Consider the following 57,671-nt stretch of genomic DNA (forward strand, 5'->3'; position numbering starts at 1 on the left):
CCTCCGCACCCCCGGAGGCCCGACCGCCCGCCACCCCAGCCGCAGCCGCCGCCGTACTGTGTTCGTAGCCGTCACCGGCCTGGTCGCCGCCGGTGCCCTGGTCGCCGTAGCCCTACTGATGAACTCCGGGTCGCCCGGAGCGAACCGCACGGCATCCTCGACGTCACCCACGACATCCGCCACCACACCGGCAGGCAGCCCATCGTCCACAGTGGAAGGCACGTCCAGGCCGCAGACCCTGCCGCCGGGCACGCACCGGGAGGCCGGCGGTTTCGCGTGGGCGCCTCCGCAGGGCTGGCGGCGGGATCTGAAGACGGGGGCGGAGGTGCACTACACGTCCCCCGACGGCGCACAGGAGCTCGTGGGCAAGTCGTCCCTCGCCCGCGGCGACCTGATGCAGACCTGGCAGCAGTCGGAGCAGAACGCCCACCGGGGCCAGGACTACCGGAAGATCCGCCTGGAGAAGACGACGTTCCGCGGCAACCCGGCGGTGGTCTGGGAGTACACCTTCACCATGAAGGGCATCCCCTGGCACGCCCGGCTGCTGGGCTTCGACAAGGACGGAAAGTCGTACCAGATCAACACCTGGTACCAGCCGCAGATCGAAACCCAGGCCCTCAAGACCTACGACAAGATCAAGAACAGCTTCGTGGTGCTCTGAGGTGTGTGGCGAGCGGCGCTGTGAGCACGCAAAAGGGGCCCGCGGCGCTCACCACGGGCCCCTTCGGCAGAACGGTCAGCCGGTCTTGACCTTCTCCTGAACGTCCGCCGAGGGTGCGCCCCCAACGACCGCCCGGCCGCCCCCGCGCACCTTCTCCTTCACGAAGGCGACGACGAGCACGACCGCCGCGACGAGTAGCGACAGCAGTACGGTCTCGCGCCCGTCGTGCTCCGTGTCCGTGAGCATGTAGCCCAGCACGAACACGATCAGCGCGGCCGTCGCCCAGGTCAGATACGGGTACAGCCACATCTTCACGACCAGCTTCTCCGGCGCCTCCGCCTGGATGATCTTCCGCATGCGCAGCTGCGAGAAGCAGATGACCAGCCATACGAACAGGGCGACCGCACCACTGGAGTTGATCAGGAAGAGGAAGACCGAGTCCGGGAACTTGTAGTTGAAGAACACGGCGACGAACCCGAAGACGACGGACACGAGGATCGCGGCCATCGGGACGCCCCGAGAGGTCGTCCTCGCGAACGCCCTCGGCGCGTCTCCCCGCTCGCCGAGCGAGAAGGCCATCCGGGAGGCCGTGTACAGACCCGAGTTGAGACAGGACAGCACCGACGTCAGCACGATGAAGTTCATGATCTGACCGGCGTGCGCGATACCGAGGGAGTCGAGGGCCGCGACGTAGGAGCCCTGCTTCTTGATCGACGGGTCGTTCCACGGCAGCAGGGTCACGACGACGAAGATCGAGCCCAGGTAGAAGACCCCGATGCGCCAGATGATGCTGTTCGTCGACTTGGTGACCGCCCGCTGCGGGTCCTCGGACTCACCGGCGGCCAGGGTGGCGATCTCGCTGCCCATGAAGGAGAAGACGACGAGCAGGACACCGGTGAGGATGGCGCCGGGCCCGTTGGGCAGGAAGCCGCCGTGGCCGGTGAGGTTGCTCAGGCCGGCCTTGTGGCTGTCGACGCCCGGCAGCACACCGAAGACGGCGAGCCCGCCGACCACGATGAACGCACCGATCGCGACGACCTTGATCCCGGCGAACCAGAACTCGAACTCGCCGTAGGAACCGACCGAGACGAGGTTGGTGGCGGTCAGCACCGCCATCACGATCAGGGCCCAGCCCCACTGGGGAACGGCCGGCATCCACGCCGCCAGGATCTTGGCACCGGCGGTGGCCTCCACCGCGAGCACCACGACCCAGAAGAACCAGTAGAGCCAGCCGATGGAGAACCCGGCCCAGCGGCCGAGCGCCCGGTCGGCGTGCGCGGAGAACGACCCGGAGGTCGGGTTGGCCGCGGACATCTCCCCGAGCATCCGCATCACCAGCACCACGAGCGTGCCGACGAGGGCGTACGAGAGAAGGATGCCGGGCCCGGCGGTGGCGATACCGGAGCTGGACCCGACAAACAGTCCGGCTCCGATGACACCGCCGATGGCGATCATGGACAGATGTCGGTTTTTCAGTCCGGCCTGGAGACCAGTCATAGGGGGAATTCCTTTGCGCCGGGTGAGCGGTCCCGTACGGATCGCGTACGAGTCGGTCCAGTGAAACGGAGGCAGATGGATTCGTGAACCTTTGAATCCGGATCGTTACTTGAGGTTTCCTTGAGGTTCGTTGGCTGCAGTGGCGATTTCCCTGCCCGGCACCCGAAGCTGCCGCCCGGAAACAGCCATGTCACACTCGGAGCCATGCGCGTGTATCTCGGCTCCGACCATGCGGGCTTCGAACTCAAGAACCACCTCGTCGAGTGGCTCAAGGCAGCAGGCCATGACCCCGTCGACTGCGGCCCCCACATCTACGACGCCCAGGACGACTACCCGCCCTTCTGCCTCCGCGCCGCGGAGCGGACGGCAGCGGACCCCGACTCCCTCGGCATCGTGATCGGCGGCTCCGGAAACGGCGAGCAGATCGCGGCGAACAAGGTCAAGGGCGTACGGGCCGCTCTCGCCTGGAGCGAGGAGACGGCGTCGCTGGGCCGCCAGCACAACAACGCCAACGTCGTGGCGGTGGGCGCACGCATGCACACCCAGGAGGAGGCGACAAAGTTCGTCGAATCCTTCCTGGGCACCCCGTTCTCAGGCGACCCCCGCCACATCCGCCGCATCGACATGCTCACGGACTACGAGACAACGGGCGATTTGCCCGCGATCCCGCCCCACCACCCGCAGCAGTAGTCGTTTCAGCCGGTCGGGGGCTTGGGCTTTCAGCCCGTCCGGCGTTTGAGGACGAGGCCGTTCAGGCCGATCGGGGGTCCAGGGGGCAGAGCCCCCTGGGGATGGGAACGGGTAAGGGCGGCGGGGGCGAGCTGCATCCATCAGCGGCTCCGCCGCGGGCCCCACGCCCGCCCCCACCCACAGACGAACAGGAGCAGCCACCGTGCCTGAGGGGCACACGATTCACCGTCTGGCCAAGGACTACGCCGCCCGCTTCCTCGGCACGACCCCCCACGTCACCAGCCCCCAGGGCAAATTCTCCGACGCGGCAGAACTCCTCACCACCGCCGAACTCACCCACACCGAGGCCCACGGCAAACACCTCTTCCTGGGCTTCCGGGACACCGACTGGGTCCACATCCACCTGGGCCTCTTCGGCAAGGTCACCTTCGGCGACACCCCCGCACCCCCACCCACGGACACCGTCCGCCTCCGCCTCGCCGACACCACGTCGTATGTCGACCTCCGCGGCCCCACGACCTGCGCCCTCATCACGGACGCCGAGAAGCAGGCGATACACGACCGCCTGGGCCCCGACCCCCTCCGCGAGGACGCCACCCCACAGACGGCGTACCGCCGAATCTCCCGCAGCCGTACGACGATCGCCGCACTCCTCATGGACCAGAAGGTGATCGCCGGCGTGGGCAACGTCTACCGCGCCGAGGTCCTCTTCCGCCACGGCATCGACCCGTACCGCGCAGGCAAGGACATCACCCCCGCCGAGTGGGACGTGATCTGGACGGACCTCGTCGAGCTCATGCACGAGGGCGTCCGCAACAACCGCATCGACACCGTCCGCCCGGAGCACACCCCGGAGGCGATGGGCCGCCCGCCGCGCGTCGACGACCACGGCGGCGAGGTGTACGTCTACCGACGGGCCACGCTGCCCTGCCACATCTGCGGCGCCGAGATCCGCACCGCCGACCTCGCCGCCCGCAACCTGTTCTGGTGCCCCACCTGCCAGCCCCGCTGACCGGCTGCCAAGCGCTCCGCGGGTTGTGCCGCGACGGGCCGTCTGTCATCTGCGGGCCCGTCGTGGCTGGTCGCGCAGTTCCCCGCGCCCCTTCAGGGCGCTGTCGTACCGCAGCGGACTTCGCCGGAACCGCTCAGAACCCGTGCGCCAGCCAAGGCGCCACCGTCGAAGCAAACGCCAGCGACGCCTCCGCGAGCGCGCCCTGCCGCAGCTCCCGCACCCGCCCGGCCGCGGCGAGCGCGTCGAGGGTCACGCCACCCAGGTAGGCCGACCCCAACTCCCGTACGGACAGGGCGAGATCGGCGGCCTCCTCCGTACGCGTGCAGGACGCGCCCTTGTGGTCGCCGGCCAGCCGCCAACGCCCGCTGTTCCAGGGGCAGAAGGCGTCCTCGACCTCCAACACCACGTCCACCGGTGCCTGATACGTCCGGGCCTCCAGGGCGGCCCCGACATCCACCAGCCGTACATGCAGCGAGTCCCGGACCAGCAGCGTGCAGCGCCGGATGTCGGACGCCAGGTACTGCCACGGCTCGTCCAGCGGTCGCCGCCGCGCGTCGATCTTCGACGTCAGGTCGATCTCGAACAGAAACCGCCACAACGCCGCATGCGCCGCCGGGTCCAACGCGTCCACGTCCTGCGCGACCACCGTGCCCTTGGGTCCCGAGGCCTCCCAGTCACCCTTGATCCGGAAGCGCGCGTACCCGACGACCTCGCCGCCCCGCTCGGCGAGCACGCACTGCAGCGGCGACGCACCGTCCCGCTCGCTCTCCGGGTCGAGCAGCCACAGCCGCTCCCAGCCCGGAATCCGCGCCACCATCCCCGGCCGCCGCGCGACCAGTTGCGCGTACACCGCCTCGCAGGCGTCGAGTGCGTCGGCCGGTTCGGCGTATCGCAGCCGTACGTCATCGGTGCCGGGCGGCACGGACAGCCGTACGCGTGTCGTGTCGATCTCGGCGTTGACGTGGTACGTCCCGACGCCGTACCCGAACCGCCCGTAGATCACGGGTTCGGACGCCGTCAGGACGGCCAGCGGCTCGCCCCAGGACCGTACGTCGTCCAACTGGCGCCGCATCATGGACGTCAGCAGCCCGCGCCGCCGGTGCGTGGCGGCCACGCTCACCATGGTGACGCCCGCGGCGGGCACCGCGGCGCCGCCGGGCACGGTCAGCCGGAAGGAGAACGCCCCCGCCGTCCCCACGCACACATCACCGTCCCAGGCGCCGATGGAACGGTCCGTCTCGGTGAGCTCGCGCCACAGCGCCCGCTCCTCGGCCGACTCCGGAACCCCGCCGAAGGCGCGGATCAGGTTGTCGTACCACTCGTCCCAGTCGTCCTGGCGCAGCACGCGCAAGTCAGTCACGTCAGTCCCCATGAACCATGCCTACCAGGGCATTGCGGGACGAGCGAGGGAATTTCGTCTTGGCGGACCCGCAACGGCTTTCTGTGAAGTTCACTGTGAAGTTGAACCTCGGACGGGGGACAAGTGGGACCTCCCGTGCCAAGCAGCTGGTCCGATGGATAGGGTCCCGAACTAATGGCAGCAGGACGAGAGCGGCGCGCAGCAGCCGAGACGTTCACGGCCCGGTTGAAGATGCAGTGGCACCGGGCCCGCGTCGGCCTGCGCAGAAGCGCTGTGGACTACTTCCGTGGGGACGGTTCGGACTGGGTCGCGCTGGCCGGTCTGCTGCTCACCGTCCCGCTGATCGCGGCCGTCACGCTCGCCAACTCGGTGTGGTGCTCCCCGGCCGTGCTGGTCCTGCCGATCGTCGCGGGCGGCCTGCTGCTGCGCCCGGCGAGCCTGCTCGGTCTGTATGCGGCCGCGGCCACGGCACTGATCGTGGAGTCGGTGAAACTGGGGCCCTATACGGAGGGCCCTTCCCGTGTCACCCCGGGCGTGGTGCTGGTGGTGGCCGCCTGCGGCTTCTTCGGTCTGCTCATCGCCCAGTTCCGCAGCCGGGTCGGCGTGCCCTGGCGGCGCGGCGGCACGATGCTCTTCGACCTGCGCGAACGCATCCGGGTGCAGAGCAAGCTCCCGCAGCTGCCGGTGGGCTGGCACCGCGAGATGGCGCTGCGCCCGGCGGGCGGCCAGTCCTTCTCGGGCGACTTCGTGGTCGCGGCGCGCACGAACGGCGGCCGCACGATGGAGGTCGTCCTGACGGACGTGTCCGGCAAGGGCATGGACGCGGGTTCGCGTGCGCTGCTGCTGTCGGGGGCATTCGGCGGCCTGCTGGGCTCACTGCCCCCGCATGCATTCCTCCCGGCGGCCAACGGCTACCTCCTCCGCCAGGACTGGGACGAGGGCTTCGCCACCTCCATCCACCTGGTCCTGGACCTCGACTCGGGCGACTACGAGCTCTACTCCGCGGGCCATCCGCCGGGTCTCCAGCTCAGCGCGGGCAGCGGCCGCTGGGAGGAGAAGGCGGCCGAGGGCCCGCTCCTGGGTGTGTACGACGGCGCGCAGTTCGACCCCGTGAAGGGCTCGCTCCGCCCCGGTGACGTGTTGATGCTGTTCACAGACGGCCTTGTGGAGACCTCCGACCGGGACATCGTCGAGGGCATCGACCGCCTCACGGGCGAGGCCGACCGCTATGTCGCCGGCGGCTTCCACGGCGCCGCCTGGCACCTCATCGAGGCGGTGGCCAGGGACGTGAACGACGACCGCGCGCTGCTGCTGATCTGCCGGGAGGGCCCGACGGCAACGGCTCAGACGGCCCAACAGCCGCCGCTGCGAAAGGCGGCACTGGACGAGTGACCGGAACCCCTGGGGAGCCGATGCCCCTGACCGAGGTCGAGGCCACCGCCCGTGCCGCCCACGAAGGGCAGACGGACAAGGCGGGACGGCCGTACGCCGAGCACCTCCGGGCCGTCGCCGAGGGCGTACGCGCGCGTGGCGGCGACGAGGAGCAGATCGCGGCAGCCTGGCTGCACGACGCCATCGAGGACGACGCACTCTCCGCACAGTGGCTGGAGCAGGCCGCGCTGACCCACCGCACGAAGAACATCGTGCTCGCGCTCACCAAGCGCCCAGGGGAGAGCCCGGAGAAGTACGCCCAACGGATCCTCGCCACACCGGGCGCCCTCCTGGTGAAGGAGGCAGACCTGGCCCACAACGCAAACCCGTCCCGCCTGTCCCGCCTCGATGACGAGGCCACCCGGAAACGACTGACCGAGAAGTACACGAGGATGCGCGCACTTCTCGGTCTTGAACTGCCGCCGGTCTAGGAGCGCCCCGTAAGGGGCGCGGGGAACTGCGCGATCAACCACGACGCACCCGCAGACGCCAGACGACAAAGCGTGGCAAATGCTCAGGTGCGGGCCATCTCGCGCTCCCGCGCCAGTTCACCCGCATCCCGCCGGAAAGCCCACTTCATCTCAGGCTCCATGGCGAACTTGAAGACCCACCGCACCGGCCGGGTGCACAGGAACGTCACGGCCCCGGCAAAGACCACAGTCACAAAGATCTCACCGAGCGGCCGGTGCAACCACTTCGGCTCGAACCAGCCGTAGAAGTCCCCGGCCTTCACCAGGAACCCATGCAGCAGATAGCCGTAGAGCGTGCCCGCGCCGAGCGCCGTGAACCACATCCTCCGGCGCGGCACCCACGCGAAGAAGCAGGCGGTCAGCAGCAGCGAGCAGCCGAACAGGGCGAGCACCATGACCGGCCCGGTCCACCACGGCGCGGCCAACTCCTGGGCGGCGTCCCGGTGGTAGAACCACGCGGTGTTCATCCGCGGCACCGCCCACCAGCCGACGGCCAGCGCGGTCGCGAAGACCGGCACCGCCAGTATCCGCATCTTCCGGGTGCGCACCATCCGGAAGTGCTCGGGCTTCATGCACAGGCCAAGCACGAAGTACGGCAGGAACTGCAGGACACGCTGGAGGTCGAGGTCGTTGCCGATCTCCGGCGAGACCGACCCGAACATCGCGATGCCGAGCGCCACGGGCAGCGGCCATCGCAGGGACTTCCACAGCGGGGTCGTCAGGCGCCAGATGAACAGCGCGACCAGGAACCAGGTCAGGTACCAGGGGTCGAGCAGACTGACCGTCATGCCCGGGTCGTGGTCGCCGTAGCGCTTGAAGAGCGAGTACGCCGTCTCGAAGACGACATACGGCACGAGGACACCGGTGACGAGGCGTCTGAGGCGGTCGGGGCGCATGTCGAAACTGCGCGAGAAGTAGCCGGAGATGATGATGAACGCCGGCATGTGGAAGCAGTACACGACCGTGTACACGCCCTCCAAGATGCGGCTGTCACCCTTCAGGGGCTCCCAGGAGTGGCCCATCGCCACCAGCACGATGGCGAGGTACTTCGCGTTGTCGAAGAACGAGTCGCGCTCTTTGCCGGGTTTGGTGGACTTAGTGGATTTGGTGGGCTTGTTCTGCTGTTCCTGCGGTGAGCGCGGACTCGGCACTCCCGACGCCGGCGGCTGTGCCGGAGGGAGCGGCGCTCTGTTCTGGCCGTGCGGTTGCAACGAGTTCGTCACAGACCCTCCCCCCAGAAACTGGGGGAGACGATCCCGGACCTCGCTGCGCGTGCGGGGGACGAGGCAGCGTGAAACATCTGAGGCACCCTAGCGTCGCCTGTGGGTTTTCGTAAAACGCCCCGCGTCGTTCCTGCCTATTGGCTTCGAGTGCCCGTGATTAAAGGAAGTTGACGCCCTCGTGGAGGTGACGGTCAACACACCATTACATGTCCTGGTTGTCACGACTCGTCCCGACTAAACGGGGCATATCACCAGGGGGCGACTCTGGTGGAATGTCCGCTTCATCGGCCTTTTGTGGGGCTGTTGTTGGCAACTTTGCGGTGTCCGTGGCAACAATTCGAAATACCTGCGAACGCGTTGTGTGGACATGGAAACGATCTCGCCGAATTTCCTGTGCGGGTGCACCGTCGAATTGCTGTGCGGGAGGCGGGTGTTGGGGCTCTCGCACGGGCCGTGCCCGCATGGCGGGGGCAAAGGTCCGGCACAGGTGTGACCGACGATGCCTCACCTGCCGCATACAGCGGCCCCGTTGGTGGCACGATGGTTCTGGCGGGGGTGCGCGGGGCTGGCACCCCCGGGCCGGGAGAGCGGACCGACCTAGGGTGTGATCAGTTGTGGCCATTTCACTGTCAGTGGTGCTGCTGTTGGCGATCATCCTGGTGGTGTTGATCAGGGGAGGCTCGATCAAGGCCGGCCCGGCGATCGTCGCGGTGCTCTTCGGCTTCTTCCTCGCGTCGACCGGCATGGCCCCGTCGATCAACCGCTTCCTCAACTCGATAGCGGAGACGATCAACCAGATCAACTTCTGATCCGGTTCTGATCCGGGGAGACGTCCCGCACCAGGTTCAGCCGCAAGGGGTCCGCCGTCCGTCAGGCCGGCGGACCCTTCGCGGCCCCCGCAGTGGACGCGGACGCCCACGCGCAGCGCCGCAGGACGGCTACGCTCCGTGCCCGCTGCCTCGCCCGAAACGACCAGGGCCGGGTCGGAGGAAGATCCTCCGACCCGGCCCTGATGCATATGGAGCGGGCGACGGGAATCGAACCCGCGTAGCTAGTTTGGAAGACTAGGGCTCTACCATTGAGCTACGCCCGCACAGCACGCGCCGCAGGTCAGGTGACCGCGGCACGGAAAGCATCGTAGCGGGTCGGGCCGCCTCGGCGCACACCCCGTAAATGCGGCAGCCGCGCTGCCTGCGGGCATGTACCCTACGTGTCGCACCAGACGGGGTGTGGCGCAGCTTGGTAGCGCGTCCGCTTTGGGAGCGGAAGGCCGTGGGTTCAAATCCCGCCACCCCGACCACGACCGGTCAACACCGGCCACAGGCGCGATCACCTCGCTTGATCGCCTTTGGGGCGTGTCGTCGCTGCCGTTACTATGCAAGCTGCATGCCCGAGTGTCTCTCAGCCGGGCACGATCCCTAAAGTCAGCCCCAAGGAGACCGAACCGTGAAGAGCGCCGTCGAGACCCTGAACCCGACTCGGGTTCGGCTCAGCATTGAGGTGCCCTTCGAGGAGCTCAAGGACAGCCTCGACGCGGCGTACAAGAAGATCAACCAGCAGGTCACGGTGAAGGGCTTCCGGAAGGGCAAGATCCCGGCGCGCGTCATCGATCAGCGGTTCGGCCGCGGTGCGGTCCTGGAGGAGGCGGTCAACGACGCGCTTCCGAAGTTCTACACCGAGGCGGTCAACGAGGCCGACCTGAACGTCCTCGGCCAGCCCGAGGTCGACATCACGGAGCTGAAGGACGGCGAGACGCTGAACTTCACCGCCGAGGTCGACATCCGCCCGGCCCTCGAGATCCCGGACTACTCCGGCATCGAGGTCGAGGTCGACGCCGTCGAGGTGACGGACGAGGACATCGAGAAGTCGGTCGAGCAGCTCCGCGAGCGCTTCGCCTCGACCTCCCCGGTCGAGCGTGCCGCCGAGGACGGCGACGTCGTCACGATCGACCTGGAGGCCAAGGTCGAGGGCGAGGTGCTCGAGGACGGCGTCGCCAGCGGCGTCTCCTACACCATCGGCTCCGGCGAGCTCCTCGACGGCATCGACGACGCCGTGAAGGGCCTGGAGGCCGGTGGCGAGGCCACCTTCACCTCCGAGCTCAAGGGCGGCTCCGCGGCCGGCAAGGAGGCCGAGGTCACCGTCAAGGTCACCCAGGTCGCCGCCCGCGAACTGCCCGAGCTGGACGACGAGTTCGCGCAGCTCGCCTCCGAGTTCGACACCCTCGAGGAGCTCAAGGCGGACAGCCGCAAGCGCCTCGAGAACATGAAGCAGTACGACCAGGCCACGCAGGCCCAGGAGCGAGTCCTGGAGAAGCTGCTCGAGCTGGTCGAGGTCCCGGTCCCCGAGAAGCTGCTCGAGGACGAGATCAACACCCGTAAGCACAACCTCGAGCACCACCAGCTCGGCCAGATGGGCCTCGACCTCGAGAAGTACCTCGAGATCCAGGGCAAGACGGTCGAGGAGTTCGACGCCGAGACCAAGGAAGCCGCGGTCAAGGGCATCAAGACCCAGTTCGTGCTCGACGAGCTCGTCAAGGTCGAGAAGCTCAACGTCAACCAGGAGGAGCTCACCGAGCACCTCATGCGGCGTGCGGCCTCCTCCGGCATGTCCCCCGACCAGTTCGCCCAGGCCGTCGTCGAGGGCGGCCAGGTTCCGCTCCTGGTCGGCGAGGTCGCCCGCGGCAAGGCCCTCGCGGTCGTGGTCGAGGCCGCCACGGTCAAGGACACCAACGGCGAGGTCGTCGACCTGGACGACGAGGACGAGGTCGAGACGGCCGCCGAGGTCGCCGCGGAGGCCACCGAGGCCGACGCCACGGACGCGGACCCGGAGAACACCGAGGGCTGACGCCCACGGCGCTGTGAACGTCGCAGGAAGGGCTCCGGGGGCACACCCCGGGGCCCTTTCTTGGCCTACGGCTCGGGGAGCGCCCTGAAGGGGCGCGGGGAACTGCGCGAGCAACCACACACAGCCCGCAGCCGCCCACGTACGGGCACAGTCACGGCGAGTAGACAGCGGCCCACCCGCCGGAGGCGCTACGCCCCCGGCGAACACCCCCCTCTGCGGGATTCCCCGACGGGACCAGCGCGTTAGGGTCCATGAATACGGGGGGAGTGGAGTCCCCGACGGCTCCAGCCCCGCAGGGATACGTGAGACGGCCCGGCGCCGTCGTAAGACGAGCAGGTGGATACGTGACGAATCTGATGCCCTCCGCCGCCGGCGAGCCTTCCATCGGTGGTGGCCTCGGCGACCAGGTCTACAACCGGCTGCTCAACGAGCGGATCATCTTCCTCGGCCAGCCGGTCGACGACGACATCGCAAACAAGATCACCGCGCAGCTGCTGCTCCTTGCCGCCGCGGACCCCGACAAGGACATCAACCTCTACATCAACAGCCCCGGCGGCTCGATCACGGCCGGCATGGCGATCTACGACACCATGCAGTTCATCAAGAACGACGTGGTGACCATCGCCATGGGCCTCGCCGCCTCGATGGGCCAGTTCCTGCTCAGCGCCGGCACCCCGGGCAAGCGCTTCGCGCTCCCGAATGCCGAGATCCTCATCCACCAGCCGTCCGCCGGCCTGGCCGGCTCGGCCTCGGACATCAAGATCCACGCCGAGCGGCTGCTGCACACGAAGAAGCGCATGGCTGAGCTCACCGCCCAGCACACCGGACAGTCGTTCGAGCAGATCACCCGCGACTCCGACCGCGACCGCTGGTTCGACCCCGAGGAGGCCAAGGAGTACGGCCTCATCGACGACGTCATCACCGCGGCCGCCAACATGCCGGGCGGCGGCGGCACCGGGGCCTGAGGCCCCAGCGCAGCCCCCAGCCGACCGCCTCAGCCTCTAGGAGACAGACAGTGAACGACTTCCCCGGCAGCGGCCTGTACGACCGCTCACGCGCCGAGTACACGGGCCCCACGGCGGAGTCCCGTTACGTCATCCCGCGCTTCGTCGAGCGCACCTCGCAGGGCATCCGCGAGTACGACCCGTACGCGAAGCTCTTCGAGGAGCGCGTGATCTTCCTGGGCGTCCAGATCGACGACGCCTCCGCCAACGACGTCATGGCGCAGCTGCTGTGCCTGGAGTCGATGGACCCCGACCGGGACATCTCGGTCTACATCAACAGCCCCGGCGGCTCCTTCACGGCGCTGACCGCGATCTACGACACGATGCAGTTCGTGAAGCCCGACATCCAGACGGTCTGCATGGGCCAGGCGGCCTCCGCCGCCGCGATCCTGCTGGCCGCCGGTACGCCGGGCAAGCGCATGGCGCTGCCGAACGCCCGCGTGCTGATCCACCAGCCCTACAGCGAGACGGGCCGCGGTCAGGTCTCCGACCTGGAGATCGCCGCGAACGAGATCCTGCGGATGCGCGCGCAGCTGGAGGAGATGCTGGCCAAGCACTCCACCACGCCGATCGAGAAGATCCGCGAGGACATCGAGCGCGACAAGATCCTCACGGCCGAGGAGGCACTCTCGTACGGCCTGATCGACCAGATCATCTCCACCCGGAAGATGAACAACGCCGCCGTCCGCTAGGCGGAGGCTGTATCGTCTGCCGCCCCTTGGCACGGTAAGTGTGCTTTGACACGCTGCACGTCAAAGTGAACCGCGCCAAGGGGGGCCCGAACGGGGGGCCCGGCAAGGTACCGTCGGATTAAGGCAGCACCAGGAGCCGCTGGACGTAGGCGTCTCCCAGGCGAAGGGGAAGCACACCGTGGCACGCATCGGTGACGGCGGCGATCTGCTCAAGTGCTCGTTCTGCGGCAAGAGCCAGAAGCAGGTCAAGAAGCTCATCGCAGGGCCTGGTGTGTACATCTGCGACGAGTGCATCGACCTCTGCAACGAGATCATCGAGGAAGAACTCGCGGAGACGAGCGAGGTGCGCTGGGAGGAACTCCCCAAGCCCCGCGAGATCTACGAGTTCCTCGAGGGCTACGTCGTCGGCCAGGAGCCGGCGAAGAAGGCCCTCTCGGTGGCGGTCTACAACCACTACAAGCGCGTCCAGGCCGGCGAGAACGGCGGGGCCAACGGCCGTGACGACGCGATCGAGTTGGCGAAGTCCAACATTCTTCTCCTGGGACCGACCGGCTCGGGCAAGACCCTGCTGGCCCAGACCCTGGCCCGCATGCTGAACGTCCCCTTCGCCATCGCCGACGCGACGGCGCTCACGGAGGCGGGCTATGTCGGCGAGGACGTCGAGAACATCCTGCTCAAGCTGATCCAGGCGGCCGACTACGACGTCAAGAAGGCCGAGACCGGGATCATCTACATCGACGAGATCGACAAGGTCGCGAGGAAGAGTGAAAACCCTTCCATCACCCGCGATGTGTCGGGCGAGGGCGTCCAGCAGGCCCTGCTGAAGATCCTCGAAGGCACCACGGCCTCGGTCCCCCCGCAGGGCGGCCGCAAGCACCCCCACCAGGAGTTCATCCAGATCGACACGACGAACGTCCTGTTCATCGTGGGCGGCGCGTTCTCGGGCCTGGAGAAGATCATCGAGTCGCGCGCAGGGGCCAAGGGCATCGGCTTCGGCGCGACGATCCGCTCCAAGCGCGAGCTGGAGGCCAAGGACCAGTTCGAGGACGTCATGCCGGAGGACCTGGTCAAGTTCGGCATGATCCCCGAGTTCATCGGCCGCCTCCCCGTCATCACCTCGGTCCACAACCTGGACCGCGAGGCCCTGCTCCAGATCCTGGTCGAGCCGCGCAACGCGTTGGTGAAGCAGTACCAACGTCTCTTCGAACTCGACGGTGTGGAACTGGACTTCGAGCGCGAGGCCCTGGAGGCCATCGCCGACCAGGCCATCCTCCGCCAGACCGGCGCCCGCGGCCTGCGCGCCATCATGGAGGAAGTCCTCATGTCCGTGATGTACGAGGTCCCGTCCCGCAAGGACGTGGCCCGCGTGGTCGTCACGGCGGACGTCGTCCACTCGAACGTGAACCCGACCCTGATCCCGCGCGATGCGCGCAACGGGCGGGGGCCGGGGGAGCAGAAGACGGCGTAACCGCTGTACCGCACACGGCGAAGGGGCCCCGGTCGACCGACCGGGGCCCCTTCGTGTGGTCGAGGCGTACGGCGTCAGGCCTTGACGCGCACGTCGTTGCGGAGCTTGGCGGTGAGTGCCGCCGCGTCGTCCAGCGAGGTGGTCTTGCCCGAGGCCATGGAAGCCAAGTCGTACGAGATCACGTAGGCGAGGGTGCTGTGGTCACCCCAGATGCAGAACGGCATCTTCACGGTCTGGCCGGAGGTCGTGGTCTCGACCGCCTGGCACTTCATGATGCCGTTGTCGAAGCCGGCCGGCTTGAACTCCTGGGGGCTGCCCACGAATTTGCCGCCGGACGAGCTCTTCTCGGCCTCCGTCTTGTTCTGGGCGAACATGGCGTCGACGGTCTTCTCCGGGTCGTCGATGGTGCCGTACACGCCCATGAACATCAGGTTCTTCGCGGTGAGACCCGATCCCGCGGTGTAGGCCGCGCTGACGTCCTTGGCGTTCTGGACGCCCCACGCCTCGGCGTCCTTGATGTCCTTGTCGGTCATCTGGCCGGCCGCGGAGTCGCTGCCCTTCTTGTACTGCCCGGAGATGACCGTCGCCGGCGCCGTCAGCTTGTGCGCCCCGTCGTCCGCGATGCTGCTTGCGCTGCTGCCCCCGTTGGTCACGAAGTACACCCCGACACCGATGGCCGCCACGACCGCCACCGCGGCGATGATCAGGGCTGCCTTCTTGCCGCCGCCACCGCCGGGCACCGGCGGCTGCGGGACGGTGTAGGGCTGCTGGCCGTACGGAGCCTGGCCGTAGGGCGGCTGCTGCTGGCCGTACGGCGGGGTCTGCGGGGGCACGCCCTGCGGCGGCTGCTGCGGGTAGCCGTACCCGGGCTGCGGCTGGGTCGGCGGCTGCTGGGGGTACCCATAGCCGGGCTGGGGCGCCTGCGGCGGCTGCTGGCCGTATGGCCCCGGCTGACCGTACGGACCGGGCTGCTGGGGCTGCCCGCCGTACGGGCCCGGCTGGTTGTAGCTCATTACTGGGTTCCCCTCCAGAATGTTTATGTGGTGCCGACATCCTGGCGCAGGCATGGACAGCGCACCGCATCGGGGCCCCTACCGTTACAGAGCAAACACGTTTCGGGACATGCCCGCGACACCCCTAAACTGACCCCGTGACCGAGAACGCTCATCAGCAGCCATCAGCGCCCGACTCCGAACTGCCGACCCAGTACGCGCCGGCCGACGTAGAGGGGCCGCTGTACGAGCGCTGGGTAGAGCGCGGTTACTTCGAGGCGGACGAGAAGAGTGACAAGCCGCCCTACACCATCGTCATCCCGCCGCCGAACGTCACCGGCAGCCTGCACCTCGGGCATGCCTTCGAGCACACGCTCATCGATGCGCTGACGCGGCGTAAGCGCATGCAGGGCTTCGAGACGCTCTGGCAGCCAGGCATGGACCACGCCGGTATCGCCACGCAGAACGTCGTCGAGCGCGAGCTGGGCAAGGAAGGCAAGTCCCGGCACGACCTCGGGCGCGAGGCGTTCGTCGAGCGTGTCTGGCAGTGGAAGGGCGAGTCCGGCGGGCAGATCTCCGGACAGATGCGGCGCCTCGGCGACGGCGTCGCCTGGTCCCGTGAGCGCTTCACCATGGACGAGGGGCTGTCCCAGGCCGTCCAGACCATCTTCAAGCGGCTCTACGACGACGAGCTGATCTACCGCGCCGAGCGCATCATCAACTGGTGTCCGCGCTGTCTGACGGCCATCTCCGACATCGAGGTCGAGTACCAGGACGACGACGGCGAGCTCGTCTCGCTGAAGTACGGCGAGGGGGAGGAGACGCTGGTCGTCGCCACCACTCGCGCCGAAACCATGCTCGGTGACACGGCCGTCGCCGTTCACCCCGAGGACGAGCGCTACAAGCACCTGATCGGCAAGCTCATCAAGCTGCCGCTGACGGACCGTTCCATCCCGGTCGTCGCGGACGAGCACGTCGACCCGGAGTTCGGCACGGGCGCCGTCAAGGTCACCCCGGCCCACGACCCGAACGACTTCGAGATCGGCCAGCGGCACAACCTGCCGGCCATCACGGTCATGGACGAGCACGCGGTCATCACCGTCCACGGCCCCTTCCAGGGCCTGGACCGCTTCGAGGCCCGCTCCGCCATCGTCGCCGCGCTGCGCGCCGAGGGCCGGATCGTCGCCGAGAAGCGGCCGTACGTCCACAGCGTCGGCCACTGCTCGCGCTGCAAGACCACCATCGAGCCGCGGCTGTCCATGCAGTGGTGGGTCAAGGTCGGCCCGCTCGCCAAGGCCGCGGGTGACGCGGTCCGCGAGGGCAAGGTCAAGATCCATCCGCAGGAGATGGAGAAGCGGTACTTCGACTGGGTCGACAACCTCCACGACTGGTGTATTTCACGGCAGTTGTGGTGGGGGCATCGGATTCCCGTCTGGTACGGGCCGAACGGCGAGGTCGTCTGCGTCGGCCCCGACGAGGAGCCCCCGAGCGGCGAGGGCTGGCGTCAGGACACCGACGTCCTCGACACCTGGTTCTCCTCGGGCCTGTGGCCCTTCTCGACCCTCGGCTGGCCCGAACAGACCGAGTCGCTCGCGAAGTTCTACCCGAACTCCGTCCTGGTCACCGGCTACGACATCCTCTTCTTCTGGGTCGCCCGGATGATGATGTTCGGCCTGTACGCGATGGACGGCACCCCGCCGTTCCACACCATCGCCCTGCACGGCATGGTCCGCGACCAGTTCGGCAAGAAGATGTCGAAGTCCTTCGGCAACGCGGTCAACCCGCTGGACTGGATGGACAAGTACGGCAGCGACGCGCTCCGGTTCACGCTCGCGCGCGGCGCCAACCCCGGCGTCGACGTCCCGATCGGCGAGGACTGGGTCCAGGGCTCCCGCAACTTCGCCAACAAGATCTGGAACGCCACGCGCTTCGCGCTGATGAACGGCGCGACGGTGGACGGGCCGCTGCCGGACGCGTCGAAGATGTCCTCGACCGACCGCTGGATTCTGTCCCGTCTCAACTCGGTCGTCGCCGAAGTCGACGCGCTCTACGAGGACTACCAGTTCGCGAAGCTCTCCGACGCGCTGTTCCACTTCGCGTGGGACGAGGTCTTCGACTGGTACGTCGAGCTGTCGAAGACGACGTTCATCGCGGGCGGTGAGGCGGCCGAGGTCAGCAAGCGGGTCCTGGGCGAGGTCCTGGACGTCACCCTGAAGCTCCTCCACCCGGTCGTCCCCTTCGTCACGGAGACCCTGTGGACCACCCTCACGGGCGGCGAGTCGGTCGTCATCGCGGACTGGCCGGCGGACAGTGGCTTCCGTGACGCGGGTGCCGAGAAGGAGATCGAGACCCTCCAGTCGGTCATCACCGAGGTCCGCCGCTTCCGCGCCGACCAGGGCCTGCAGCCGGGTCAGCGGGTTCCGGCCCGTCTGACGCTGGACGGCACGGCGCTGGCCCCGCACGAGGCGGCCATCCGCCAGCTGCTGCGGCTGCAGCCGGAGGGCGACTCCTTCACGGCCACGGCGACCCTGCCGGTCGGCGGCGCCGAGGTCGCCCTCGACCTCTCCGGCACGATCGACGTGGCGGCGGAGCGCAAGCGCCTCGCGAAGGACCTCGCGGCCGCCGAGAAGGAGAAGGCCCAGGCCACCGCCAAGCTCGGCAACGAGGCGTTCCTGGCGAAGGCCCCGGACCAGGTGGTGGACAAGATCCGCGGGCGGCTGGCCAAGGCGGACGAGGACATCGCCCGCATCCAGGCCCAGCTGGACCGGCTGCCGGAGGCGTAGGCGGTTGTACGTGGATGAAGGCCCCCGGCGCTGCAAAGCGCCGGGGGCCTTGTCTTTAGGGGCGCGGGGAACTGCGCGACCAGCCACAACGCACCCGCACCCGCCAGACAAGCCCGGCCACCCCACTCCGTAGGCACGCTGTCAGTCCCCGTCCGTAGACTGGCCCCGTGAGTGACAGCGATCCCTTCGACGAGATCATCGCGGAAGAAACCGACCGCGACCCCGACCTCGCGGTCATCGAGGCCGGCAGCCGCACCCTGCGCACCCAGGGCGGCCCGCCGGAGGCAGACGTGCCCGCGCGCCCCGAGGACCCGGAGGTCGACAAGGCTCTCCGCGAGGTCGAGGCCGACCTGGCCACCCGCTGGGGCGAGACCAAGCTCGAGCCGTCCGTCAGCCGCATCGCCGCGCTGATGGACGTCCTCGGCGAGCCGCAGCGCTCGTACCCCTCGATCCACATCACGGGGACGAACGGCAAGACCTCCACGGCCCGCATGATCGAGGCCCTCCTCGGCGCCTTCGAACTGCGCACCGGCCGTTACACCTCCCCCCACGTCCAGTCGATCACCGAGCGCATCAGCCTCGACGGGGCGCCTATCTCCGCCGAGCGCTTCATCGAGACGTACGACGACATCAAGCCGTACATCGAGATGGTCGACGGACAGCAGGAGTACCGGCTGTCCTTCTTCGAGGTGCTGACCGGCATGGCGTACGCGGCCTTCGCGGACGCCCCCGTCGACGTCGCCGTGGTGGAAGTGGGGATGGGCGGCTCCTGGGACGCCACCAACGTCATCGACGGGGACGTCGCCGTCGTCACCCCCATCGACCTCGACCACACCGACCGCCTCGGCGAGACGCCCGCCGCGATCGCCACGGAGAAGGCCGGGATCATCAAGCAGGACGCGACGGTCATCCTGGCCCAGCAGCCGGTGGACGCGGCCCAGGTGCTCCTGAAGAAGGCGGTCGACGTCGACGCCACCGTGGCCAGGGAAGGGCTGGAGTTCGGGGTCGTCGCCCGTCAGGTCGCCGTCGGCGGACAGCTGCTCACCCTGCGCGGGCTCGGCGGTGAGTACGGAGAGGTCTACCTCCCGCTCCACGGCCCCTATCAGGCGCACAACGCCGCCGTCGCGCTCGCCGCCGTAGAGGCGTTCTTCGGCGTCGGCTCCCAGCGGCCCCAGCCGCTCGACATCGACACCGTCCGCAAGGCCTTCGCGGCCGTCTCGTCGCCGGGGCGACTCGAAGTCGTACGGCGCTCGCCGACCGTCGTCCTGGACGCCGCCCACAATCCGGCGGGCGCCCGCGCCACCGCCGAAGCGATCGGTGAGGCCTTCGACTTCAGTCGCCTGATCGGCGTGGTGGGCGCGAGCGGCGACAAGAACGTGAGAGGCCTCCTCGAAGCCTTCGAGCCGATCTTCGCCGAGGTCGTCGTCACGCAGAACTCCAGCCACCGTGCGATGGACGCCGACGAACTGGCCGCGATCGCTGTGGAGGTGTTCGGCGACGAACGGGTCCAGGTCGAGCCGCGGTTGCCGGATGCTCTGGAGGCCGCGATCACGCTGGCCGAGGAGGAGGGCGAGTTCGCGGGCGGCGGTGTGCTCGTCACGGGCTCCGTCATCACCGTCGGCGAGGCCCGACTGCTGCTGGGGAGGGGCTGACAACTCGTGCGTACGCTCTGTGCTTCGACCCTGATCGGCGAGTTCTTCGTGATCGGCTTCGCCGGACTGGTCGCCATGAAGGACCCCGACCTGGCCACGTCGACGGTGTGGACGGTCAGCGGCATCGCGATGTTCCTGTGCCTGGCGCTGTGCGGTGTCGTGACGCGTCCGGGCGGGGTCGCCCTCGGCTGGGCCCTCCAGGCCGTGCTCATCGCCTCGGGTTTCGTCGTTCCGACGATGTTCTTCCTGGGTGCGGTCTTCGCGGCCCTGTGGTGGGCCTCGGTGCACTACGGACGGAAGATCGACGAGGCGAAGGCGAGATTCGCGGCGGACCGGGCCGGCTCCTCCACACCTGACGCTGCGTAACAAGGGCCTGGACACGCCCTGTAATCTTCGAACACCCCCGCACATCCTTGATCATCCATAGGAGCCCGCAGTGACCCAGCGCACCCTCGTCCTGCTCAAGCCCGACGCGGTCCGCCGTGGCCTGACCGGCGAGATCATCAGCCGTATCGAGCGCAAGGCCGGCTGGCAGATCACGGCGCTGGAGCTGCGCACCCTGGACCAGGAGACCCTGGAGCAGCACTACGGCGAGCACAAGGGCAAGCCCTTCTACGAGCCGCTGGTGGAGTTCATGGCCTCCGGTCCGGTCGTCGCGCTGATCGTCGAGGGCGAGCGGGTCATCGAGGGGCTGCGCGCGCTCGCCGGTCCGACCGACCCGATCGCCGCCGCCCCCGGTTCCATCCGCGGTGACTACGGAGTGATCGTCCGCGAGAACCTGATCCACGCGTCCGACTCCGAGGAGTCCGCCGAGCGCGAGGTGAAGATCTTCTTCCCCGGCCGCGGCTGAGCGAAGAAACCATGAATTCTTGAGTGGCCGTCAGGTCGCTCGCCCGCCTGACCTGGGACGGCCGAGAGTTTCCGGCCGTCCCCTGGCATATGCGTGCCGATCGGGGGAACGAGTGCCTCCGATGGAACGTCTCCACAAGCGAGGCGGCACTTCATCTGCTGACAATGGCGAAGACCCTCGCGCAGTGTTCGTGCAGGCGCGTCTACGATGGAAGCCTTCACGTCACAGCACCCACTTCGCCGACCTGAAAAGCCCTCAAAAGCTCCCAGGAAGGCCAGACGAATCCTGATGGGGAACTCAATGTCGTTCATCGGCCGTGACATGGCTGTCGACCTCGGGACCGCCAACACGCTGGTGTACGTCAGGGGTCGTGGGATCGTACTCAACGAACCGTCCGTCGTCGCGATCAACACCAACACCGGTGGCATCCTCGCGGTCGGCGCCGAGGCGAAGAAGATGATCGGTCGGACCCCTGGCAACATCGTTGCCGTACGTCCGCTGAAGGACGGTGTCATCGCCGACTTCGAGATCACCGAGCGGATGCTCCGCTACTTCATCCTGAAGATCCACAAGCGGCGGTATCTCGCGCGGCCGCGCGTCGTCGTGTGCGTGCCCTCCGGCATCACGGGTGTCGAGCGCCGTGCCGTCATCGAGGCGTCGTCCCAGGCCGGCGCTCGTCAGGTGCACATCATCGAGGAGCCGATGGCCGCGGCGATCGGCTCCGGCCTGCCGGTCCACGAGGCCACGGGCAACATGGTGGTGGACATCGGCGGCGGCACCACGGAGGTCGCGGTCATCTCGCTCGGCGGCATCGTCACGGCCCAGTCCATCCGCGTCGCCGGCGACGAGCTGGACAACGCGATCATCCAGCACATCAAGAAGGAGTACTCCCTCCTTCTCGGTGAGCGGACGGCCGAGCAGATCAAGATCACGATCGGTTCGGCCTACGACCTCGACGACGACCAGCACACCGAGATCCGCGGCCGGGACCTCGTCTCCGGACTGCCCAAGACCGTCGTCATCTCCGCCGCCGAAGTACGCAAGGCCATCGAGGAGCCGGTCAACGCCATCGTCGACGCCGTCAAGACGACCCTCGACAAGTGCCCGCCGGAGCTGTCCGGCGACATCATGGACCGGGGGATCGTGCTGACGGGCGGCGGGGCGCTGCTGCGCGGCCTTGACGAAAGGCTTCGGCGCGAGACCGGGATGCCGATCCATATCGCCGAAGACCCGCTGGACAGCGTGGCGCTCGGCTCGGGCAAGTGCGTCGAGGAGTTCGAGGCGCTCCAGCAGGTGCTGGACGCCCAGCCGCGCAGATGACATAACACTTCGATTCCGCCGTACGGGACGATCTCCTCTCGTACGGCGGATCGTTGATATAGAGGCAGTTGGATATAGAGGCATAAGCTCGCCCATAAGCCTCTGCACGTTTGAACTGAACACCTGAACCTTTGAACTGAACACCTGAACCTCTGCACATTCCTATGAGGAAGGCACGGCCGCCGCACGTGAGGGACACACGAGAGAGCCGGCTGCTCCTGGTGCTGCTGATCGCCATCGCGTTCGCGCTGATCACGGTGGACATCCGCGGCGGGGAGGACTCACCCGTCGACGGTGCGCGTCAGGTCGCGGCCACGGTGTTCGGCCCGATCGAGGACGGTGTGTCGTCGGCGGTCAACCCGGTCGGCGACGCCGTCTCCGCGGTCCGTGACTCGGGCACCAGGCACGACCGGCTGGCCCGTCTGGAGACGGAGAACGCGGCCCTCAAGGCGAAGCTCGGCAGCGACGACCGCAACCGCAGCCGGCTCAACCAGCTCGACAAGATGCTGAAGGTCTCCGCCGAGGGCCAGTACGGCATCAAGGGCGCCCAGGTCATCGCCATAGGAGCGGCCCAGGGCTTCTCCTGGACGATCACCATCGACGTCGGCGCCAACGACGGCATCAAACGGGACATGACCGTGCTGAACGGGGACGGGCTGGTCGGGCGGGTCACCAACGTCGGCCCCGACGCCTCGACCGTTCTCCTCGCCAACGACCCGGACTTCACCGTCGGCACCCGCATGGAGGGCAGCGACGAGCTCGGCTTCGCCACCGGGCAGGGCGATCGCCCGCTCCGGGTGGAACTGCTCAACTCCAAGGCGGACGTGAAGAAGGGCGACCGGCTCGTCACCTTCGGCTCCGAGGCCGACAAGCCCTTCGTGCCGGGCGTCCCGGTCGGTGTGGTCTCCCGCGTCGACCCGTCCGGCGGCGACCTCACCCGCACCCTCTACGTCACGCCGTACGTCGGCTTCTCCAAGCTCGACATCGTCGGCGTCGTCGTAGAGGCCCCGAAGAAGGACCCGCGCGACACGGTGCTTCCGAACAAGCCCAAGCCGACGCCCACGCCGACGGTCACCGTCACGGTCACCCCGTCCGCGACCGCGTCCGCGTTCGCGACCGCATCGCCCGGCCAGACCCCGTAGCAGTAGGAGCTGAATCCCCATGCGCGTCAACCGGATCCTGCTCTCCTCGGCCCTGGTCGTCGTAGCCCTGGTGCTCCAGGTGAGCGTCCTCGCCCGGCTCCATCTGCCGGGCGCCGTCCCCGACTTGCTGCTGCTCACCGTGCTGGGCCTGGCCATGGTGTACGGCCATGTCGGCGGCGCCCTCGTCGGCTTCGGCGCGGGCCTGCTCGCCGACCTCGCCCCGCCCGCCGACCATGCCGCGGGCCGCTACGCCCTGGTGCTGTGCGTGATCGGCTATCTCGCCGGGCTGGTCAAACCGGAGAACGGACGGCTGAAGTCGGCCACCGGCCCCATGGTCGTCGTGGTCGCCGCCGCCATCGGCTCGACCCTGCTGTACGCCGGCGTCGGCGCCCTGGTCGGCGACACCGCCGCCCGCCATGTCGGCCTCATGAGCCTGCTGTTCACGGCGGCCCTGTACGACCTGCTCCTCGCCCCCTTCGTGGTCCCCGGGGTCATGTTCCTGGCCCGGCGCGCGGACAACGACCCGCTCGACGAGGCCAGCTCCCCGTCCAGGAAGGCCTCCGACATCACCTCCGGCTGGATCTCCGCCGGGACGGGTCTCAAGCTCGGCGGCCAGCGCGGCGGCCTCGGCGGGCTGAAGGCCAGGTCCCGGACCCGTACCGCGCGGGTGGGTCGCATCAAGGGGGTCAAGCGGCTGTGAGCAGGCGGGAGTTGGCGGTGGCCGGCATTCACAGCTCCGTCGTATATGACACGTACACACACTGAGAGGGGGAGGCAGCCGCAGTGACCAATATTCCCGAGACCGGACGGACCCCAAGGGTCCAGATCCGCCTCGTCGTCATCCAGATCCTCGTCCTCTCCCTGCTCGGCACCCTCGGCGGCCGGCTGTGGTACCTGCAGATCCGCGAGGGCAGCGAGTACGCCAAGGAGGCGTCCGGCAACCACGTCCAGCAGGTCGTCGATCCCGCCGTACGCGGCTCGATCCTGGACGCGCGCGGCGTGCCGCTCGCCGACAACGAGACCCGGCTCGTGGTCTCCGCCTCCCGCACCGACCTGCTGAAGATGAAGGACGACGGCAAGGCGGTCCTCACCAAGCTGGCCGGGGTCCTGGGCATGAAGCCCAAGGAGGCCATCCAGCGGGTCCGGCTGTGCGACGCCAAGACGCCCCAGCCGTGCTGGAACGGCTCGCCCTTCCAGCCCATCCCCATCACCGACGAGGCCACGCCCCGCCAGGCCATGCAGATCCGCGAGCGCTCCGAGGACTTCCCCGGCATCACCGCGGAGCCCGAGGCCCTGCGCCGCTACCCGGCCCCCGGCAAGTCCAACACCGCCCAGGTCCTCGGCTATCTCTCGCCCGTCACCGACGACGAGATCCAGAAGGCCAAGGACACCGACTCGCCCTATCTCCGCTCCGACCAGGTCGGCCGCTCCGGCCTGGAGCGCGAGTACGACAAGGAACTGCGCGGCAAGGCCGGCGTCACCCGCTACGAGGTCGACAACCTCGGCCGGGTCATCGGCAAGGCCAAGTCCGATCCCGCCCAGGCCGGTTCGAACCTCGTCACCAGCATCGACTCCCGCGTCCAGCGGGTCGCCGAGTACGAGCTGGAGAACGCGATGAAGATCGCCCGGACCCAGGTCGACCGGGTCACCGGCGAGAAGTACAAGGCCGACTCGGGTGCCGTCGTCGTGATGGAGGCCAAGACCGGCCGTATCGTCGCCATGGCGTCCGCGCCGAACTACGACCCGAATGTCTGGGTCGGCGGCATCTCCGCCAAGGACTACAAGCAGCTCACCGGCAAGGACTCCGACTACCCGCTGCTCAACCGGGCCATACAGGGTCAGTCCGCGCCCGGTTCGACCTTCAAGGTGGTCTCCACGGCCGCCGCGGTCCAGGCCGGCTATGCCTGGGACGGTGGCTACCCCTGCACCAGCTCGTACTCGGTGGGCGGCCAGGTCTTCAAGAACTTCGAGGGCGAGAGCTTCGGCCCCATCTCGCTGGGCCGCGCCCTGGAGGTCTCCTGCGACACCGTCTTCTACGGCCTCGCCGACCGGGAGTGGAAGAAGGACGGCGGCATCAACCCGAAGAAGGGCGAGCCGAAGGACTACTTCTACAAGACCGCCCATCAGTTCGGCCTCGGCCAGCAGACCGGCATCGACCTCCCGAACGAGGTCACCGGCCGCGTCCCCGACCGCCAGTGGAAGCAGGACTACTGGAAGGCCAACAAGGACGCCTGGTGCAAGACCGGCAAAAAGGGCGGCACGTACGTCGAGAAGATCGAGTACGAGGGTTGCCTCGAAGGCTTCAAGATGCGCGAGGGCGACTCGATCAACTACTCCATCGGCCAGGGTGACACCCTCCTCACCCCGATCCAGGAGGCCACGATCTACGGGGCCCTCGCCAACGGCGGCACCGAGCACGTCCCCACCATCGGCAAGGCGATCGTCAGCGCCGACGGCAAGACGGTCAAGGAGATCAAGCCCAAGGTCCTGCGCAAGCTCCCGATCAGCCAGGCCACGCACAAGGGCATCGACAAGGCCCTCGCGGGCGTCATCACCAGCGGTACCGCCGCCTGGAAGTTCAAGGGCTGGCCGCAGGACAAGATCACCCTGCACGCCAAGACCGGTACCGCGGAGGTCTACGGCAAGCAGACCACCTCATGGCTCGCCACGTACTCCAAGGACTACACGGTCGTCATGACGATCGCCCAGGCCGGTACGGGTTCCGGCGCCTCCGGTGAGGCCGTCCGCAGCATCTACAGCGCTCTCTACGGCGTCCAGCCCGACGGCTCGATCGACAACAAGAAGGCGCTGCTGCCCTCCCCGCAGAAGGGCCTGCCGAAGGTCAGGACCGACGGCACGATCACCTCGCCGAAGGTCGCCAAGGACCCGGCCAAGGACCTGCACGCCACCGACAACGCCAGCACCGCGCCGGACGGGACACAGCCCGCGGCCACGGTCTCGCCCACGTCGACCACCAACCGCACCACCCGCAGGCGCCCGCGCAGAAGGGGAAGCCGGAGGATGCTCACATGACCGGTGCCGGCAGCTTCTCCGTCCCCGGGTACGGTCCCCGGCGCGCGGGCTGGACGCGGATCTTCGCCCGCGACTCGCTCACCCGCCGCCTGGACTGGCCGATACTGCTGGCGGCGCTCGTGCTCTCGGCGATCGGCTCGGTGCTCGTCTTCTCGGCGACCCGCAACCGCACCGAGATCAACCAGGGCGACCAGTACTACTTCTTCATCCGGCACATCATGAACACCGGCATCGGGTTCGCCATGATGGTCGGCACGGTCTGGCTCGGCCACCGCACCCTGCGCACCGCCGTCCCGATCCTGTACGGCGCCTCGGTGTTCCTGATCCTGCTGGTGCTCACCCCGCTGGGCGCCACCATCAACGGCAGCCGCAACTGGATCGTCTTCGGCGGTGGTTTCTCCCTCCAGCCCGCCGAGTTCGTGAAGATCACGATCATCCTGGGCATGGCGATGCTGCTGGCGACCCGGGTCGACGCGGGCGACAAGAAGTACCCCGACCACCGCACGGTCCTGCAGTCCCTGGGCCTGGCCGCGGTCCCGATCCTGATCGTGCTGCTCATGCCCGACCTCGGCACGGTCCTGGTCCTGCTGACCATCATCCTGGGGGTGCTGCTCGCCTCCGGCGCCTCCAACCGCTGGGTCTTCGGCCTGATCACGGCCGGCGTGCTCGGCTGCGTCACCATCTGGCAGTTGCACATCCTGGACGAGTACCAGATCAACCGCTTCGCAGCCTTCGCCAACCCCAGCCTCGATCCGTCCGGCGTCGGCTACAACACCAACCAGGCGCGCATCGCGATCGGTTCGGGCGGTCTGACCGGAGCGGGCCTCTTCCACGGCTCGCAGACCACCGGCCAGTTCGTGCCCGAGCAGCAGACGGACTTCGTCTTCACCGTCGCGGGTGAGGAGCTGGGCTTCGTCGGCGCGGGGCTGATCATTTTCCTCCTCGGCGTGGTCCTGTGGCGCGCCTGCCGCATCGCCCGCGACTCGACCGAGCTCTACGGCACGATCGTCGCCGCCGGGATCGTCGCCTGGTTCGCCTTCCAGTCCTTCGAGAACGTCGGCATGACCCTCGGCATCATGCCGGTCACCGGTCTGCCGCTGCCGTTCGTGTCGTACGGCGGATCCTCGATGTTCGCCGTGTGGATAGCGGTGGGGCTGCTGCAGTCCATCAGGGTGCAGAGGCCGATGTCGGCGTAGGTAACCGCGTGTTGTGTCCGAGTTTCCCCGGGGTTCATCTCCGGGGGCCTCTGCCGCTCGCCGACGAATCCGACTAGATTCGGGTCATGGCGGACACAAAGCGCGAGATCGAGCGGAAGTACGAGTCCGACGACAGCGGCCTGCCGGACCTCACCGGGGTCGCCGGTGTGGATGCCGTGGTCGACAAGGGTGTCGCGCATCTGGACGCCACCTACTACGACACCCCCGACGAACGCCTCGCCGCGTCCGCGATCACGCTGCGCCGCCGCACCGGCGGCTCCGACGCCGGCTGGCACCTGAAGTTCCCCATCGCCCCCGGCGTCCGCGACGAGATCCGGGCCCCGCTCTCCGACACCCTCCCGCGCAGCCTCGCCGGCCTGGTCCGCTCCCGCGTCCGCGAGGCCGAGCTGCAGCCCGTGGTCCGGCTGCGCTCCGACCGTGACGTCCGCGACCTCGTCGACGCCGAGGGCCGGCTGCTCGCCGAGGTCAGCGTGGACGCCGTACGCGCCGAACGGCTCACCGGCGACGGCGGCAGCGCCCAGTGGACCGAGCTGGAGGTGGAGCTCGCCGACGGCGGCGACCCGGCCTTCCTCGACAAGGTCGACAAGCGGCTGCGCAAGGCGGGCGTACGACCGTCCGCGTCGGCGTCGAAGCTGGCCCGGGCCCTGGCGGAGACCTCTCCGAAGCAGAAGCGCAGGAAGAAGAAGGAGCAGGCCAAGGAGCCGGTGACGGCCGGCGACCACGTCCTCGCCTACGTCCGCGAGCAGCGGGACGCGATCGTCGAACTCGACCCCGCCGTACGCCAGGACGTGTACGACTCTGTGCACCGCATGCGCGTCGCCACCCGCCGCATGCGCAGTGCCTTCCGCTCCTACGGCAAGGTCCTCGACCGGACCGTCACCGACCCCGTCGGCGACGAACTGAAGTGGCTGGCCGGCGAGCTCGGCGTGGACCGGGACGCGGAGGTGCTGACCGAGCGCCTGGCGGCGGCCCTGGACGAACTGCCCAGGACACTGCTCTCCGGCCCGGTCCGCACCCGGCTGCGCACCTGGATGAACGCCCGGCGCGGCGGATCGCGCCGCCGTCTGACCGGCGTCCTGGACTCCAAGCGGTACCTCACGCTGCTCGACACCCTGGACCGGCTGGTCGAGGACCCGCCGCTCCTTGAGGCGGCCGCCGGAAAGCCGGAGAAGGTGATCGCCAGGGCCGTACGGAAGGACTACGGAAAGCTGTCCGACCTGGTCGAGCAGGCCATCGGCCTGGAACCCGGCCACGACCGCGACCTCGCCCTGCACGAGGCGCGCAAGAAGGCCAAGCGGACGCGGTACTCGGCGGAGACGGCCGCACCGGCCCTCGGCGGCCCGGCATCCGCCCTGGCCAAGTCGATGAAGTCCCTGCAGAACCTGCTGGGCGACCACCAGGACAGCGTCATGACCCGCGAGACCCTGCGCGAGCTGTCCGCCGTGGCACAGGCGGCAGGGGAGAGCTCGTTCACGTACGGAGTGCTCTACGGCCGCGAGGAGGCGCGCGCGGCGGCCGACGAGGCGCAGCTGCCGGGTGCCTGGCAGGAGGTCAAGGACGGGATGCAGGTCTGAGCGGACCGAGCGGTCGGGCGGGCCGAGCGGTCGGGGCGGGTGCACGGCCGCGTTAGGCTAGATGGTCACCCCTGTCAGTTCAGGCCATCCCATCAGCCCATCCCACGAAGGTTCGCGAGATGTCTGCCGAAGTCGCTGCGGCCGCCGAGTCCGTGTTCCCGCAGCTCGAAGCTCTGCTCCCGCATGTGCAGAAGCCGATCCAGTACGTCGGCGGAGAGCTCAACTCCACCGTCAAGCCGTGGGAGTCCACCGACGTCCGCTGGGCGCTCATGTACCCGGACGCCTACGAGGTCGGGCTGCCCAACCAGGGCGTCATGATCCTCTACGAGGTCCTCAACGAGCAGGAGGGCGTCCTCGCCGAGCGCACCTACAGCGTGTGGCCGGACCTGGAGGCGCTGATGCGGGAGCACGCCGTCCCGCAGTTCACGGTGGACAGCCACCGGCCGGTGGGCGCCTTCGACGTGTTCGGTCTGTCGTTCTCGACAGAGCTGGGCTACACGAACATGCTGACCGCCCTGGACCTGGCGGGCATCCCGCTGGAGTCCAAGGACCGGGGCCTGGACGACCCGATCGTCCTGGCCGGAGGCCACGCGGCCTTCAACCCCGAGCCGATCGCGGACTTCATCGACGCGGCGATCATCGGCGACGGCGAGCAGGCCGTGCTGGACATGACGAAGATCATCCGCGACTGGAAGGCGGAGGGCCGGCCGGGCGGCCGCGAGGAGGTCCTGTTCCGCCTCGCGAAGACGGGCTCGGTGTACATCCCGGCGTTCTACGACGTCGAGTACCTCCCCGACGGCCGTATCGCCCGTGTCGTACCGAACAAGTCGGGCGTCCCGTGGCGCGTGTCCAAGCACACCGTCATGGACCTCGACGAGTGGCCGTACCCCAAGCAGCCCCTCGTCCCGCTCGCCGAGACCGTCCACGAGCGCATGTCCGTGGAGATCTTCCGCGGCTGCACGCGCGGCTGCCGCTTCTGCCAGGCCGGCATGATCACGCGCCCGGTCCGCGAGCGCTCCATCACCGGAATCGGCGACATGGTGGAGAAGGGCCTCAAGGCGACGGGCTTCGAGGAGGTCGGTCTTCTCTCGTTGTCGAGTGCGGACCACTCGGAGATCGGCGACATCGCCAAGGGCCTGGCGGACCGGTACGAGGAGGACAAGATCGGCCTCTCCCTGCCCTCCACCCGCGTGGACGCCTTCAACGTCGACCTGGCGAACGAGCTGACCAGGAACGGCCGCCGCTCCGGCCTGACCTTCGCCCCTGAGGGCGGCTCGGAGCGTATGCGCAAGGTCATCAACAAGATGGTGTCCGAGGAAGACCTCATCCGGACGGTGTCGACCGCCTACGGCAACGGCTGGCGCCAGGTGAAGCTGTACTTCATGTGCGGCCTGCCGACGGAGACCGACGACGACGTCCTCCAGATCGCCGACATGGCGATGAACGTGATCGCCGAGGGCCGCAAGGTCTCCGGCCAGAACGACATCCGCTGCACGGTGTCGATCGGCGGCTTCGTCCCCAAGCCCCACACCCCGTTCCAGTGGGCCCCGCAGCTCTCGGCACAGGAGACGGACGCGCGCCTCGAAAAGCTCCGCGACAAGATCCGCGGCGACAAGAAGTACGGCCGCTCGATCGGCTTCCGCTACCACGACGGCAAGCCCGGCATCGTAGAAGGCCTCCTCTCCCGCGGCGACCGCCGCATCGGCGCCGTCATCCGCGCCGTCTACGAGGACGGCGGCCGCTTCGACGGCTGGCGCGAGCACTTCTCCTACGACCGCTGGATGAGCTGCGCGGACAAGGTGCTGCCCGCCTTCGGCGTGGACGTCGACTGGTACACGACACGTGAGAAGACGTACGAGGAGGTCCTCCCCTGGGACCACCTCGACTCCGGCCTCGACAAGGACTGGCTCTGGGAGGACTGGCAGGACGCCCTCGACGAGACCGAGGTCGAGGACTGCCGGTGGACGCCGTGCTTCGACTGCGGCGTCTGCCCGGCCATGGACACCCATATCCAGGTCGGTCCGACCGGCAAGAAGCTGCTGCCTCTGACGGTGAAGAACGCTGCGCCCGTGTCGAGCGGGCACTCTCACTGAGGCGGACTCTCGCTGAGGCGGGTCCCGTGCCCTGCCCGTAGTGTGGAGGCGTGAGTCGTCGTACCGCACGTTCGGTGCCCGCAACGGGGCACCGAACCGTCGGGGTGTCCAGGACCGACTACGGGGGAGCCGTCTATGGCTCCCTGCTCGCCGCGTCTGTGCTGGCCACCGCCGGGGCCGTGGGGCACTACTCGCGGTTCCAGCTCGTGATGCTGCTGATCGTCACGGGCCTGGTGTTCTGGGCGGCGCACGTCTATGCGCAGCTGGCGGGTGAACGGCTGGTCGGTCAGCCCTGGAGTGCTCGCGAGATCCGCCGGGTTGCACGGCATGAGTGGTCGATCGTCGAGGCTGCCGCCCTGCCCGCCGTGGCCGTGGCGGTCAGCCCGCTGCTGGGGCTGGACCTGGGCGGCAGCGCATGGCTCGCCCTCGGTGTGGCCGTGGTCCAGCAGGTCGCCTGGGCCTGTCTGAGCGCCGCACGGGCAGGTGCGACCCGTGGCCAACTGGTCGCCGAGGGAGCCGTCAACCTCCTGCTCGGGCTGATCATCGTGGCTGCCAAGGCGGTGCTGGGGCACTGACGGCGAGTACGGTCGTCCCGGTCCGTAGGGTGCACCCATGCCCGTCATCAGCATCGTCACGCCAGTGCACAGCGGCGCTGTCCATTTCCTTCCTGACGCCTACGCCTCTCTGCTTCAGCAGGACCTTCCCGGCGGATGGTCATGGGAGTGGTGCGTACAGGAAGACGGCAGCGACGTCCGCGCGCAGTCGTATCTGGCGGCCGACGATCCACGGATCCGGATCTCGGCGTCCCGCGCCGGTGGCCCCCACGTGGCACGCACCATGGCGTTCGCGCGCTCGACCGGTGCCTACCTGAAGGTCCTGGACTCCGACGACCTGCTCACCCCCGGTGCTCTCGCACGTGACATCGCCGTGCTGGAGGAGGATGCCTCGGTCGGCTGGACCACGTCGCGGGTCGTCGATCTCCTGGAGGACGGCAGCACCGTCTCCTTCGAGCTCAGCGACCCGCAACCCGGCCGGCTCCCCAGGGGAAGCGCCTTCGGCTTCTGGACCGAGCACCACCGCCCGCAGGTCCACCCCGCCACACTCTGCGTGAGGCGCACCCTGCTGGCCCTGCTGGGCGGCTGGATGGCCCTGCCCGCCTCGGGCGACACCGGGCTCCTCCTAGGACTGGACGCCCTGGCCGACGGATGGTTCATCGGCGACACCGGGCTTGCCTACCGCAAGCACGGCGGCCAGATCACCGCCCACCCCGACCATCGCAGCGGAGCTGAATGGGAGGCCCGGATGTCCCTCATCCGTGAACATGCGGAGGCGATCCGGGCCTGGGCTCATCGGGCGTGATCGCTTCAACTGCCGCCGGAGCCGGGGCCGTAGACCGCAGCGATGTCCTTGGAGGTCGCCCACCGGCTGTAGGTGGGCGACTGGGGCCAGCCCTCGGGTGAGTCCTGCCATTCCTCCTGGCGTCCGTACGGCAGGAGGTCGATCAGGGCGAAGCTGTGGCTGAGCTGCTCGGTGCCGCGGCCGTCGGTGTGCCAGGTGCGGTACACGGTGTCGCCGTCGCGCAGGAACACGTTGACCGCGAATCCTCCGTCGGGCGGTGCGCCGACGTCGGCGCCGAATGAGCTGTTGGCGGTCGAGTACCAGGTCATCCGGTTGCCGACCCGCTGCTTGTAGGCGAGTGCTTCCTTGATCGGGCCCTGGGTGACGATGACGAAGCGCGCATCGTAGTTGTCCAGGAACTCCAGGCGGGTGTACTGCGAGGTGAACCCTGTGCAGCCCGGGCACTGCCATTCCTTCCCGGCGAACCACATGTGGTTGTAGACGATCAGCTGCCTCTTGCCTTCGAAGACGTCCGCCAGCCGGACGGGGCCGTCCTCGCCCTCAAGGGTGTAGTCGGGCATCTCGACCATCGGCAGGCGGCGGCGCTCGGCGGCGATGGCGTCGAGCTCCCGCGTCGCGGCCTTCTCCCGGGCGCGCAGTGTTTCGAGCCGGCGCTCCCAGGTCGCGGTGTCGACGACGGGCGGTAGTGCATGGGTGGTCATGGTCCCTCACAGAGGTCGTGGGCAGCTTTCCGCTTGTGCAGAGGTGGACTCCGCCGGGCTCCGGAACTCATCGGCGGGATCCGGACGGGCGGCCCCGGCGTCTGTGTGGGTATGGATCTGCAGAAGCCGCCCGCCGTGCAACCCGAACAGCAGCCCGCGCGGCAGTCGCCCGAAGGGTGCCTCGTCGTCGCGATCCGCCTTCCTGTGCGGATCGTCGTGCTCGTGCTGGTCGTGCCGGTGCGGATGGTGTGGGACGCGCTCGTTGTCACCGGACGGTTCCTGAGGGACACCGTGTTCCGGGCGGTGGGACGGGCCCTGCTGTGGGTCGCTCGGGCGGTGTTCGTGTGGCCGCTCGTGGGGCTTTGGCGATACGTCGTCGCGCCCCTCGGCAGGGCGCTGGGGTGGCTCGGGAATGTGCTCGTCATCGTGCCGCTGGGGTGGCTCTACCGGAATCTCCTGACTCCCCTCGGGCACGCCCTGGCGTGGGTGTACGCGCGCGTGCTGACCCCCGTCGGGCATGCGGTGCTGTGGGTGCTCAGGGGGATCGGGGCGGTGTTCGCCCTGCTCGGGGCCGGTGTGTACGCCGTCGCAGCGTGGCTGGTGCGGTATCTCGTCGTCGTACCCGCTGTGTGGCTGTACGAGTGGCTGCTGGCGCCGGTGGGGCGGGCGATCGCATGGTGTGCGAAGGGACTTGCGCGGGGCCTGGGACTGGTCGCCACCGGTGTCGGGATCGGGCTGTACTGGGTCGGGCGGGTGCTGTTCGTGCTGCCCGCGCTCGCCCTATGGCGGTGGGTGCTGGTGCCCGTCGGGCGGTTCCTCGCCGTCGTCGGGCGTGAGGTGGGGCAGGCGATCGGGCATGCCTGGCGGGTGGCCGGGCGGATCTCGCTCGCCGTGGGGCGGGCCCTCGGGACCCTCTTCCGGTGGATCTTCGTGGAGCCCGTGCGGTGGGTCTACCGGACCGTGCTCACCCCCGTCGGGCATGTCGTACGGGATGCCGTGCTGCGGCCCGCCGCCGAGGCGGCGCGCAGTGTGGGGCGGGCCGCTCGGCTGGCGTTCGCCTCCGCCCGGGAGTCCGCGCGGCAGGCACGGGCCGACTTCCGGCGGATGCTCTTCGGGGAGCCCGAGCGGGCCGAGGCTGTGGACCGGCGGGAACCTGTGGGCCGCGAGACACGTACTCTTGGTAGCAGTACGACCGCTCTCACGAAGGACTGAACGACACTGGGCAAGCGACAGCCCGAAGGCCCGCCGCCCGCACCCGCGGTGCAGCGCATCCGACTGCGCTACACCAAGCGCGGCCGCCTCCGGTTCACCAGCCACCGTGACTTCCAGCGCGCCTTCGAGCGTGCGCTGCGCCGTGCCGAGGTGCCCATGGCGTACTCGGCAGGGTTCACACCGCATCCGAAGGTGTCGTACGCCAATGCCGCACCCACCGGCACGGGCAGTGAGGCGGAATATCTGGAGATCGCCCTCACCGAGGCGCGGGATCCGGAGAAACTGAGAGCCCTGCTCGACGAGTCGCTGCCCGCCGGGCTCGACGTCGTCGACGCGGTAGAGGCCAGAACCTCCGGTCTCGCCGACCGGCTCACGGCTTCCGTGTGGGAGCTGCGGCTGGACGGGGTGGACCCGGCTCAGGCCGAGCGGGCCGTTTCGGCCTTCACCACGGCCGAGGCCGTCGAGGTCCAGCGCACGACCAAGAACGGCGTCCGCACCTTCGACGCCCGCTCCGCAGTCGTACAACTTGAAACGCATAGTGAACCGGCTGATAGGCCGACCGACCAGCCCTGTGCGATACTGCGGCTGGTTGTTCGGCACGTGACGCCTGCCGTACGACCCGACGACGTCCTGTCCGGTCTCCGCGCCGTGGCCGACCTGGCGCCGCCGGTCCCCGCAGCGGTGACCAGGCTGGCGCAGGGGCTGTTCGATGAAGAGACCGGCACGGTGACCGACCCGCTCGCGCCCGACCGCGAGGCAGCGACGGCCCCTACGGCCGATTCCGCTGCCGCCGCGAAGGCGTCGGCGTAAGGAAGGTCCCGCGAAGGACGGACGTCGAAGCGCCGCCCTCGTACTCGGGAGCCACCTGGGTCGGGCAGCGCACCGACCAGAAGACTTTCGCCAGGCCGTACGCATTCGGTGTACGGAACCGGCGAGACAGGACACGGAAAGCTCCCGTGCGGCGCCCGCGCCCCGGACGGCGGCACCGCGCATCGCGCGAGCCGCGGACGTCACCGGCGATCAACGTCGGACCAGGCGCGGCGCCCGGGAGCCCGACGGGAGAAATGCCCGCATGCTCGAACCGACCGAACCCACTGAGGGTTCCGAACTGAACACCCCCAGCGACACCCTGCCGCCGCGTCGTCGGCGCCGTGCCGCTTCACGCCCGGCGGGTCCCCCCGTCGCGGCCGCCTCCGAAACCCCGGAGGAGACCGTCGCGCCGGCCATACCGGCCGACAGCGATATCGACACCGACATCGACAAGAAGGCCGACGAGGACGAGGCCGCCGAGGTGGCGGTCACGGCCGAGGCCGAAGAGCTCGAAAAGGTCGAGGAGACCGAAGAGGCCGTGCCCGTCGCGCGTACGCGTCGTCGTGCGACCCGTCGTGTGTCCGCGCCTGCCGCGGCGCCCGCGGCCGCCGAGACCGTCGTGCCCGCCGCCGCTCCGGTCGAGGACCGGGAGAGCGCGGCTGTCGCCGAGGTTCCGGCCGAGGCCGGCGAGGACGCTGCTCCGCGTCGTACGCGTCGTCGTGCCACGCGCCGGGTGTCCGCACCGGGCGCGGCGCCTGTGAGCGTGGCGGCGCCCGCTGCCGAGGACGCCGAGACGCCCGCCGTTGCCGAGGCGCCTGCCGCCGAGGCCGTCGAGCCGGCCGAGGACGCTGCTCCGCCCCGTACCCGTCGTCGTGCCACGCGCCGCGTGGCCACGCCGGCCGAGGAGACCGCCGGCACCGAAGAGGCGCCCGCTGCCGAGGCGCCCGTCACCGTCCCTGCCACCGAGCAGGCCGAGGAGGACGGCGCCCCGCGGCGTACTACGCGTCGAAGGGCCGCCCGTAAGGCCGCGACCGGGTTCTCCGCGCCCGCGCAGGCCGCCGGTGTCGCCGAGGACGCCGAGAGCGCCGAGGACGAGGGGCCGCGGCGGCCGGCGCGGCCTGCCGTCGCCGTGTTCCAGGCGCCCGTGTTCACCGAGCCGCAGTTCCAGACGCCGCTGCGGGCCGCTGCGGCAGCGGCCGCCGAGGCCGCGGAGCCGGAGGCCGAGCCGGAGGAGCTCCCGGAGGAGCAGGCCGGTGCCCGGCGCCGGCGCCGTCGTCGGGGTGCCGCGTTCGGCGAGGAGGCCGAGCCGCAGGCCGCCGAGACCGCCGTGGAGGACGAGTCGGAGGAGGCCGAGGAGTCGGCCGAGGACGCCGCCGAGGGCGACGAGTCCGAGGAGACCGGTTCGCGCCGTCGCCGCCGCCGGGGCGGCCGTCGCCGCCGTCGTGGCGAGTCGGCCGAGTCCGCCGGTGAGGACGAGTCGGAGGAGTCCGACGAGCTTGCCGCCGAGCAGGCTGCACAGGATGCCGAGGACACCGCCGAGCAGGTCGAGGACGACGAGGAGGACGAGGCCGGAGAGGGCGGCGGGTCGAGCGCCAGCAGCCGTCGGCGTCGTCGCCGGCGCCGTCGGACCGGTGACTCCTCCGTGGACACGGAGCCCGGCGAGGGCGACCCCGAGCGCACCGTCGTCAAGGTCCGCGAGCCGCGTCCCCCGCGGGAAAGGGGTGCCGAGCCGTCCGACGAGGTGCAGTCCATCAAGGGCTCGACCCGTCTGGAGGCCAAGAAGCAGCGCCGCCGCGAGGGCCGCGAGCAGGGCCGCCGCCGAGTCCCGATCATCACCGAGGCCGAGTTCCTGGCCCGCCGTGAGGCCGTCGAGCGTGTGATGGTCGTCCGGCAGAGCGGTGAGCGCACGCAGATCGGCGTCCTGGAGGACGGCGTGCTCGTCGAGCACTACGTCAACAAGGAGCAGTCGACCTCGTACGTCGGCAACGTCTACCTGGGCAAGGTCCAGAACGTGCTGCCGTCGATGGAGGCCGCCTTCATCGACATCGGCAAGGGCCGCAATGCTGTGCTCTACGCCGGTGAGGTCAACTTCGAGGCGCTGGGCATGGCCAACGGCCCGCGCCGTATCGAGTCCGCCCTGAAGTCCGGCCAGTCCGTCCTCGTCCAGGTGACGAAGGACCCGATCGGGCACAAGGGCGCGCGTCTGACCAGCCAGGTCTCCCTACCGGGCCGCTACCTCGTGTACGTCCCCGAGGGCTCGATGACCGGCATCAGCCGCAAGCTGCCCGACACCGAGCGGGCCCGGCTGAAGACCATCCTCAAGAAGATCGTCCCCGAGGACGCGGGCGTCATCGTGCGCACCGCCGCCGAGGGCGCGAGCGAGGACGAGCTGCGCCGTGATGTCGAGCGACTGCAGGCGCAGTGGGAGGACATCCAGAAGAAGTCGAAGAACGGCAACGCCCCGACGCTGCTGTACGGCGAGCCGGACATGACCGTCCGTGTCGTCCGCGACATCTTCAACGAGGACTTCACCAAGGTCGTCGTCAGCGGTGACGAGGCCTGGGAGACCATCCACGGATACGTCTCGCACGTCGCGCCCGACCTGGCCGACCGGCTGTCGAAGTGGACCTCCGAGGTCGACGTCTTCGCCACGTACCGGATCGACGAGCAGCTCTCCAAGGCGCTGGACCGCAAGGTCTGGCTGCCCAGCGGCGGTTCCCTGGTGATCGACCGGACCGAGGCGATGGTCGTCGTCGACGTCAACACCGGCAAGTTCACCGGCCAGGGCGGCAACCTGGAGGAGACGGTCACCAGGAACAACCTGGAGGCGGCCGAGGAGATCGTGCGTCAGCTGCGGCTGCGCGACCTCGGCGGCATCATCGTCATCGACTTCATCGACATGGTGCTGGAGTCCAACCGGGACCTGGTGCTGCGGCGCCTGCTGGAGTGCCTGGGCCGGGACCGTACGAAGCACCAGGTCGCCGAGGTCACCTCGCTGGGCCTGGTCCAGATGACCCGCAAGCGGGTCGGCCAGGGCCTGCTGGAGTCCTTCTCCGAGACCTGCGTCCACTGCAACGGCCGCGGTGTCATCGTGCACATGGAGCAGCCGACCTCCGTCGGTGGCGGCGGCAAGCGCAAGAAGCGCGGCCGTGGCGGCGACGGGCATGTCCACGAGCACGAGGCCGCGTCGGCCGTCGAGGCTCCGGAGGCCGTCGAGGAGACCGAGGCCGAGATCGCTGCCGAGGTTGCGGCGCCGGTCGCGCTGTCCGAGCCCGCCTTCGCGCCCGACGAGGAGCTGTACAGCAGCGTCGCCGAGGCGGAGGCCGCGGTCGGCCGTGGCCGTTCGCGGCGCCGGGCGAGCCGGCGGGCGTCGTCCCCGGCGGGTGCGCCGAGGCGCGAGGACGCCAGGCGTGAGGAGACGAAGGCCGAGGTGCCGACGGCTCAGGACGTGACGGCCGAGGCGGAGCTCGTGGTGCAGCCGGAGCCGGCCGCCGAGGCACTGGCCGAGCCCGTTGCCGTAGAGGTTGCCGTGGTCGAGGCCGCGCCGGCCGAGGCTCCGGCCGTCGAGGAGGCCGCGCCCAAGGGGCGTACGCGCCGTCGTGCGACCCGCAAGGTGTCCGCGCCGGCCGGGTCGCCCGCGGGGGCCGAGGCCGCCGTGGTGACGGTCGCCGAGACCGCGCCCGTGGCCGAGGCTCCGGTGGCGGCGGAGGCAGCTGCCCCGACCGAGGCGCCCGCTGAGGCTGCCGCTCCGGCCCGCCCGCGGCGCCGTGCGGTGCGCAAGGCGACCGCGCCCACCGCGTCCGAGGAGGCGGCCGTCGTGGTCGTCCCGTCGGGTGCGGAGGAGTCCGCGGCCGCGGAGGAGACCGCCGAGGAGGCGGCTCCGGCCAAGAAGACGGCCCGTAAGACGGCCAAGAAGGCCACCGCGAAGAAGGCCGCCACCAAGAAGACCGCGGCCAAGAAGACTGCGGCGAAGAAGGTCACGGCCAAGAAGGCGGCGACGACCGCCAAGACGGCCGCGGCCAAGTCGACGGCGAAGAAGACCGCGGTCTCGGCCGCCGCCGACGAGAGCTGAGCAGCAGTACAGCTGAGCAGCAGTACGCAGGGGTGCGGCCGGTCGATGTGATCGGCCGCATACCTGTGGGGCCCGGCCCGGTTTGACCCCCTCGGGCACAGCCCCGTAACCTTGACCGTCGGCGTGTCCACAGATATAGGACGCGCCACATCCCCGTAAACCTCTTCCTCCAGAGCGCTGGGTGCTCCGCACCGGCCGCTCACGGAGAGGCTGCCCGTGCCGGGTGGCTGGACTGCGGGGGTGCCGTTCCCGAGCGAGAGAGTGAGATCCGCGTGTACGCCATCGTGCGCAGCGGTGGTCGCCAGCACAAGGTTGCTGTCGGCGACATCGTTGAGGTTGACAAGATTTCCACTGCCAAGGTTGGCGACACGGTCGAGCTCTCGACCCTGCTCGTTGTCGACGGCGACGCTGTGACCAGCGACCCGTGGGTGCTGGCCGGCATCAAGGTCCAGGCCGAGGTCGTGGACCACCACAAGGGCGTCAAGATCGACATCCTTCGCTACAAGAACAAGACCGGTTACCGCCGTCGTCAGGGCCACCGCCAGCAGTACACGGCGATCAAGGTCACTGAGATCCCCGCGGCTGCGAAGTAAGGGACTGAGGAGAGATGGCACACAAGAAGGGCGCATCGTCCACCCGGAACGGTCGCGACTCCAATGCCCAGCGGCTCGGCGTGAAGCGCTTCGGCGGTCAGGTCGTCAACGCTGGTGAGATCCTGGTCCGCCAGCGCGGCACCCACTTCCACCCCGGTTCGGGCGTCGGCCGTGGCGGCGACGACACGCTGTTCGCGCTGAACGCCGGTGCGGTGGAGTTCGGTACCCACCGTGGCCGTAAGGTCGTGAACATCGTTCCGGTCGCCTGAGTCTTCTGATTCACGGCTAGACCGAGCGATTCGTTCGGATCCTTCGCGAGGCGGACCTCACTTCCCTTGTGGGAAGGCGGGTCCGCCTTTCGCGTGTTACAGCAGAGACATATCCGTACGTTTTTGAAGTGCTGGAGGCACCCCAGATGACCACCTTCGTGGACCGCGTCGAGCTGCACGTCGCCGCGGGTAACGGAGGTCACGGCTGTGCCTCCGTCCACCGTGAGAAGTTCAAGCCGCTGGGCGGACCCGACGGCGGCAACGGCGGGCGCGGCGGCGATGTGATCCTCACCGTCGACCAGTCGATCACCACGCTGCTCGACTACCACCACTCCCCGCACCGCAAGGCCACCAACGGCAAGCCCGGTGAGGGCGGCAACCGGTCGGGGAAGGACGGTCAGGACCTCGTTCTTCCCGTGCCGGACGGCACCGTCGTCCTCGACACGGCGGGCAATGTCCTCGCCGACCTGGTCGGACACGGCACGTCGTACGTCGCCGCGCAGGGCGGCCGCGGCGGGCTCGGCAACGCGGCGCTCGCGTCGGCGCGGCGCAAGGCGCCGGGGTTCGCGCTGCTCGGTGTGCCCGGTGATCTGCAGGACATCGTCCTGGAGCTGAAGACGGTCGCGGATGTGGCGCTGGTGGGGTACCCGAGCGCCGGCAAGTCCTCGCTGATCTCGGTGCTGAGCGCGGCGAAGCCGAAGATCGCGGACTATCCGTTCACGACGCTCGTGCCGAACCTGGGTGTCGTCACGGCAGGTTCGACCGTGTACACCATCGCGGATGTGCCGGGGCTGATTCCGGGCGCCAGCCAGGGCAAGGGACTGGGCCTTGAGTTTCTCCGGCACGTGGAGCGGTGCAGCGTGCTGGTGCATGTGCTGGACACGGCGACGCTGGAGTCCGAGCGGGACCCCGTCTCCGACCTCGATGTCATCGAGGAGGAGCTGAAGCAGTACGGCGGGCTCGACCGGCGGCCGCGGATCGTCGTACTGAACAAGACCGACGTACCGGACGGCAAGGACCTCGCCGAGATGGTGCGGCCGGATCTGGAGGCACGGGGGTACCGGGTCTTCGAGGTGTCCGCTGTCGCCCATCTCGGGCTGAAGGAACTGTCGTTCGCGCTGGCCGACCTGGTGGCGAAGGCGCGCGCCGCGAAGCCGAAGGAAGAGGCGACGCGGATCGTCATCCGGCCCAAGGCCGTCGACGACGCGGGCTTCACGGTGACGCGCGAGGACGACGGGCTGTTCCGGGTGCGGGGCGAGAAGCCCGAGCGCTGGGTGCGGCAGACGGACTTCAACAACGACGAGGCCGTGGGGTATCTCGCGGACCGGCTCAACCGCCTTGGTGTGGAAGAGGAGTTGATGAAGGCGGGGGCCCGGTCGGGCGACGGAGTCGCCATCGGGCCCGAGGACAACGCCGTTGTCTTCGACTGGGAGCCGACGGTGATGGCCGGGGCGGAGATGCTGGGGCGTCGTGGTGAGGACCACCGGTTCGAGGCGCCGAGGCCTGCGGCGCAGCGGCGGCGGGACCGGGATGCCGAGCGGGACGAGGCCATGCGGGAGTACGGGGGGTTTGAACCGTTCGGTGAGTAGGCCGCCGGCGGTTTGGTGCTGGTGACTGGGGGCTCCGCCCCCAGACCCCCGTTTCGGCCCTTAAGGGGCCTCGTCCTCAAACGCCGGACGGGCTGGGTGGTGCCGACCGGCGCCGAGAGTGTTAACGCCCGGAAAACTTGTGGCGTATCCCAGGGCAACCCCTTCGCTTTTCGGTGAGTCGTACAGGGCAGTGCGGATGAGGATCTTGGATCCTCCCGCAGCCAACTGCCCTTCAGATTCCCGGAGTCGACGTGCCCGAGTCCGTTGTTGTGCCCAGATCGCGGCGTGCCCTGGTGGTCGCGATCGCGCTGCTCGCCGGGACGGCCGTCGTGTCGCCGGTTGCGCATGCGCAGTCCTCGGTCGTGAAGAGCGTGCGGCAGGACTTCAACGGGGACGGGTACCAGGATCTTGCGACCGGTGCGCCTTACGCCACCGTCGGTGGCAGGAAGGGCGCCGGTTACGTCGCCGTCGTGTACGGCTCGGCGCATGGGCTGAACCTTGCGAGCAGGCAGGTCTTCACGCAGGCGACCTCGGGTGTGCCCGGCACTCCAGAGGTGGGCGACTCCTTCGGTGCCCATCTCACCGCCGGTGATCTGGACGGCGACGGGTACACCGACCTCGTGGTCCCGGCGGCCGGGGAGGACTGGACGCAGGGCGGGGCGGCCCGGCACGGCAGTGTGACCGTGCTGTGGGGCGGGAAGAGTGGGCTGTCGGGCGGGACGATCCTGCCCGGCACCCTCACCGACAGTTCCGCGCGGGTCGTCGCCGGTGACTTCGACGGTGACGGGCACGCCGACCTGGCGGGGCCCTCGGCGCTGGAGTCGGGGCCGTTCAGCCGTGGTGGAGTGCCTGCCCGTAGCCAGGACATCTCCTTCACCGATGCCGATGTGAAGGTGCTGGACGTGGCGAGCGGGGACGTCGACGGTGACGGCATCAGCGATGTGGTCGTGCTGACCGGGCCGTTCGACTACGACGATCCGGGCGACCAGAACGTCGGGCACGGTCTGTTCTATCTGCACGGCAGTCGGGGCGGCCTTGCCCCGCTCACCCGCCTCAAGGACGGCGAGGGCCGGGACATCGAAGGCGGCGAGAGCATCGCGCTCGGCGACGTCAACGGCGACGGGCGGGACGATCTCGTCTTCGGGCGGCCCCGGGTCGCGTACTCGGGTGATGGTGCGCCCGACCCGAGCGAGTACGGCGAGCGGATCGGCGTCGTGTTCGGTACGGCACAGGGGCCGCAGGCCGCCGACCCGCGGACCATCGACCAGGACACGTCCGGTGTGCCCGGGGTGACGGAGCCCGGCGATCTCTTCGGCACGGACGTCGCCGTAGGTGACGCGAACGGCGACGGGTACGCCGACATCGCGGTCGGCATTCCCGGTGAGGACTTCTCGGGGGTGACCGATGCCGGCACTGTCGCCGTGATCCCCGGCAGCGCGTCGGGGCCGAGCGGCGCCGGTGCAAAGGTGTTCAGCCAGAACACGGCCGGTGTCCCCGGCACCGCCGAGCGCGCCGACCGCTTCGGCGAGGCGGTCACCTTCCTCGACGGGGATCACGACGGCCGCGCGGATCTCGTCGTGGGCGCCCCTGGCGAGAACGCCGACGCCGGCTCGGTCTGGGGTTTCCGGTCCAATGCCTCAGGGGTCAATGGCACGGGGGCTGTCTCCTTCGGTGCCAAGGCCCTCGGTACGGACCCTCAACTCGCCCTGCTCGGCGCCGAGTTCATCCACTGAGCTCCGTGGCTTCATCCGGCACGGTCGCGGACGACGCCGAACTCGGCTCGAACTTCGCTTACTGAACGGCCCCCCGTTCGTTGTCAACTGATGGGCACGCAGGGCCCGTTGCGGCAAAATCACGTGCGTCGTGTTGTTCCCGTGTCGCAACGGGTCTTCTGTTGTCTGCCCATTTGTCATGCACGCGAAGGTCTCCGTTCAGCGGGTGGACCGCCCGGCTGCGTGAGCTTTCACGTGTCCAAGAGGCTTGCGAGACAGGGGAGTTCGCGATGACCGGAGCAATCTCGCCCCACCGACGCCACTTACTGATCGCCGGCGCCGCCGTCCTCGGCGCCGCCGCATCCGCACAGCTGTGGCTGCCGGGCACGGCCCGCGCGGCCGAAGTCACCCTGCCCGACGGCGTGTTCAGCCTCGGCATAGCCTCCGGCGACCCGCTGCCCGACGGCATCGTGCTGTGGACCCGGCTCGCCCCCGACCCGCTGAACGGCGGCGGCATGCCCGACACCGTGGTCCTGGTGGAGTGGGAGCTCGCGGAGGACGACCGGTTCAGAAAGCCCGTGCGCAGAGGCGTCGCCCAGGCCCGGCCCGAGTACGGGCACAGCGTTCATGTGGACGTACGGGACCTGCGCCCGGACCGCTCGTACTGGTACCGCTTCCGTGCGAGTGGTCAGATCTCACCCACCGGCCGCACCCGCACCGCCCCCCACCCGCACAGCAAGGGCGGCTCCCTGCGCATCGCCCTCGCCTCCTGCCAGAACTGGCAGCACGGCTATTTCACGCCGTACGCCGACATGCTCCAGCAGGAGCCCGACTTCGTGCTCTTCGTCGGCGACTACATCTATGAGTCCACGCCGTCGTCGGCGGGCCCGCGCCGGCACGAGGGCACGGGGGAGCCGTACACCCTGGAGCAGTACCGCAACCGGTACGCCCAGTACCGCACCGACCCCGACCTCGCGGCGATGCACGCGAACACGCCCTGGGTGGTCACCTTCGACGACCACGAGGTCGACAACGACTGGGCCGGGGAGATCCCGCAGGACCCCGACAAGCAGTCGCACGACGCGTTCGTGGCCCGGCTGACGGCGGCCTTCCAGGCGTACTACGAGCACATGCCGGTCCGGGCGAGCGCCATTCCCAACGGCCCGCACATTCAGATGTACCGACGGCTGGAGTTCGGCCGCCTGGTGCGCCTGAACGTCCTCGACACCCGGCAGTTCCGCAGCGACCAGGTGACCAGCCAGGCGGACGCTCAGGACCCGTCGCTCACGATGCTCGGCGCCGAGCAGAAGCAGTGGCTCCTCGACGGGCTGCACGACTCGCCGGCCCGCTGGAACCTGATCGCCTCCCAGATAATGATGGCCGAGACCGATCTGCAGATCGGCGAGGGCAAGCTCTGGTACTACGACGCCTGGGACGGCTATCAGGTCGAACGCAACGCCCTGCTCCAGGAGTTCGCCGACGTCCGCAACCCGGTCGTGCTCAGCGGCGACCGTCACCTCACGATGATCAGCGACCTCAAGACCGACTACGGCGACCCGGACTCCGAGGTCGTCGGCGCCGAGTTCGTCGGTACGTCCATCTCCAGCAACGGCGACCAGGACCAGGCCGCCTTCCACGCCGAGTGGGATCCGCGCATGCCGGACAACCCGCACTGGAAGCTGATCGACGCCCACCGCGGCTACCACCTCTTCGACATCGACCGGCACGGCATCGACGCACAGGTCAGGGTGGTCGACACGGTCCGGCAGCCGACGGCGACTCCGAGCACGTATGCGCGGCTGCGGGTGGAGAACGGCCGCCCCGGGGTCGAGCTCGCGTAGACCCCTCGGGCATGAAGTCTGTGAAGTCTGTGTGACGGGAGCCTGGGACTCATCTGTGTCCCAGGTCTCTCTCAGGTAAGTCTCAGGCGTGACTCTTACCGTCCCTTAACCATGGAGACGGACTGTACGAGACTGCCCGCGGGCACCCGGCTGCTGCACATCGGCCCGCACAAGACCGGGACGACCTCGATCCAGGGCGCGCTGTTCGCCGCGAAGGACCAACTGCCCGCGCACGGCGTCGAGTTCCCCGGGCACACCCGGCACCCCATGGAGGCCGCCCTGGCCGCCTGCGCCCGCCCCGCGATGATGGGCGACATCGCGCCCACCGACCGGCACTGGACGACGCTGCTGCAGCAGGTGCACGCGACCGGCGGGCGCACCTCCGTGGTCAGCAGCGAGTTCTTCGCCGACGCCGACGCCGAGGACGAGGAGACGATCGGGCGGATCGTCGAGCAGCTCGGCGGGGACCGTGTGCACATCCTGGTCACCCTGCGCCCGTTGGCGAAGATCATGCCCTCGCAGTGGCAGCAGTACGTGCAGAACGGTCTGCGGATGGGCTACGAGGAATGGCTGGAGCACATGCTCCGCAAGGCCCCGTACGAGCAGCCCAACCCCAGCTTCTGGCGTCGGCACCGGCACGACCGGCTGGTGGAGCGGTGGGCCGGGGCGGTCGGGCCGGAGCGGGTCACCGTGGTCGTGGTCGAAGACCGGGACCGGGGCGGGCTGATGCGCACCTTCGAGGCGCTGCTCGGGCTGCCGGAGAATCTCCTGCAGCCGGTTCCGGACACGGCAAATCGGTCACTCACCCTCGCCGAGACCGAAATGCTGCGGAATCTTAATAAGGAATTCCGCGGCAATGGGCTGCCGGACGAGCTGTATTCCAGGCTCGTTCGTAACGGCGCGGTCATGCATATGAAGAACGCGTGCAGCCCGACACCGCAGGACGTGAAGATCTCGACACCCCGGTGGGCCGTCGAGGCCGCCGCCGGGATCGGCGCCGAGATCATTGACCGCATCGCTCGTATGGGGGTACGGGTCCTCGGCGATCCGGCGCCGCTGTCCGCCGTACCCGAGCCCGCCGGTCAGGAGCCCCAGGAGCCGCGCATCGCTCCCGAGGTGGCCGCCCAGGCCCTCTACGGCGCCCTGGCCGCGGCCGCCGCGGCACCGGTGCGGCACACCGCTTCGGCCAAGGCGCGCACGGTTCATCAGACGTCTTCGGTGGAACTCGTGAAGGTGCTCGGCCACCGCTGCCTGAAGAAGCTGCGGCGGCACTGACCCGCTGTGCAGTTACTCACAGCAATTCCGAGGGAGCGCACGGAGAGGGTCCCACCGTCACCAGCAGTGCAAGGTGAATGACAGGTAGCGCGCACATATGCAGCGAACGGCGCTCACCTTGCACAGCGGTAACCGCAAGTGGGACCATTTCCGCGTTCCCTGTCGCCCCAAGGTAGGTCCTCTGTGTCCCAGCACATAGCCAAGCCCCGTACCACCGCAGTCGTCCTGGCCGGTGGTACCGGCCAGCGGGTGGGTCTTTCGATCCCCAAGCAGCTGCTGAAGATCGCCGGCAAGGCAGTCATCGAGCACACCCTGACCACCTTCGAGAAGGCCGACTCGATCGACGACGTCATCGTGCTGATGGCGCCGGGCTACGTGCCCGACATCGAGAAGATCGTCGCCAAGGCCGGGTTCAAGAAGGTCAAGAAGATCATCGAGGGTGGCTCGACCCGGAACGAGACCACCGAGCGCGCCATCGAGGCCCTCGGCGAGGGCCTGGCCGAGGGCGAGGACCTCAACGTCCTCTTCCACGACGCCGTACGCCCCCTGCTCGCGCAGCGCGTCATCGACGACTGCGTGGCCGCCCTGGAGCGCTACCAGGCCGTCGACGTCGCCATCCCGTCCGCGGACACCATCATCGTCACGCGCACGCACGGCGAGGACGGCGAGTTCATCACCGAGATCCCGGACCGCTCCCGGCTGCGCCGCGGCCAGACCCCGCAGGCCTTCAAGCTGTCCACGATCCGGCGGGCCTACGAGGTCGCGGCCGGCGACCCCAACTTCCAGGCCACGGACGACTGCTCCGTCGTACTGAAGTACCTGCCGGACGTGCCGATCCATGTCGTCGCGGGCGACGAGTACAACATGAAGGTGACGCAGCCGGTCGATGTCTTCATCGCCGACAAGCTCTTCCAGCTCGCCTCCACCGCCGCGCCCGAGCAGGTGAGCGAGGAGGCCTACCGCGAGCTGCTCACCGGCAAGACGGTCGTGATCTTCGGCGGCTCGTACGGCATCGGCAAGGACATCGCCGAGCTGGCCGAGTCCTACGGCTCCAAGGTGTACGCGCTGGGCCGCTCCACCACCGGCACGCATGTGGAGAACCCGGAGGAGGTCGACGACGCGCTGTCCAAGGCGTACGCGGAGACCGGCCGGATCGACTACGTCGTCAACACCGCGGGCGTGCTGCGTATCGGCAAGCTGGCCGAGACCGACAACGCGACCATCGAGGAAGCGCTGAAGGTCAACTACCTGGCCCCGGTGCAGATCGCTCGTTCCGCGTACAAGTACCTGGCGGAGACCAAGGGCCAGCTGCTGCTCTACACCTCCAGCAGCTACACCCGCGGCCGCGCCGAGTACAGCCTCTACTCCTCGACCAAGGCCGCCATGGTGAACCTCACCCAGGCCCTGTCCGACGAGTGGGCCGGCGACGGCATCCGCGTCAACTGCGTCAACCCGGAGCGCACCGCCACGCCGATGCGGACGAAGGCTTTCGGCCAGGAGCCCGAGGGCTCCCTGCTCTCCTCCGAGGCGGTCGCCCGCACCTCGCTCGACGTGCTGCTGTCCGAGCTGACCGGGCACGTCATCGACGTCCGTCAGCAGGACCCGATGGCGGGCGCGGCGAAGGCCTCCGGCTTCGAGCAGGCGCTGGCCTCGGTGCTGGACCGCCAGGACGGCGTGTAATAATCGACGGTAATTAGTCTTCCGTTATTCAGGCCTCTGCTTTCCGGTGTCAATGCAGTGCATTGACCGGGTGTTCGCAGGGGCCTGAATCCGTAAAACGAACAAAACCGGCACTCCCCTCCCAGAGCAGGTTCTCCGTGATATCCACCGCTATTCGCGTCGCCCGGGTGGGCAGCGCGGCCGAGCTGGCCGCGGCGGCGCTCATGATGCTGGGCTTCCCGGCGCTCATGCTGGCCGCGCTCATCCCGAGCGTCACCGCCTTCGCGGCGGCGGCCGCCGTGACCTACCTGGCGGACCACTATCTGCACCGCAAGGGCAGCTACCTGGTCAACCGCCTCAGCAAGGTCCGCGCCGGCCTGTCGATCCGCTTCCTGATCCGAGAGCTGCTGCTGATCCTGCTGCTGGCCCGGCTGTCCCTCGCGGACAACCTGATCTACTACGGCGCGGTCGCCTGCTTCATCGCGTTCTACGGTCTCCAGGCCCCGCACGGTGCCCTGGTCACCCTGATCCGCAACCGCCGCCGGATGCCGGTCGCCACCCGCAATGTCGACCTGGCCTCGCGCATCCGCATCCCGGACGCCCCGCCGCGCGGGCTGCTGGACCGCTCGGCCGAGAAGATGCTCCACCTCGACCTCGCGGCCGTCGTCGGCATCCTGGTCTCCGCGACCATGGACACGTCCGTGGCGGGCTTCATCGGCATCGGCGTCACCCTGTTCCTGGGCTGCCTGTACGTCCTCGCACTGATGCCGTACGTCCGCGGCAGCAAGATCCCGCCGAAAGCGGAGAAGGTGCTCGCGGCCGTCGACAACTGGCTGCACGAGTACAAGCCGGAGACGGTGCTGTACTTCTCGGGCTCCAAGGACTCCGCGTACCAGGTCAACATGTGGCTGGAGACGATGGAGCAGCTGGACTCCAAGCCGCTGGTGATCCTGCGCGAGCGGGTCATCCTGACCAACCTGGCGCCCACCACGGTCCCGGTCATCTGTGTGCCCGGCGGTGTGCACCTGATGAACCTGGACCTGTCGAACGTGCGCGTCGCGCTGTACGCGGCCAACGTCGGCAAGAACATCCACCTGCTGCGCGTCCCCACCATGAAGCACGTCTTCATCGGCCACGGCGACAGCGACAAGCTCGCCAGCGTCAACCCGTTCAGCAAGGTGTACGACGAGGTGTGGACCGCCGGGCGGGCGGGCCGCGACCGCTATGCCATCGCCGACGTCGGCGTCCGCGACGACGACATCGTGGAGGTCGGCCGCCCGCAGCTGGCGCCGATCCAGAGCTGGCAGGGCGTGCCCGACGGCCCCGGCGACGAAGCCGCCGACGGACGCTGCCCCACGGTGCTGTACGCGCCCACCTGGGAGGGATGGGACGGCGACCCGGGCAACACCTCGATCGTGCTGGCCGGCGAGAACATCGTGAAGAAGCTGGTCAAGACCGACCCGCCGGTCCGTGTCCTGTACAAGCCGCACCCGTTCACCGGCACCGTCAGCAAGGAGGCCGGCGCCGCGCACCAGCGCATCGTCGCCCTGGTCGAGAAGGCCGCCGCCGAGCGCGCCGCCGACTCCCGCTTCACCGTCGACGCCGTCGCCCAGACGCAGGCCAAGACCGAACTGGCCCGTATCGAGACCCGTCTCGCCGAGCTGTCCGGTACCGCGGGAGACAAGGGCGACGAGGCCGAGGCCACCCGTGACGGCGTGGCCGACATCGCCAGGTACGAAGAGATCGCCCGGCTGCGCGGCGAGTGGAACGACGCGTACTGGCGTTCCTTCGGCAGCTTCGAGCACCGCGTCATCACGGGCGCCGAGCCGCGTCTGTACGACTGCTTCAACGTCTCCGACGCGATGGTCTCCGACATCTCCAGCGTGGTCTCCGACTTCATCGCGAGCGGCAAGCCGTACGCGGTCACGGACTCCGCCGAGCTGGGCGTCGAGGAGTTCAAGCGGCAGAACACCGCCGTGCGCGCCGCGGTGATCCTCTCCAACAGCGCCGCAGAGCTGGGCGAGCTGCTGGGCGCGGTCCGCGACCCGTCCGCCGATGCCCTGGCGGAGGACCGCAAGGAGCTGAAGGAGTACCTGCTCGGCCCGGACGACCCGACGTCCATCGAGCAGTTCAACACCGCGGTGGCGAACCTGACGCGCAAGGCCGACACCCGCAACCTCGGCCAGGAGTCCCGGGCCGCCGCGGCCGGCACCCCCGGCGCGGACGAGCTGTCGGACGCGCTCTCGACGCAGCCGCCGACCAGGTAGACCAGGTAAGAGGCAGCCGCTCACGTTGTGAAACGAGTGAGAAGGGCCCGGTTTTCGAGGAGTGATCCTCGAAAACCGGGCCCTTCTTCGTATGTTCATGTGTCCGTACCTGTCTGTTCGCCATGTGAACTGAGTCACGAATGTATGGCCGCAGGGCAACCGCTTGCCCAGGTCGACCGTCTTTCCAAGTAGCGAATGAGGCGATACGGGGGAAATATCCCGTTGACGAGGGGGAAACAGTGACCGTGACGCAACCTGATGTGAGCGTCGTCATCGGGGCGTACGAAGCGATGCCGTATCTGGTCGAGTGCCTGGCGTCCGTCGAGGCACAGACCATCGACCCGGAGCGCATCGAGGTCATCGCGGTGGACGACGGCTCCACCGACGGGTCGGGGGAGTACCTGGAGGAGTTCGCGGCCCGTGTGGCCATGCCGGTCACGGTGATCCGGCAGGACAACTCCGGCGGCCCCAGCGGCCCGCGCAACGTCGGCCTGGGCAAGGCCGCCGGCCGCTATGTCTTCTTCCTCGACGCCGACGACCGGCTGGGCCCCGAGGCGCTGGAGCGCATGGTCGCGATGGCCGACCGCAACGGCACGGACGTCGTCCTCGGCAAGGTCGAGGGCATCAACCGCAAGCCCCCGCAGTCGATGTGGGGCAAGACGCTCGACCGCACCGACGTCTACTCCTCCAACATCAAGTTCACCCTGAGCGCGCAGAAGCTGTTCCGCCGTGAGCTCCTCGAACAGCACGGCATGCGCTTCGACGAGTCCCTGTGGACCGGCGAGGACGCGCTGTTCACGATGGAGGCCTACCTGCGGGCGAACGGCGTCTCCGTGCTCGCCGACTACACCTGCTACTACCTGGTGGGCCGCGACGACGGCAAGCACGTGACGAAGAGCGGCGGCTACACCCTGCGCTTCGACTCCGCCCGCGCCCTGATGAACCTGATCGCCGAACTCGTCCCCGCCGGCGAGCGGCGCGACGCGCTCATGCACCGGCCCTTCCTGATCACGCTGCTGCCGCAGTTCGGCCCCAAGTTCCTCAAGGACAGCGAGCAGGTACGGCAGCACAAGTTGGAGCTGGCGAAGCCGCTGATGGAGGAGTTCTGGACCGAGGGCGTCGCCGGCCGCCTCAAGGTCGAGGAGCGGCTGCGGCTGCACCTCGTGGCCGAGCAGCAGCCCGAACTCCTCCTCCCCGTCGTGGAGTTCGTGAAGGCGAAGAAGCAGGCGGCGGCCCTCCTGGAGAAGAAGGGCCACCACGTCTACCTCGTCTACCCGCACTTCCGCGAAGCGAAGGCCGGCATACCGGACTCGGTCTACCTCGCCGCACCCCGCGAGGCCCGCGCCTTCCACGGCTACCGCGAACACTCCGCCGGTTCGGTGCTGAAGCGGGCGGTGCGCAAGGCGCGCCGGGTGCTGAAGGCGCGGTCCGGCGCGGGCAGGACCGCCGCGGCGGCCTGACGGCCGGGGCGGGCCGGAGCTACTGCCTGCCCGACTGCAGTGCCCGTCGGATCGGGCGCCCCACCACACGCCGGGCCCGCCGGTAGACGGACGTCGACGGCGCCGCCGTACCCGACCTGGCGGCGCCCCGCTCCAGCTCGCGCCTCAACTGGGCGTTGTCCAGCGACAGTTCGCCGATACGGCTCTGCAGCCAGCCGAACCGTGAGGTGAGCGAGGCGAGGTCGGCGTCGTTCCAGGGGCGGATGCCGGCCGGGAAGGCCAGCGAGCGCATCCGGGCCTCGAAGGCCGCGCCGCCGTCGCCGTGCGTGAACGTGTTCTCCAGGCCGTTTCGGTCCAGGAACGCCGTGAACCGCGCGAAGCGCTCCGCATGGCCGCCGGTCAGGCCGCCGAAGTCGGCCTCCTCGTACAGCTGCGCAGGGTCGAGATCCGGGGCCGACCTGTCGATGCGGCGGTGCGGGATGTCGAAGTAGCGGCACAGCTCCAGGGTCCGCGAGTCGCCGCACAGCACGGTGGCGGGCGTGCCCGCGAGCAGCGCCGCGATATTGCCGTGGATGCGGGAGCCGAAGGAGAAGTCGTACCCGCGCAGGTCCTCGATCCAGGTGACCGGGTCGACGTAGACCCGGACCTTGTCCTCCCGGTACATCGGATGGTCCGGGTGGGTCGGGATCGCCGTCACCGCAGCGTTCGGGTGGGACAGGTCCCGCCAGTGCAGCTGCCGTGCGTCGCTGAGGTTCTGGCCGATGAACGTCAGGTTGGGATAGCGGACGTGGACGCGGTCGATGACCTTGTCCAGGCCCTGCTTCTGCACCGCGCTGTGCGAGCCGTTGACCGCGATCCGGGAGTCGGGGGTCAGCTCCAACGCCCTTTTGCGTACGGCCAGTTCCTTGCCGTACATGAAGAGGGACGGGCGGCTCCATCGGCTTCAGCCGCGCCGCGTTGTAGCTCAGCCCCGCCTGCGCGCCGATGCCCAGCACCACGACCGGGATCCGCAGCCTGCTGATCAGCCGCGTCAGCCGCTTCAGCTGCGGCTCGAAGGACGGCCGGAACGCGTTGGCCAGCGGGACGACGAAAGCGTCGTACTCCTCGTTGATCCGGCCCGCCGCCACATCGGTCCGTACGCCGTTCGAGACGACCTCGGTGCCGGGTGTCTCCAGGATCTTGTGTGAGGCATCACCGAAGATCAGATTGCCGGAGTTGGTGGCGATGACGTCCTGGTGGAGGGCCTCCAACCAGTGCAACCTTTTTGCCGTATGCAACGCGTGAGCAAATGGTTACGTGGCGCCTGTCCGGGGACTGGACCGGCGCGCGGGGCAGGGTCCCCTTCGCGTAGATTGCCGGGCGGGGAAGCCTGAGCGTGCGAGGGGACGGAAGAACAAGGTGGCAGGGGCAAGGCAGGCCGTGAGCGAGGCCCGCAGGATCGTCGTCAAGGTGGGTTCCTCGTCGCTGACCACCGCGTCCGGCGGCCTGGACGCCGACCGCGTCGATGCGCTCGTCGACGTCCTCGCCAAGAGCCGAAGCGGCGGCGAGAAGGAGATCGTCCTGGTCTCCTCCGGCGCCATCGCCGCAGGTCTCGCCCCGCTGGGCCTGCGCCGCCGCCCCAAGGACCTGGCCCGCCAGCAGGCCGCCGCCAGCGTCGGCCAGGGCCTGCTGGTCGCCCGCTACACCGCCTCCTTCGCCCGCTACGGCGTCCGTGTCGGCCAGGTCCTGCTGACCAGCGACGACATGAGCCGCCGCGCCCACCATCGCAACGCCTCCCGCACCCTCGACAAGCTGCTCGCGATGGGCGCGTTCCCGATCGTCAACGAGAACGACACCGTCGCCACCGACGAGATCCGCTTCGGCGACAACGACCGGCTCGCCGCCCTCGTCGCCCACCTCGTCCACGCCGACCTGCTGGTCCTCCTCTCCGACGTCGACGGTGTGTACGACGGCGACCCCAGCAGGCCCGGCACCTCGCGGATAGCCGAGGTGCGCGGGCCCGAGGACCTCGCCCACGTCGAGATCGGCAGCGCGGGCAAGGCCGGCGTCGGCACCGGCGGCATGGTCACCAAGATCGAGGCGGCCGCGATCGCCGCCGCGGCAGGGGTCCCCGTGGTTCTGACGAGCGCCGTGCACGCGGCGGAGGCCCTGTCCGGCGGGGATACCGGGACCTACTTCCACATCACCGGCAAGCGCTCCGCCGACCGGCTGCTGTGGCTGCAGCACGCCTCCACCCCGCAGGGCCACCTGACCCTGGACGACGGGGCGGTGCGGGCGGTCGTCGAGCGGCGCACGTCGCTGCTGCCGGCCGGAATCGCCGCCGTCGAGGGCGAGTTCGTCGCCGGGGACCCGGTGGAGCTGCGGGACGCCGAGGGCCGCGCGGTGGCCCGCGGGCTGGTGAACTTCGACGCCAAGGAGATCCCCCAGCTGCTCGGCCGCTCGACCCGGGAACTGGCACGCGAACTGGGCCCGGCCTACGAGCGCGAGGTCATCCACCGGGACGACCTGGTGATCCTGCATCCCTGACGCCCGGGCCGGCTGCATTTCCCCGGGGGCAACCCCCGGACCCCCGGCCGGCTGCATTATCCCGGGGGCAACCCCCGGACCCCCGGCCGGCTGCATTATCCCGGGGGCAACCCCCGGACCCCCGGCCGAAAACGGGGGGAACGCCCCGCAAATCGGCCCGTCGTGAGGTGGACGTTCCGCAAAACCGCCCCACGATCCCTTGCGGCCTGCTCAACTTTGTCTCAGGGATACGTTCCGCACGTCCACCCAGTCGATCACTGCGTGAAGGAGGCCGTCGTGAGACGAGTGCGCCCTGGGGCCGCGGCGTCCCGCGACGGCGCCCCCTCCCGCGCGGTCGGCGAGGAGCGCGCCCTGACCAGCGTCGCGGCCGGCGACCGGTACGAGGAACCGGCCGATCTGCCGCGCCTGTGGCATGTCACCCTCAGCGTCTCCGGCGAGGAGGCACCGCTGAAGGAGGTGCGGCGCGGTCTCGAACAGCTCGCCCACGATCACCCCTTTCTGCTGACCAGCCGGTACGCGGGCGACCACGCGGAGATCCGCTACTGGGAGGAGGCCCGCGACCTGCACGACGCGGCCGCCGTCGCCCTGCGCCTGTGGGGCGAGCACCGCCAGACCGCCAAGCTGCCGCCCTGGGAGATCGTCGGCCTGGAGGTCATCGACCGCGAGACCTACCACCAGCGGATCGCCGAGGGGTACGGCCCGGCGCCCGCGACCCCCGTCGGGGTCCATCCCTTTTGAGCCCTCTTCGCCAGGTGTCTCGGGGTTTGGAATGACTGCCGATCCGGCCCGCCGGGCGCACTACCCTTCCCTCATGACCACGCTTTCGCCGTACGACTCCATGTCCCCGGTCAACCGGGCCGCCTACCGCGCCAAGGCCGCCGCCGCCGACCTCGCCCCGCTGCCGCGCGCGGTCAAGGACGACGCGCTCGCCGCCATCGCGGACGCCCTGGAGGTCCGTACGAGCGAGATCGTCGAGGCCAACGCCAAGGACATCGCCAAGGCCCGCGAGGCCGGCACCAGCGAGGCCATCATCGACCGGCTGACGCTCACCCCGGAGCGGGTGCGCGCCATCGCCTCCGACGTGCGCGACGTCGTCGCCCTGCCGGACCCGGTCGGCGAGGTCGTCCGCGGCTCCACCCTCCCCAACGGCATCGACCTGCGCCAGGTCCGCGTCCCGCTCGGCGTCGTCGGCATCATCTACGAGGCCCGCCCGAACGTGACGGTGGACGCCGCGGCGCTCTGCCTGAAGTCGGGCAACGCGGTTCTGCTGCGCGGCTCGGCCTCCGCCTACGAGTCGAACACCGCGCTGGTGCGTGTGCTGCGCGACGCCGTGGGCGGCGCGGGGCTGCCCGCCGACGCCATCCAGCTGGTGCCCGGCGAGAGCCGCGAGAGCGTGCGCGAGCTGATGCGCGCCCGGGGCCTGGTCGACGTCCTGATCCCGCGCGGCGGCGCCTCCCTGATCCAGACGGTCGTCTCGGAGTCCACCGTCCCGGTCATCGAGACCGGCACCGGCAACTGCCATGTCTACGTCGACGCCCACGCCGACCTCGACATGGCGATCGACATCCTGATCAACTCCAAGGCCCAGCGGGTCAGCGTCTGCAACGCCGCCGAGACCCTCCTGGTCCACCAGGACATCGCCCCCGAGTTCCTGCCGCGCGCCCTGGACGCCCTCGCCGAGGCCGGGGTGACCGTGCACGCCGACCCGCGGGTGCTGGCGTACGCAAAGGACTCCAAGGCGACCGTCGTCGAGGCGACGCCGGAGGACTGGGACACCGAGTACCTCTCGTACGACATCGCCGCCGCCGTCGTGGACTCCCTGGACAAGGCCGTCGAGCACATCCGGCTGTGGACCTCGGGTCACACCGAGGCGATCGTGACGACATCGCAGCAGGCCGCCCGCCGCTTCACCCAGCTCGTCGACTCCACGACCGTCGCCGTGAACGCCTCCACCCGCTTCACCGACGGCGGCCAGTTCGGCTTCGGCGCGGAGATCGGCATCTCCACGCAGAAGCTGCACGCCCGCGGGCCGATGGGGCTGCCGGAGCTCACCAGCACGAAGTACATCGTCACCGGTGACGGGCACATCCGGCGCTGATCGCCACTGCGGCGGGCCGCGAGGCCCACGAGAGGTGTCTCACAAGGCGGATGAATTTCCATACCGTCTGCCCAAATTGACCCCCCAGGTCTACTCTGGATCCGTGCCGGAGGACGTGGGGGGCACGCCGTTCCCTGACGGCTGGGAGCCCGAAGACGACCACGACCGCGGGGTGTCGGACGAAGAGTTCGCCTCCGTGGTCTTCGACGAGGCCTTTGTACGGGCGGCCGTGGTGCACGAGCCGACCGCCGTCGAACGCCTCCTTGCCGCCGCCCAGGCGAGAGCAGAGGCCTCCGAGGCGGAAGCCCGCCGGGCCCACGGGAGAGGCGAGCGGTACGAGGAGGGATACCAACCCTCCGGTTTCGGCCATGATCCCGAGCTCGACGACCTGGACGACACCGACGTCCTCGAAGGCCGCTACGGCGCCCCGGGGACGTACGGAAAACAGGTCCGCTGGCACCGCCCCGTCGCCTGGATGCTCGCCCTCGTGATGGGCATAGGCATGGTCGCGCTGGCCTTCACCGCGGTCTACCGGGGTGCCTCCTCGGGCAGCCGGGACCAGGTGCCGCCGCCCGCCTCGACCGGCCTGGAACAGGGCAGCGCGGCGCCGCCCTCCGCTTCCGCCGACAACTCTCAGCCAGCGCTCTCGGTCATCCCGCCCAGCCCCTGAGCGGCGCCCGGAGCACGGCCTTCGCGCGCACTTTCGATCCTGGTGAGAACCTGTCAGAACTTGTCGTGTACCAGGGCGTTTACCGGGGCTTCCGGAGACCTACCCTGAAGGTATGGGAGGGCCTGGAGACCCACCTGAGGGGACACCCGAGGGCGCCCCCGGGGGTGGTGAGGACGAGTACCGATCCGTCGTCTTCGACGAGTCGTTCGTCCGCGCTGCCCGCCTCCAGGAGTTCTCCGCGCAGGAACGCATGGCCGACCACGCGCCCGCCGTGCGCCGCCGCCCGCCGCTGCACCGGGGCCTGTCCCGGCAGGCGCTGATCCTGGTCCTGCTGATAGCGGTGGCCTTCGGGACCGCTATCTACATGGGTGTACGGCACCCCTACCAGACCCCCGCCGCCCGGCAGCCCGTGGAGCCCCTGCGGATGACGGTCATACCGCTCTCCCCCCAGGGCAAGGTGCCGGGCACGGCCGATCCCGAGTACCTGTACACGCACAGCCCCGCCGCGCAGTTCCGGGTCGGCGCCGAGGGCATACCGCTGCCCGCCGCGCGGCGCACCGCGCACTTCTCG

At 69.3% G+C, this 57,671-nt stretch carries 45 protein-coding genes, 2 tRNA genes and 1 pseudogene (1 of these 48 running past the window's edge); 41 read left to right on the top strand and 7 right to left on the bottom strand.

Going from position 1 to position 57,671, the window contains the following annotated elements; genetic code table 11:
- Positions 1-661: serine/threonine kinase C-terminal domain-containing protein (locus tag P2Q00_RS24375; RefSeq protein WP_500692111.1), on the top strand; the 661-nt coding region annotated here is incomplete at its 5' end.
- Positions 662-736: 75 nt separating this feature from the next.
- Here the strand turns inward: P2Q00_RS24375 and P2Q00_RS24380 are convergent.
- On the bottom strand, positions 737-2,158 hold the full coding sequence (locus P2Q00_RS24380; protein WP_275774823.1) for an amino acid permease: 1,422 nt from the start codon (positions 2,156-2,158) through the stop codon (positions 737-739).
- 204 nt (positions 2,159-2,362) lie between these two features.
- Between P2Q00_RS24380 and P2Q00_RS24385 the strand changes: the two genes are divergently transcribed.
- Both P2Q00_RS24385 and P2Q00_RS24390 read left to right on the top strand, forming a co-directional pair.
- On the top strand, positions 2,363-2,848 hold the full coding sequence (locus P2Q00_RS24385) for a ribose-5-phosphate isomerase (protein ID WP_275774824.1): 486 nt from the start codon (positions 2,363-2,365) through the stop codon (positions 2,846-2,848).
- Between the two features lie 202 nt (positions 2,849-3,050).
- The gene (locus P2Q00_RS24390; protein ID WP_275774825.1) at positions 3,051-3,860 is read left to right on the top strand and encodes an Fpg/Nei family DNA glycosylase; all 810 of its coding nucleotides are present in this window, start codon (positions 3,051-3,053) and stop codon (positions 3,858-3,860) included.
- Between the two features lie 133 nt (positions 3,861-3,993).
- Here the strand turns inward: P2Q00_RS24390 and P2Q00_RS24395 are convergent, their stop codons facing one another.
- Positions 3,994-5,232 carry a GNAT family N-acetyltransferase gene (locus tag P2Q00_RS24395; protein ID WP_275774826.1) on the bottom strand — a complete coding sequence of 413 codons (1,239 nt, stop codon included), beginning with the start codon at positions 5,230-5,232 and terminating at the stop codon, positions 3,994-3,996.
- Between the two features lie 162 nt (positions 5,233-5,394).
- Here P2Q00_RS24395 and P2Q00_RS24400 point away from each other — a divergent pair, with 162 nt between their 5' ends.
- Together P2Q00_RS24400 and P2Q00_RS24405 are read left to right on the top strand one after the other, a co-directional pair.
- Entirely contained in the window at positions 5,395-6,612 is a 1,218-nt protein-coding gene (locus P2Q00_RS24400; protein WP_275774827.1) for a PP2C family protein-serine/threonine phosphatase, read from the top strand.
- Positions 6,613-6,632: 20 nt separating this feature from the next.
- Positions 6,633-7,082: an HD domain-containing protein gene (locus P2Q00_RS24405; RefSeq protein WP_275774828.1), complete on the top strand. Its 450-nt coding sequence runs from the start codon at positions 6,633-6,635 to the stop codon at positions 7,080-7,082.
- An 83-nt stretch (positions 7,083-7,165) separates the two neighbouring features.
- Here P2Q00_RS24405 and P2Q00_RS24410 read toward each other — a convergent pair whose 3' ends face one another.
- Complete coding sequence (locus P2Q00_RS24410; RefSeq protein WP_275774829.1) at positions 7,166-8,344, bottom strand: acyltransferase family protein; 1,179 nt, start codon at positions 8,342-8,344, stop codon at positions 7,166-7,168.
- Positions 8,345-8,958: 614 nt separating this feature from the next.
- Between P2Q00_RS24410 and P2Q00_RS24415 the strand changes: the two genes are divergently transcribed.
- Positions 8,959-9,153, top strand: coding sequence for a hypothetical protein (locus P2Q00_RS24415; protein WP_275774830.1), 195 nt, complete (start codon positions 8,959-8,961; stop codon positions 9,151-9,153).
- A 210-nt stretch (positions 9,154-9,363) separates the two neighbouring features.
- Here P2Q00_RS24415 and P2Q00_RS24420 read toward each other — a convergent pair.
- Positions 9,364-9,437 (bottom strand) — tRNA-Gly (locus P2Q00_RS24420).
- A gap of 130 nt (positions 9,438-9,567) precedes the next feature.
- Between P2Q00_RS24420 and P2Q00_RS24425 the strand changes: the two genes are divergently transcribed.
- The 5 genes from P2Q00_RS24425 to clpX all read left to right on the top strand — a co-directional run bounded on the left by P2Q00_RS24425 (position 9,568) and on the right by clpX (position 14,352).
- Positions 9,568-9,644: transfer RNA gene (locus P2Q00_RS24425), tRNA-Pro, on the top strand.
- 146 nt (positions 9,645-9,790) lie between these two features.
- Positions 9,791-11,188, top strand: coding sequence for a trigger factor (gene tig / locus P2Q00_RS24430; RefSeq protein ID WP_275774831.1), 1,398 nt, complete (start codon positions 9,791-9,793; stop codon positions 11,186-11,188).
- A gap of 344 nt (positions 11,189-11,532) precedes the next feature.
- On the top strand, positions 11,533-12,153 hold the full coding sequence (locus P2Q00_RS24435) for an ATP-dependent Clp protease proteolytic subunit (protein ID WP_275774832.1): 621 nt from the start codon (positions 11,533-11,535) through the stop codon (positions 12,151-12,153).
- Positions 12,154-12,203: 50 nt separating this feature from the next.
- Positions 12,204-12,884 (top strand): ATP-dependent Clp protease proteolytic subunit, encoded by a 681-nt coding sequence (locus tag P2Q00_RS24440; protein ID WP_030934342.1) that lies wholly within the window; start codon positions 12,204-12,206, stop codon positions 12,882-12,884.
- A 178-nt stretch (positions 12,885-13,062) separates the two neighbouring features.
- The gene (clpX, locus tag P2Q00_RS24445) at positions 13,063-14,352 is read left to right on the top strand and encodes an ATP-dependent Clp protease ATP-binding subunit ClpX (protein WP_232646231.1); all 1,290 of its coding nucleotides are present in this window, start codon (positions 13,063-13,065) and stop codon (positions 14,350-14,352) included.
- A gap of 74 nt (positions 14,353-14,426) precedes the next feature.
- Here the strand turns inward: clpX and P2Q00_RS24450 are convergent, their stop codons facing one another.
- The gene (locus P2Q00_RS24450; RefSeq protein WP_275774834.1) at positions 14,427-15,365 is read right to left on the bottom strand and encodes a hypothetical protein; all 939 of its coding nucleotides are present in this window, start codon (positions 15,363-15,365) and stop codon (positions 14,427-14,429) included.
- Between the two features lie 137 nt (positions 15,366-15,502).
- Between P2Q00_RS24450 and P2Q00_RS24455 the strand changes: the two genes are divergently transcribed.
- The 13 genes from P2Q00_RS24455 (at position 15,503) to P2Q00_RS24515 (ending at position 32,367) form a co-directional block, all read left to right on the top strand.
- A complete protein-coding gene (locus P2Q00_RS24455; RefSeq protein ID WP_275774835.1) occupies positions 15,503-18,127 on the top strand; it encodes a valine--tRNA ligase in 2,625 nt (874 codons plus the stop codon).
- A gap of 167 nt (positions 18,128-18,294) precedes the next feature.
- The gene (gene folC, locus P2Q00_RS24460) at positions 18,295-19,779 is read left to right on the top strand and encodes a bifunctional tetrahydrofolate synthase/dihydrofolate synthase (protein WP_275774836.1); all 1,485 of its coding nucleotides are present in this window, start codon (positions 18,295-18,297) and stop codon (positions 19,777-19,779) included.
- A 6-nt stretch (positions 19,780-19,785) separates the two neighbouring features.
- Complete coding sequence (locus tag P2Q00_RS24465; protein ID WP_275774837.1) at positions 19,786-20,145, top strand: DUF4233 domain-containing protein; 360 nt, start codon at positions 19,786-19,788, stop codon at positions 20,143-20,145.
- Positions 20,146-20,215: 70 nt separating this feature from the next.
- A complete protein-coding gene (ndk, locus tag P2Q00_RS24470) occupies positions 20,216-20,629 on the top strand; it encodes a nucleoside-diphosphate kinase (protein ID WP_030934323.1) in 414 nt (137 codons plus the stop codon).
- Positions 20,630-20,929: 300 nt separating this feature from the next.
- Positions 20,930-21,949 (top strand): rod shape-determining protein, encoded by a 1,020-nt coding sequence (locus P2Q00_RS24475; protein WP_099928866.1) that lies wholly within the window; start codon positions 20,930-20,932, stop codon positions 21,947-21,949.
- Between the two features lie 188 nt (positions 21,950-22,137).
- Complete coding sequence (gene mreC, locus P2Q00_RS24480) at positions 22,138-23,091, top strand: rod shape-determining protein MreC (RefSeq protein WP_275774838.1); 954 nt, start codon at positions 22,138-22,140, stop codon at positions 23,089-23,091.
- Between the two features lie 19 nt (positions 23,092-23,110).
- Positions 23,111-23,791, top strand: coding sequence for a rod shape-determining protein MreD (gene mreD, locus P2Q00_RS24485; RefSeq protein WP_275774839.1), 681 nt, complete (start codon positions 23,111-23,113; stop codon positions 23,789-23,791).
- An 83-nt stretch (positions 23,792-23,874) separates the two neighbouring features.
- Complete coding sequence (mrdA, locus tag P2Q00_RS24490; protein ID WP_275774840.1) at positions 23,875-26,124, top strand: penicillin-binding protein 2; 2,250 nt, start codon at positions 23,875-23,877, stop codon at positions 26,122-26,124.
- Complete coding sequence (gene rodA / locus P2Q00_RS24495) at positions 26,121-27,320, top strand: rod shape-determining protein RodA (RefSeq protein ID WP_275774841.1); 1,200 nt, start codon at positions 26,121-26,123, stop codon at positions 27,318-27,320. Before mrdA ends, rodA begins: the two co-directional genes overlap by 4 nt.
- An 86-nt stretch (positions 27,321-27,406) precedes the next feature.
- Positions 27,407-28,915 carry a CYTH and CHAD domain-containing protein gene (locus tag P2Q00_RS24500; protein WP_275774842.1) on the top strand — a complete coding sequence of 503 codons (1,509 nt, stop codon included), beginning with the start codon at positions 27,407-27,409 and terminating at the stop codon, positions 28,913-28,915.
- 119 nt (positions 28,916-29,034) lie between these two features.
- The gene (locus tag P2Q00_RS24505) at positions 29,035-31,008 is read left to right on the top strand and encodes a TIGR03960 family B12-binding radical SAM protein (protein WP_275774843.1); all 1,974 of its coding nucleotides are present in this window, start codon (positions 29,035-29,037) and stop codon (positions 31,006-31,008) included.
- A 50-nt stretch (positions 31,009-31,058) separates the two neighbouring features.
- Positions 31,059-31,583, top strand: coding sequence for a hypothetical protein (locus tag P2Q00_RS24510; RefSeq protein ID WP_275774844.1), 525 nt, complete (start codon positions 31,059-31,061; stop codon positions 31,581-31,583).
- 37 nt (positions 31,584-31,620) lie between these two features.
- Complete coding sequence (locus P2Q00_RS24515; RefSeq protein WP_275774845.1) at positions 31,621-32,367, top strand: glycosyltransferase; 747 nt, start codon at positions 31,621-31,623, stop codon at positions 32,365-32,367.
- A gap of 5 nt (positions 32,368-32,372) precedes the next feature.
- Here P2Q00_RS24515 and P2Q00_RS24520 read toward each other — a convergent pair whose 3' ends face one another.
- Positions 32,373-33,068 (bottom strand): DUF899 domain-containing protein, encoded by a 696-nt coding sequence (locus P2Q00_RS24520; RefSeq protein ID WP_275774846.1) that lies wholly within the window; start codon positions 33,066-33,068, stop codon positions 32,373-32,375.
- Positions 33,069-33,179: 111 nt separating this feature from the next.
- Here P2Q00_RS24520 and P2Q00_RS24525 point away from each other — a divergent pair, with 111 nt between their 5' ends.
- The 12 genes from P2Q00_RS24525 to P2Q00_RS24580 all read left to right on the top strand — a co-directional run bounded on the left by P2Q00_RS24525 (position 33,180) and on the right by P2Q00_RS24580 (position 51,827).
- Positions 33,180-34,280 (top strand): hypothetical protein, encoded by a 1,101-nt coding sequence (locus tag P2Q00_RS24525; protein ID WP_275774847.1) that lies wholly within the window; start codon positions 33,180-33,182, stop codon positions 34,278-34,280.
- A gap of 48 nt (positions 34,281-34,328) precedes the next feature.
- Positions 34,329-35,090, top strand: coding sequence for a TIGR03936 family radical SAM-associated protein (locus P2Q00_RS24530; protein WP_275774848.1), 762 nt, complete (start codon positions 34,329-34,331; stop codon positions 35,088-35,090).
- Positions 35,091-35,352: 262 nt separating this feature from the next.
- Positions 35,353-39,162, top strand: coding sequence for an Rne/Rng family ribonuclease (locus P2Q00_RS24535; RefSeq protein ID WP_275774849.1), 3,810 nt, complete (start codon positions 35,353-35,355; stop codon positions 39,160-39,162).
- Positions 39,163-39,434: 272 nt separating this feature from the next.
- The gene (gene rplU, locus P2Q00_RS24540; protein ID WP_007381993.1) at positions 39,435-39,755 is read left to right on the top strand and encodes a 50S ribosomal protein L21; all 321 of its coding nucleotides are present in this window, start codon (positions 39,435-39,437) and stop codon (positions 39,753-39,755) included.
- A 14-nt stretch (positions 39,756-39,769) separates the two neighbouring features.
- A complete protein-coding gene (gene rpmA, locus P2Q00_RS24545) occupies positions 39,770-40,024 on the top strand; it encodes a 50S ribosomal protein L27 (protein ID WP_019063244.1) in 255 nt (84 codons plus the stop codon).
- Between the two features lie 146 nt (positions 40,025-40,170).
- On the top strand, positions 40,171-41,613 hold the full coding sequence (obgE, locus tag P2Q00_RS24550; RefSeq protein ID WP_275775186.1) for a GTPase ObgE: 1,443 nt from the start codon (positions 40,171-40,173) through the stop codon (positions 41,611-41,613).
- 251 nt (positions 41,614-41,864) lie between these two features.
- Positions 41,865-43,346, top strand: a complete 1,482-nt coding sequence (locus P2Q00_RS24555; RefSeq protein ID WP_275774851.1) for an FG-GAP-like repeat-containing protein — start codon at positions 41,865-41,867, stop codon at positions 43,344-43,346.
- 269 nt (positions 43,347-43,615) lie between these two features.
- Positions 43,616-45,166, top strand: coding sequence for an alkaline phosphatase D family protein (locus P2Q00_RS24560; RefSeq protein ID WP_275774852.1), 1,551 nt, complete (start codon positions 43,616-43,618; stop codon positions 45,164-45,166).
- A gap of 111 nt (positions 45,167-45,277) precedes the next feature.
- A complete protein-coding gene (locus P2Q00_RS24565) occupies positions 45,278-46,441 on the top strand; it encodes a hypothetical protein (RefSeq protein ID WP_275774853.1) in 1,164 nt (387 codons plus the stop codon).
- 183 nt (positions 46,442-46,624) lie between these two features.
- Entirely contained in the window at positions 46,625-48,121 is a 1,497-nt protein-coding gene (locus P2Q00_RS24570; RefSeq protein WP_275774854.1) for a bifunctional cytidylyltransferase/SDR family oxidoreductase, read from the top strand.
- Between the two features lie 137 nt (positions 48,122-48,258).
- Positions 48,259-50,367 carry a hypothetical protein gene (locus tag P2Q00_RS24575; RefSeq protein WP_275774855.1) on the top strand — a complete coding sequence of 703 codons (2,109 nt, stop codon included), beginning with the start codon at positions 48,259-48,261 and terminating at the stop codon, positions 50,365-50,367.
- 239 nt (positions 50,368-50,606) lie between these two features.
- Positions 50,607-51,827, top strand: coding sequence for a glycosyltransferase family 2 protein (locus tag P2Q00_RS24580; RefSeq protein ID WP_275774856.1), 1,221 nt, complete (start codon positions 50,607-50,609; stop codon positions 51,825-51,827).
- A gap of 19 nt (positions 51,828-51,846) precedes the next feature.
- On the opposite strand, the pseudogene P2Q00_RS24585 reads toward P2Q00_RS24580, so the two are convergent.
- A pseudogene (locus P2Q00_RS24585) lies at positions 51,847-53,083 on the bottom strand (polysaccharide pyruvyl transferase family protein).
- 142 nt (positions 53,084-53,225) lie between these two features.
- Between P2Q00_RS24585 and proB the strand changes: the two are divergent.
- From proB to P2Q00_RS24610, 5 genes are all read left to right on the top strand, one after another.
- Positions 53,226-54,332, top strand: a complete 1,107-nt coding sequence (proB, locus tag P2Q00_RS24590) for a glutamate 5-kinase (RefSeq protein WP_275774857.1) — start codon at positions 53,226-53,228, stop codon at positions 54,330-54,332.
- Positions 54,333-54,617: 285 nt separating this feature from the next.
- Entirely contained in the window at positions 54,618-55,070 is a 453-nt protein-coding gene (locus P2Q00_RS24595) for a DUF8830 family protein (protein WP_275775187.1), read from the top strand.
- A 73-nt stretch (positions 55,071-55,143) separates the two neighbouring features.
- Entirely contained in the window at positions 55,144-56,430 is a 1,287-nt protein-coding gene (locus P2Q00_RS24600; RefSeq protein WP_275774858.1) for a glutamate-5-semialdehyde dehydrogenase, read from the top strand.
- 103 nt (positions 56,431-56,533) lie between these two features.
- A complete protein-coding gene (locus tag P2Q00_RS24605) occupies positions 56,534-57,100 on the top strand; it encodes an SCO2584 family spore wall biosynthesis protein (RefSeq protein WP_275774859.1) in 567 nt (188 codons plus the stop codon).
- Positions 57,101-57,212: 112 nt separating this feature from the next.
- Positions 57,213-57,671, top strand: partial view of an SCO2583 family membrane protein gene (locus P2Q00_RS24610; protein ID WP_275774860.1) — the 5' end (the start) only. The gene runs 612 nt beyond the window's last position; only the first 459 of its 1,071 coding nucleotides appear in the window; the start codon lies at positions 57,213-57,215; its stop codon lies off the right edge, out of view.

It is taken from the genome of Streptomyces coacervatus (genome assembly GCF_029223485.1).
Taxonomy (GTDB): Bacteria; Actinomycetota; Actinomycetes; order Streptomycetales; family Streptomycetaceae; genus Streptomyces; species Streptomyces coacervatus.

What these genes read in the sequence shown, in the direction of transcription:
- P2Q00_RS24405 (WP_275774828.1), top strand. Translation starts at nt 6,633, where the DNA reads ATGCCCCTGACCGAGGTCGAGGCCACCGCCCGTGCCGCCCACGAAGGG.
- P2Q00_RS24565 (WP_275774853.1), top strand. Translation starts at nt 45,278, where the DNA reads ATGGAGACGGACTGTACGAGACTGCCCGCGGGCACCCGGCTGCTGCAC.
- obgE (WP_275775186.1), top strand. Translation starts at nt 40,171, where the DNA reads ATGACCACCTTCGTGGACCGCGTCGAGCTGCACGTCGCCGCGGGTAAC.
- P2Q00_RS24505 (WP_275774843.1), top strand. Translation starts at nt 29,035, where the DNA reads ATGTCTGCCGAAGTCGCTGCGGCCGCCGAGTCCGTGTTCCCGCAGCTC.
- rodA (WP_275774841.1), top strand. Translation starts at nt 26,121, where the DNA reads ATGACCGGTGCCGGCAGCTTCTCCGTCCCCGGGTACGGTCCCCGGCGC.
- P2Q00_RS24400 (WP_275774827.1), top strand. Translation starts at nt 5,395, where the DNA reads ATGGCAGCAGGACGAGAGCGGCGCGCAGCAGCCGAGACGTTCACGGCC.
- P2Q00_RS24600 (WP_275774858.1), top strand. Translation starts at nt 55,144, where the DNA reads ATGACCACGCTTTCGCCGTACGACTCCATGTCCCCGGTCAACCGGGCC.
- P2Q00_RS24560 (WP_275774852.1), top strand. Translation starts at nt 43,616, where the DNA reads ATGACCGGAGCAATCTCGCCCCACCGACGCCACTTACTGATCGCCGGC.
- P2Q00_RS24395 (WP_275774826.1), bottom strand. Translation starts at nt 5,232, where the DNA reads ATGGGGACTGACGTGACTGACTTGCGCGTGCTGCGCCAGGACGACTGG.
- P2Q00_RS24525 (WP_275774847.1), top strand. Translation starts at nt 33,180, where the DNA reads ATGGATCTGCAGAAGCCGCCCGCCGTGCAACCCGAACAGCAGCCCGCG.
- P2Q00_RS24475 (WP_099928866.1), top strand. Translation starts at nt 20,930, where the DNA reads ATGTCGTTCATCGGCCGTGACATGGCTGTCGACCTCGGGACCGCCAAC.
- P2Q00_RS24380 (WP_275774823.1), bottom strand. Translation starts at nt 2,158, where the DNA reads ATGACTGGTCTCCAGGCCGGACTGAAAAACCGACATCTGTCCATGATC.
- P2Q00_RS24450 (WP_275774834.1), bottom strand. Translation starts at nt 15,365, where the DNA reads ATGAGCTACAACCAGCCGGGCCCGTACGGCGGGCAGCCCCAGCAGCCC.
- P2Q00_RS24385 (WP_275774824.1), top strand. Translation starts at nt 2,363, where the DNA reads ATGCGCGTGTATCTCGGCTCCGACCATGCGGGCTTCGAACTCAAGAAC.
- rpmA (WP_019063244.1), top strand. Translation starts at nt 39,770, where the DNA reads ATGGCACACAAGAAGGGCGCATCGTCCACCCGGAACGGTCGCGACTCC.
- P2Q00_RS24515 (WP_275774845.1), top strand. Translation starts at nt 31,621, where the DNA reads ATGCCCGTCATCAGCATCGTCACGCCAGTGCACAGCGGCGCTGTCCAT.
- P2Q00_RS24520 (WP_275774846.1), bottom strand. Translation starts at nt 33,068, where the DNA reads ATGACCACCCATGCACTACCGCCCGTCGTCGACACCGCGACCTGGGAG.
- P2Q00_RS24500 (WP_275774842.1), top strand. Translation starts at nt 27,407, where the DNA reads ATGGCGGACACAAAGCGCGAGATCGAGCGGAAGTACGAGTCCGACGAC.
- P2Q00_RS24535 (WP_275774849.1), top strand. Translation starts at nt 35,353, where the DNA reads ATGCTCGAACCGACCGAACCCACTGAGGGTTCCGAACTGAACACCCCC.
- mreD (WP_275774839.1), top strand. Translation starts at nt 23,111, where the DNA reads ATGCGCGTCAACCGGATCCTGCTCTCCTCGGCCCTGGTCGTCGTAGCC.